Raw genomic sequence first — 56,746 nt, 5'->3', positions numbered from 1 at the left:
GGCGGCGGCGGCGATGACAGCCTGACCGGGACCGAAGGCGCAGACACGATTTTCGCCAGCGCCGGGGATGATACCGTGACCGGTGGCGTTTCCGACGCTGACAGGGGCGACCTGATTTCGGGCGGTACCGGCCAAGACCTGCTGACCGGCGGCGCCGGGGATGACACCGTGATTGGCGGCGCGGGCCAGGACACCGTCGACGGCGGCACCGGGATCGACATGCTGTTTGGCGACGGGCTGGATTACACCACCAGCGCGGCCGCCGACCAGGTGTTCCGCCTTTACCAGGCAACGCTGGACCGGCTGCCGGATGCCGGTGGCTATGCGGACTGGACGATCAAACTGTCCTATGGCATCGCCGACCTGACCCAGCTTGCGGGCGGGTTCGTGTCCAGCCCGGAATTTGAGTCGGTCTATATCGCCATCACCGATGCCGATTTCGTGACCTTGCTTTACAACAACGTCCTGGACCGCGCACCGGATGCGGGCGGGCTGGACGATTGGGTGGCCCGGCTGCAAGGCGGAACAACCCGTTCCGAGGTTGTCGTGGGGTTCGCCGAAAGCACAGAGTTCGTGGCCAGCACCGCCGCTGCCGCGGATGCCTTTGCCGCCGCAAGCATGGCGCAGACCTGGACCGATGATGTCTATCGTCTGTATCTGGCCACATTGTGCCGCGAAGCGGATGCCGGCGGCTTTACCGACTGGGTCGCGCAACTGACCAACGGGACGGACTACCTGTCCGTTGTCGGCGGCTTCGTCAACTCTGCCGAATTCCAGCAGACCTACGGCACGCTCGACAATTCCGATTTCGTGACCCTCCTGTACGACAACGTGTTGAACCGCGCGCCCGATGCGCAGGGGCTGGCGGGCTGGGTGGGCCAACTGGACACGGGCGGCCTGTCCCGGACCGAAGTTGTCCGGGGCTTTGCCCAAAGCACAGAGTTCGAAGCCGCGACCCAGACTGCGCTGACCGCGTTCATGCGCGGGCTGGGCACGGATGACGTGATCCGCACGCAAGCCCCAGAACCTGATCTGACGGCGCAGTCCGATACCGTGTATGGTGGCGCCTATGCCGACCGGTTCGAACTGGCCGGCGGCAGCGTGGTGATTGCCGATTTCGAAGACTGGGACGTGATCGCCACCACGCGGGGCAGCAACGCCACGGGCGCAATGGATGTGGCGGATTTCCTGGCGGTATTGCAACAGGATGGCGACGACGTGACGCTGTCGCTGGCGGAAACTTGGGATCCCTCTGGCGATCTCGGCCTGCCGGACATTCGCATTCTGAATGCGCAGGTGGCCGACTTCACCGTCGATCATTTCGATTTCATCGGGGCCTGACCCCGCCCATCCGGGCGGTGATCCGACCGCGCACATGTCCAATGCGCGCGGGCTTTGGCGTTTTTGGGGGGGGCCCGCATTGGCAAAGCTTGCCGTCGTTCCCCCGGGCGGGCAGGATCGGCGCGTGGCCTGCCTGGCTGCCCCGTGACCGGCAGACGCCGGATTGAACCAGCTTCGTGCCAAGCCGGAGATTGCCCATGACCCGCCGAAACATCGTTGCCATTCTGCGCGGCGTCACCCCGGACAGCGTGACACAGATCGCCTCTGTCCTGATCGCCGCCGGGATCACCAAGATCGAGGTGCCCCTGAATTCGCCGGACCCGCTGCTGTCGATCGCACAACTGGCGCAACAGTTCGGTGATGACGCGTTGATCGGTGCAGGCACTGTCCTGTCCGAACAAGAGGTGGCGCAGGTTGCGGCGGCCGGGGGACGCCTGATCGTTTCGCCAGACACCAACCCGGCGGTTGTCGCGGCAACCAAGGCGGCAGGCCTGCTGGCCTATCCCGGTGCAATGACGCCCAGCGAATGCTTTTCCGCGCTGCGGGCCGGCGCCGACGGTCTGAAGCTTTTCCCCGGGTCCCTGATCGGTCCGGACGGGTTGCGGGCCATCCGCGCGGTCTTGCCCGTGGGCACCGAAGTCCTGGCGGTAGGGGGCGCAGGGCCCGAGAATTTCGCCGCGTGGCGCGCCGCGGGTGCGGACGGTTTCGGGATCGGCACCGCCCTGTTCCGCCCTGGCGACACCGCCGCCACCGTGGCCGGGAACGCCGCCGCCGTGGTGCAGGCCTATGACGCGGCGTATGGGTGATCCGGCCGGGCTGGACGACGGCGTGCCCGCACTTGTGTCGATGCCGAAGCCCTGCGTGCAACGGGTCCTGCGGGAACGGAGTGTCGTCGCCCGGGCTTAGCCCTGATCTGCTACGGCCTCTCTCATCCATCGTTGGAGGTGCAGGATGGAATGTTCAGAATTCACCCCGCACCCAGGATCCACGACCAACGGGCCGGGGACGTAGCCGCGCGATTTCAGCCCGCGCTGGACGGATTCCACCAAATGGATGTCTTCTTCGACCGTGGTGGCGCGGTCCTGAAGGGCCATGCGACGGACGGTTTCGTTGTCTGATCCGCCGACCGAATACCAACCACGCCAGACCACGACGTGATCGGCATCAACAGCGCGCCAGTGATAGGTGTTCAGCAGATTCCCCGGATAGACCTGAAAGCTGAACATCGGCCAAAGGAACCAGGACGAATAGCGGTCATTGTTCGCGAACCCGCTGTCGATATCATAGGTCATCTGTGACAGGTCGTTGCATTCCGTGGTGTGGCGCAGACAGTAGCCCTGCGGCTGGATGTCATAGGTTTCAGGCCGGATCACGCCGGTGGAAAAGGTCGGGTGGTTGAGGCTGCAATGGTAGCATTCAGAGTAGTTCTCGACTGAAACCTTCCAGTTGCAGTTTTCCGGGATTTCCACCCATTCCAAAGGTTTCAGATCTTCCCAATTCGGAACGAAGGCGGCCAGTTCGCGGCGCACATCGGGGAACCATGCGTCCATCGACCGGGCGTCCGGGTCGAGGTTGACGAAGACGAAGTTCAGAAAGACCTCGGTCCGGACTTCAGTCAGGCTGATTTCTGATGCGTCGAACCCTGGGACGGACTTGGCGTTGGGCGCGGCGCGCAGGCCACCTGTCAGTTCATAGGTCCAGGCGTGATAGGGGCAAACCACGACGCGGGTGGTGCCAGAGCCCTGCACCAGTTGGTGGGCGCGATGCTGGCAAACGTTATAGAAGGTCCGGATCACCCCGTCGCGTCCCCTGATGCAGAACAGGCTTTCGTCATTCAGATCGAAGGCGACGTAGTCGCCGGGGTTTTCCAACTGGCTGGCATGGCAGGCGAATTGCCAGGTCCGCGCCAGAAGGCCGTTGCGCTCGGCTGCGAAGATGGCTGGATCGGTGTAATAGCGCGCGTCCAGAGAATGCACGGGCGTTGCGGTCATTCGGGGGTCTCCTCGTACATGCCCAACTGGTGGCGGCGGCGGTGAAAGGTCTCGACCCGCGCAACGATTTCATCGGACGCGCTGGCAATGACAAAGCTGAGAAGTGTTTCCAGCAGCGCGATCGTTGGCACCGAGGACGGAAAGAACTGCGGAGTGTCGACGGCGGTGACAAACCGATGCTGCGCGGCGCGGATCACCGGGCTGGCCGGGCTGTCAGAGATGCCGATCACGGTGACGCCCTGTTCGCGGGCGATGCGCACGGCCTCGACCACCTCGCGCCGGTAGGGGTGCTGGGTGATGGCGATCAGCACGTCGCGTTCGTCGGCCCATGCAAGGTCGTCTACGGGGGTCGATCCGGGACGGGGGATGGCGTGGAACTGCACCATGCCGGTCGAGGCAAGGTAGGTAAAGTTGCGCGCGTTGGCGTTGTTCACCCCGACGCCCAGGGTAAAGACCTGACGGGATCTCCAGATCGCCTGTGCCGCGTCCTGCAAGGCCTGCACGGGAATGCTGGCAAAGGTTTCTTCGATATTACGGATCGCGGCGCCGACCATGTCGGCGTAAAGTCCGCCAAGGTCGCCGGTCTTGGCGATGTCCTGCAACCAGCGCGCGCGGTCCTCCAACGGCACGGCCCCGCGCCGGATCGCCTCGCGAAACGGGGCGCGGAAGTCTTCATAGCCTTCGAACCCGGCCTGACGCGCCATGCGCACCACGGTGTTGGGTTTCACATTCGCCGCCTCGGCAATTTCACGCACGGTCGACACGCCGACCTCGGCCGGGTTCTCCAGCACATAGCGCGCCGCCTTCTGGGCTTCGGGGGTCAGGGCGTCCCATTCCTGGGACAGTCGGTCGAGGATTGCTTCGGTTCGCGGTATATCTGTTTCATTCATGATTGACGAAGGTACAAGTGTGCGCTTAGCCTGTCCATCGAAAAGTGCCCCCAGACAGGATGCCTCGCGATGTCACAAGCTGCGTTTCCCACACAGGCCCGGGTGGTCATCGTTGGTGGTGGTGTCATGGGCGTGGGGCTGGCCTATCACCTGGGGCACGAGGGCTGGGGGCCGGATACGGTGCTGCTGGAAAAGGCCGAACTGACAAGCGGCAGCACCTGGCATGCGGCGGGGCAGATCACGCATTCGACGTCGTCCTACAGTCTTGGAAAATGTGTCGACTACAACATCGGACTGTATTCCGGCGCGCTTGAAGCCGAGACCGGGCAGGCGGTGACCTGGCATGGCTGCGGATCGTTCCGGCTGGCCTATACGCCGGATGAGATGGACTGGCTGCGGCACACGCTGTCGGTCGGGCGGTCGCTTGGGTTCAACATCGCGCTGGTGGGGCCGGAAAAGGTGGCCGAACTGCACCCGTTCTACAATCTTGACGGTGTTCTTGGGGCGCTGCACACGCCCGATGATGGCCACGTCGACCCGACCAACGTGACCATGGCGCTGGCTGCCGGTGCGCGTCAGAAGGGCGTGCGCATCTTTCGTCACACCCGGGCCACGAACATCACACAGCTGCCTTCGGGTGAATGGCTGGTCGAAACTGAAAAGGGCGCGATCATCTGCGAACATGTGGTCAACGCGGGCGGCACCTATGCCCGGCAGATGGGCGAATGGTCGGGTCTGCAACTGCCCATGACGTCGATGACGCACCACTATTTCGTCACCGAACCCGTGCCCGAATTTGCCAATCTGGATCGCGAATTGCCGGTGATCCGCGATGACCGCAAGGTGTCCGGCTATATCCGGATGGAGCAGAAGCGCGGGCTGACCGGGATCTATGAAAAGGAGAACTCGAATTCGGTCTGGCATGATGAATGCCCGTGGGACTACGAGAACTGGCTGTTCGATGCAGACTACGACCGGGTGATGCCATGGCTTGAGGAATCGTTGAACCGGATGCCGATTTTCGCCGATCTGGGCATCACGCGCGAAGTGCATGGTGCGATCAGCCACCCGCCGGATGGTAACCCGCTGATCGGGCCTGCACCGGGTGTGCGCAACTACTGGTGCTGCTGTGGCACCCAGATCGGCATTGGCTGGGGGCCGGGCCTGACCCGCGAACTGGCGCGCTGGATGGTGCATGGTGCGGCAGGCATTTCCATGCGCGACTATGACCCGCGCCGGTTCGGCAGCTACGCCACCAAGGAGTGGCAGATCATCAAGGCACATGAGGATTACAAGCTACGCCATGAAATCCCCTTCCCGCATTTCAACCGTCTGGCCGGGCGGCCCGTCAAGCCGTCGCCGCTGTATGACCGGCTGAAAGACAAGGGCGCGGTCTACGAAGAGGTCTATGGCCACGAGCGCCCGCGCTTTTTTGCCAAGGGGATCGACCAGCGCGACCATTACGGTTTCGGGCGGACGCCGGTGCACGACGTGGTTGGTGCCGAATGTCGCGCGGTACGCGAGGCGGTCGGAATCATGGACATCTCGGCCTTTACCAAGGTGCAAGTCGAAGGGTCGGGGGCCGCGGATCTGTTGGACCGGCTGACCGCCAACCGGCTGCCGCAAAAGGTGGGCGGGATCGGCCTGACGCATATACTGAACCGCGCCGGCACGATCGAGTTGGAAACCACGGTGGTGAAGCTGGGGGAGGGACGGTACTACCTCGTTTGTGCCGCGTTCTTCGAGCAGCGTCTGTTGGATCACCTGGCCGCGCATCGCACCGGCGAGGACGTGACGATCACCTGCCTGTCCACCGATTGGGCAGCCCTGGCGCTGAACGGGCCGCGCGCGCGCGATGTGTTGGCGGCCTGCACCGATGCGGACCTGTCCAATGCCGGGTTCCGCTGGCTCTCGGCCCGGGAAATTACCGTCGCCGGGGTGACGCTGTGGGCGTTGCGGCTGTCCTACGCAGGGGAACTGGGCTGGGAATTGCACATCCCGCGCGACGGCGCGCTGACTGTCTATGATGCGCTGATCGAGGCAGGGCAGGGGCTTGGCATCACCGACTACGGCAGCTTTGCCATGAACAGCCTGCGGATGGAAAAGGCGTTCAAGGGGGCAGGGGAACTGACCAACGAGGTCACTTTGGCCGAGGCGGACGTGCTGCGGCTGGCGCGCACCGACAAGGACTATCTGGGCAAGGCCAAGACCCTGAATCCTGAACGCCGCTGGGTCTGCGCCTATCTGGAGATCGACCCGGATGGGGGCCATGACGGCCACGGCGGCGAGCCGGTGCTGATCGACGGCACGGTCGTCGGATCCACCGCCTCGGTGGCTTATGGCCATACTGTGGGCAAGATCCTTGCCTTTGCCTATATCCGTCCCGAGGCGAACCTGCCGGGGCAGGAGGTCGAGGTCATCATCGCCGGGCAACCGCGGGCGGGCCGCATCCTTGGTGCGGCGGCTTTTGACCCTGAAAGCCAGCGGCCCCGCGCCGATACCGTGATGGAGCCCGCCCAATGACACTTCCCGACACCATGCGGGCCATGGTCACCATGGGTCACGGCGGACCAGAGCAGATGGTCTGGCGGACAGACTGGCCGCGCCCCGACCCCGGCCCGGGTGACGTGCTTGTCCGCGTCGGCGCCTGTGGTTTGAACAACACCGACATCAACACCCGTACCGGCTGGTATTCCCCTGCGGTCGTCACCGCCACCTCTGGCAGCGGCCATGACGCGGCTGGCGCCGAAGAGCCAAGCTGGGGCGGCGCGCCCATCGCCTTTCCGCGCATCCAGGGCGCCGATGCCTGCGGTTGCATCGTGGCGGTGGGGGACGGCGTCGACCCGGCCCGGATCGGGCAGCGTGTCATCACCGACAATTGGCTGCGCGATCCGACCGACCCGTCGAACAAGGACGCCGCGGGCTATTTCGGCAGCGAATGCGACGGTGGTTTTGCCGAGTATACCGTGATGCGGGCTGTCAACGCCCTGGCCGTCGACAGCCCGCTTTCGGATGCCGAACTGGCGACGTTCTCCTGTTCGTATTCCGCCGCCGAGGGCATGCTTTGCCGGGCCAACGTGACCGCGGCTGATACAGTGCTGGTGCCGGGTGCCTCTGGCGGGGTCGGCGGGGCGTTGGTGCAACTGGCGAAGCGGCGGGGCGCGCGCGTGATTGCGCTGGCGTCTGACAGCAAGCACGCCGAGGTGGCACAGCTGGGACCCGACCGCATTCTGTCGCGTGCGCCCGACGATCTGCGCGGCGCGCTGGGGTCCGAGAAGATCAGCGTGGTCGCCGATGTGGTCGGCGGGCCTTATTGGCCTCAGCTGATCGACGTGCTTGAAAGGGGCGGGCGGTACACCTGCGCCGGTGCGATTGCCGGCCCGCTGGTCACGCTTGACCTGCGCACTTTGTATCTGCGCGACCTGACCTTTACCGGGTCGACCGTGATTGACGCGCAGGTTATGCCCAACCTCATCCGCTATATTGAAGCGGGCGAGATCAAGCCGCTGCTGGCCGCCACTTATCCGCTGGAGCAATTGCATGCGGCCCAGGCCGCCTTTGCCGAGAAACGCCATGCCGGCAATATCGTGGTGATCCCGTGACTGATGCTGACATTGCCTTTGCCCGCGCCTATCACGCGGCAACTTTGCTGATCGCGGCGAACCCGCAACTGATGGGTTTTGCCGGCTGGCCATTGGCGATGCCTTCACCGAAACCGCCGCGCCCGATCCCGGCAGCGGCGCTGTTGCGCGGATGGGCCGATGGCACGACCGACGTCACTTTGGCCCTGCGCAACAGCGTTCAGGACCTTGCCGACTACGCCGACTGGCGGCAGACCTACACAGAGGAGGAAGTCGGCGCCGACTTTCTGAACCGGTATGGCTGGTTCGAGCTTGTCGGACCGGAGGGACACTTCAGGTCTGACGCGGTGCGGGCCTATATCGCCTGGTGGGGCGAGAACCTTTACTACCCGTGGCACCTGCACGAGGCAGAGGAGCTGTATTACATCCTGGCGGGCCACGCCCTGTTCGAGGCCGAGGGCCAGGTGAGCACGGTGCTGCGCGCGGGCGACATCCGGATCCATGCCTCGAACCAGCCCCATGCCATGACGACCACCGACAGCCCGGTGCTGGCGCTGGTGCTGTGGCGCGGTGCCGGCCTGCAAGGCGCCCCGAGGATGGGAACGACATGACACCGATGGTAGGCCGCGTCACCGCGCAGCAGATCCGCAAGATCCGACTTTGGCATGTGCCTTTGACAAGTCACACCGCCTACTACATGGCCGAGGGCAAGACCTGTGACACGGTGGAAACCGTGGTGATCGCAGTCGAGACAGACACCGGCGTAACCGGCTGGGGCGAAGTCTGCCCGATCCCGCAGTACCTTGCAGCCTATGCCCGCGGCGTAGCACCCGCATTGGCGGAACTGGCGTCGGTGATCCTGGGGGCGGACCCGGTGGGGGTGGGGGCGCTGATGGCGCGGGCAGACGCGTATCTGCCCGGCCATGTCTATGCCAAGTCTGCCCTTGATATCGCGTTGTGGGATATCACCGGCAAAGTCGCCGGGCTGCCCCTGCACGCGTTGTTGGGCGGGCGGCGGCAGGAAAGCCTGCCGCTCTATCACTCGATCACCTGCGTCGCGCCGGACGAGATGGCCCGCATCGCGCGCGAGGCCCAGGGCCAGGGGATCTCCCAGTTTCAGGCAAAGCTCGGCGCGTCGGGCGATTGGCAGACCGATGTGGAACGTCTGGTGAAGGTGCGCGAGGCCGTCGGCCCTGGCCCGCTGGTCTATGGCGACTGGAACTGTGGCGCGACCTCGCTTGACGCGAGCCGCGTGGGCCGCGCCGTGGCGCATCTGGACGTGATGCTTGAACAGCCCTGCGCGACGCTTGACGACTGCGCCCGTGTCCGTGCGGCGACGGGTCTGCCGATGAAGATCGACGAACTGGCGCACGATACGGGCTCGCTGCTCGACGCACACCGACTTGGGGTCATGGATGCAGTTGCGCTGAAACTGTCCAAGTTCGGAGGTCTGTCGGCCACGCGGCGCGCGCGCGATCTGTGCCTGCACCTGGGCGCGAAGATGTGTATCGAGGACACCTGGGGCAGTGACATCACCACCGCTGCCCTGCTGCATCTGGGGGCCGCAACAGAGCCCGGACGGGTGCTGAATGTCTGCGACCTTTCGGGCTATGTCAGCCCGCGTCTTGCCGCCGACGCGCCCACGCGCGCGGAAGGCCGCATTGCCCCGCCTGACGCCCCGGGGCTGGGCGTCACTGTCGATGCCGAAGCTCTTGGCCCCCCTGACCTGATACTGGAGTGAACATGAACCGCATTCAAAGCATGGCCGACTGGGTGGATCGCGCCCGCGCGGTGCTGCCCGCCGCCGGGTTCGGCAATTTCGACGCCTCCATGGTGATCGCGCGGGGTCAGGGGGCGTCTGTCTGGGACGAGGACGGTACCCGGTACGTCGATTACCTTATCGGGTCTGGTCCGATGTTGCTGGGCCACGGCCACCCCGAAGTGATGGAGGCGGTGCTGGAGCAACTGCCGCTTGGCATGACCTTCTTTGCCAACAATACGAAAGGCATCGAACTGGCCGAAGCGATCGTCGCGGCTGTGCCCTGCTGCGAACAGGTGCGCTTTGTCACTTCGGGTGGCGAGGCGGACATGTACGCGCTCCGGCTGGCCCGCGCCTATACCGGCAAGCCGAAGATCCTGAAGTTCGAGGGCGGGTATCACGGGATGAGTGCCGAGGCACAGATGAGCCTTGCGCCGTCAAGGCCGGTCAATTTCCCGACGCCCGTGCCGGACAGTGCGGGCATCCCGCAGGGCGTGGCGGACCAGATGCTGATCGCGCCGTTCAATGACCTGGACGCGGTGGCGGGACTGCTGGCGGAACATGGCGACATCGCGGCGATCATCGTCGAACCGTTGCAGCGGATCATTCCCGCAAAACCCGGGTTTCTGCAAGGATTGCGCGATTTGTGTGACCGGTACGAGGTGCTGTTGATCTTCGACGAGATCGTGACCGGCTTTCGTCTGGCCTATGGTGGTGCACAAGAGCGCTTTGGCGTGACGCCCGATATCGTGACGTTGGGCAAGATCATCGGCGGCGGGTTTCCCCTGGCGGCACTGGGGGCCAGCGCACAGATCATGGCGCATTTCGACAAGGCCGCCGTGGGGGCGGAAAACTGGTTGATGCAACTTGGAACGCTTTCCGGCAATCCGGTGGCTGCCGCTGCTGGGTTGAAGACGATGGAGGTGCTGCGCCGGCCCGGTCAGTACGACACCCTGCGCGCCACTGGTCAGCGGTTGATGGATATAATGACGGACGCCCTGAGTGCGCACGGAATTCTGCACCGTGTGACCGGCGATCCCACCCTGTTCGACATATATTTCACCGCGGGCGATCCGGTCGACTACCGCAGCGCCAGACATGACGACCCCCGGCGTAACGAGGTCTGGAACGCCGCGTTGCGCAGTCATGGCGTATTCAAGAGCCCGGGCAAGGTCTATCCGTCGCTGGCGCTGACCGAAGCGGATCTTGCCCAGACCGCCGAGGCGGTGCGCCAGGCCGCCCGCGCGGTGGCCCGGCTTTAGGTGCGCGGCACCCGCGCCATGCGGTCCAGGATATCGACGCCAAGCCCGTTCCAGAAATGCAGCAGGTCGATGAAGATCCAGTTTTCGGCCAGCTTGTCGCCGTCGCGACGATAGATGTCGATCACCCGCATCTCTCCGCGTTTGTCCGACGCGGGCATGCCCATGAAACCGCCGGTATGCAGCGCAGTGAAGTTTGGCCAGCCAAAGAACCCGCCATAGGCCCCTTCGGCAAGGCGCGCGATATGGCGGGTCTTGGATCGTTCCTTGAACGCGGCGCGGAAGGGGGCGGAATGCTGTTTGGCGTATCGTTTGATCGTATAGGTCGCGCCGATCCCGGCAGGTCCCCACCAGATCATGTCGTCATGCCACGTGCGGGCCAGCTCTTCCTCCAGCGGCAAGCCAAGCTGCCATGTGCCCAGATCGCCGATCATTGCGTTGATCGCGGCAAGCGTGGCGCGGCCCTGTTCCTCGGGGGCGTCGTCAAACAGCAAGCCGTCATGGGTCATCGGCCCGGGCTGCACAAGATGCGCGGCGGTTTGCGGCGGAAACGGCTGGAGCCCGGCCTGCATCATCAGATGCGGAATATCGAAGTACATTGCGGTTTCCGTGATGCGCCCGTCAGCCACCCGATTGAATTCGCAATAGCGCAGAAACGCCATCTTGCCGGTGGGGGCGATCCCCAGCCAGGGCTGATCGAACAGCCCCATCAGGTGGCCCATCGACACCACCCAGACACCCTGAAAGCCGTCGATCTCGTTCCGGCCGGCAAAGAAAATGTCCTGTCGCCGCTGCATTCGGGTCAAAGACTGGCGCAGCGGCTGCCAGAAGCTTTCTGCAATCGCCTGTGGGCCGGTGCAGGCGCCAAAGGGATGAAAGCCGCGCCACAGCGCGTCCGGGGAAAGTGTATCGGCCAGAACGTCCGTGATTCGGTCCACCGGAGCGCCGTCGAGCGCGGCGTACAAATCCTGGACCACCTGCTTTTCTGTCTGAAATCCCATGACATTTCCCCATTTTGCAAGCGCATGCAAAAAATCCTTGCCGAAATGATGTGGCCGTGTCTACCCTTTTGCAAGCGCATGCAGAATGCGGATCACGATCAGGGGGCGACCGGATGGCCGAAATCCAGCTGCGCAACGTGTCCAAGCGTTGGGGAACGTTCGTGGGGGTCGACAATTTCGACCTGACGATCGCCGATCGCGAATTTCTGGTGCTGCTGGGCCCCTCGGGGTGCGGCAAGACCACGACGATGCGCATGATCGCCGGGCTGGAAGACCCGACAGAGGGCCAGATCACCATTGGTGGCAAGGTGGTCAATGACCTGGAACCCAAGGACCGCGACGTGGCGATGGTGTTCCAGAGCTACGCGCTGTACCCGAACATGAACGTCTACGAAAACATCCGCTTTCCGCTTAAGGTGCGAGGGGTTGACCCCACCACCCATGACGACAAGGTGCGCCGCGCAAGCGCGATGGTGGAACTGGACGAATTCCTGGACCGCAAGCCCGCCGAACTGTCGGGCGGCCAACGGCAACGCGTTGCGCTGGCCCGCGCCATCGTGCGCGAACCGAACGTTTTCCTGATGGATGAACCGCTGTCCAATCTGGATGCCAAGCTGCGGGTCAGCACCCGCGCGCAGATCAAGAACCTCAGCCATGAACTGGCCGTGACAACCATCTACGTCACCCATGATCAGATCGAGGCGATGACCCTCGCCGACCGTGTGGTGGTGATGCAAAAGGGCGTGGTCCAGCAGGTCGGCAGTCCGACCGAGATTTACGACCGTCCCGCCAATACCTTTGTCGCCAGCTTTATCGGAAGCCCGGCGATGAACCTGATCGACGGCGAAATGACGGGTGGCAGCTTTTCCGCACCGCACACCCGGATCGACGGGCTGGCCGCCGCGGATGGGGCCGTGACGCTGGGTTTTCGCGCCGAAGACGCGCAGGTCGCCGAGGGCGGTCAGATCACCGCGCCGATCTATACGCTTGAGTTGCTGGGCGACGCCACCATGGTGACCGTCCGCATTCGCGGCGCGCTGGTCAGCGTGAAGGCGGACAAATCGTTTCGGGCACAGATCGGCGAAACCGTTTCGATCCGGATTCCGACGGACCATTGCCACCTGTTCGATGCCGCAACAGGGGCGCGTATCGGGGACTGAACTCTGCCCCCTTCCGAGGGCTCAGCCCTCGCCAACCTTGGGCTGTGACTGCAGGACAGCCCCTACCAACCGGGAGAAAAGAATGTTGTTGAAGAAGATCCTGATGGCCAGTGCCATCTCGCTTGCCGCCACCAGCGCCTGGGCGGGCTGTGCGTTTGAAAATACCGTGCCGGTGAAATCTCTGACCGCCGGTTTCGAGGCGTGGAAGGCCGTCACCACCGCAATGGCGGAATGTGGCAACGTCGAAGCCAACCTGGATCAGGATTTCCGTCTGAAGCAACCCGAGGCCTTTGCCGCCAACCCGGCGCTTTACCAGATCGGCGGGGTCGCCAATTCGACCCTGATCCCGCTGCTGGAGGCCGGAACGATCCGCCCGCTGGATGACCTGATTGCCAAGTATGGTCAGCAGTTGCGCCCGAACCAACTGATCAAGATCGACGGCAAGGTGATGGCCGTGGCGATGATGGTGAACAACCAGCACCTGATGTACCGCGAGGACATCCTGAACGATCTCGGGATTGCCGTTCCCACCACCTATGCCGAGATGATCGACGCCGCCACCAAGATCAAAGCAGCCGGTGTGGTCGACTACCCCATTGGTGGCACCTTCATGACCGGCTGGAACCTGGGCGAGGAATTCGTGAACACGTTCCTGGGTGAGGGCGGCACCTTCTTCACCGATGGCAACATGCCCAACATCAACAATGCCCAGGGCATGGCGACGCTGGAAACCATGAAGGCGCTGACCGAATTCATGGACCCGGAATATCTGGTGTCGGATTCGACCTATGTTCAGCAGCAGTTCCAGCAGGGCAAGATTGCCATGGCGAACCTTTGGGCCAGCCGCGCGGGCGCCATGGACGACGCCGCCGAAAGCCAGGTTGTGGGCAAGGTCAAGATGGCCGCCGCCCCGATGGGGTCGGTCGCGCCTGCCAGTTCCATCTGGTGGGACGGTATCGTGATCGCGTCGAACATCACCGACGAAGAGGCCGAGGCCGCCTTCCGCGTCGCGATGGAAGGCATCGACACCGAGATGGTGCAGGCCAACAACGATTCCGCCGTCTGGTTGATCGAAGGGTATCAGCCCGGGGCGCTGGCCGCCGGTGCCGCCGCGACCGCATTGGCCGGGGCCAGGCCCTATCCGGCGTCCGGCGCCATGGGCATCATGCACACCGCGCTGGGCGATGGCATTGCCGACTATCTGACCGGTGCCAAGGATGCCGCAACCACGCTGGCCGATATCGAAGCCGCCTATCTGACCGCGGCCAAGGAAGCCGGCCTTGTAAAGTAAGCGCTCCGCCGGAGGCGGCCCACGGGCTGTCTCCGGTCACCTGTCAACACCTGCCCCGGGAGAGTGAGACATGAAGTTCCGCACCTTTGCCGCCTTCGTCGCGCCCTCTGTCTTAATGATGCTGCTGTTTATTGCGGCACCGCTGGTCAGCGTGTTCTGGCAAAGCTTTCACGTCACCCAGCCGGTCTATGAACAGGTCGAGGTCGAAACCTGCACTCCGGGCTTTCTGACACAGACATGCGTGACAGAAATCAAGACCCAGCCCGTGCTGGACGAAAACGGCGAGATCCGCACCACAACCCGTTGGGTGGGCTTGCAAAGCTATCGCAACGTGATCGAACCCGACCGTGCCTGGGCCGCGATCAAATCCGGGTCGTGGAAGGCGCTGAACGTCATCGACTTCTGGAAAGCGCTGCGGTTCACGCTGATGTTCACATTGGTCACGCTGCCGCTGGTTATTGGCACCGGGTTGGCGATTGCACTGGTGATCGAAAACGCGGCCAAGGCAATCCGGGGGCCGGTGATCTTCATCTCGCTTTTGCCGTTCATCATCACGCCGGTGATCGGTGCGCTGTCGATCAACTGGTTGTTTCGCGGTGATGGCATCCTGACGGCGGGGCTGGAATGGTGGACGGGCCGCGACATCGCCATGTTCGCGCAGGCCTGGACCATTGAACTCATCATGATGTTCTACCGGGTCTGGCACGTCGCGCCGTTTGCCGGGATCATCTTCTATGCAGGTCTGCAAACGGTAAACCGCGACAGTCTGGAAAGCGCGCTGATCGACGGGGCGTCGCGCTTCGACCGGTTGCGCTATATCATTGTCCCGCACCTGATGCCGCTGATCGTCTTCGTCGCAATGATCCACCTGATGGACACCTATCGCGTGTTCGAAGAGATCGTTGGCTTCCGCAGCCAGGGACACGTCATTTCCCTGCAATGGCTGACCTATGATTTCCTGACACCGAACGAGGCCGGGACGCGGTCGATTTCTCGCGCGTCTGCCTCGGCCATGCTGACCATGATCGGCATCGCCATCCTGCTGGTGCCGCTGTTGCGCCGCACCTGGCGCGATCACAAGGGGGTGCGCTGATGTCCGCCAAAGCCTTTCGTCAACCGCTGTCCTTGCGGATCGCTTCGGGCGGGTTCCTGGCGCTGTGGTGCCTGATCGCCGCATTCCCGATCGTGTGGATCACGGTGATGAGCTTCAAGGCACCGATCGATGCCTTCGACAGCAATCCGCTAAACGTGATCTTTGGCCCCGAAACACGAGCGACTGGTCAGGGCTGGTCAGTGCTCGACATCGTGCTGGCCATCGCGATTGTGTGGATCACGGCGCGCATCGCCACGCGCATCTTGCCCGGTCTGGTCAAGACACACAGCCCGCGTGGCTGGGTTCCGCTAGGCTGGGTGATCGGCGCTCTGGTGCTGGGGATTGGCTTTGTCGTGGCGTTCTTTGGCGTGCTGCCGGTTGTGGGCGACGCGCTGAACCCGGTGTTGGGTCCGCTGGGCCGCGACATCATCGGTGCCACGACAGAACATTATCGCACCGTCTGGATCGACAGGGGGTTTGCCCAGAATTTCCAGAACTCGTTGATCGTGACGGTGGGCGTTGTCACAATCTCGCTCAGTGTCGGAACGCTGGCGGGCTATGGCCTGGCGCGGTCAGGTTCGGCGCTGGCCTTCTGGATCCTGATCATCGCGTTGATCTTTCGCGCCTTGCCGCATTCGGTTTTGGTGGCGGGCTATTTGCCGGTCTTTATCTCGTCGAACGAATGGCTTGCCCCGATCCTGGGCGACAACGCGCCGACCCTGTATGGCAAACCCTGGGCGGTGATCGCTGTTCTTGTGGCGATCAACCAGCCGTTCACCATCTGGATGCTGCGCAGCTTTTTCCAGAATATCCCCAGTGAACTGGACGAAGCCGCCCGAGTCGACGGCTGTTCCCATTTCCAGGCCTTTCGCCGGGTCATCATGCCGGTGATGTGGCCGGGGGTCATCACCACGGGGCTGTTCAGTTTCCTTCTGGCCTATAACGATTTCCTCGTGACCTCGTTGCTGCTGGATGCCTCGAACCAGACCATGGTTCCCGCCATCGCCGGCATGTTCAACCGCGAAACCACCACCACCGATCAGGTCGTAGCCGTGGCCGCCGCCGTGTCGATCACCGCGCCGCTCTTTCTGCTGGTCATGGTGTTCCAAAAGCAGATCGTCAGCGGCCTGACAGCGGGAGCGGTCAAAGGATGAAAGGGGCAAGACCGGAACAGTCTGTCCTGTCACGCGACACGGACCTGGGCAAGACCGACGACACCCGCGCCGTGATCGAAGGCATGGTTGACGGGCTGAACGATCACCGCATCGACGATATCGGCCAGTTCTTTGCCGATGGGTTCCGCTGGATGGGCAACCAGGGCTGCGGCACCAAGACCGGACTGAAGGAATTTCAGGACAACTGGCAGCGCCCTTTTCAGGCCGCGTTTTCCGACAAGGTCTGCATTGACGAGGCACGGCTGTTCATGGGCGAATGGGCCGCCGCCTTTGGCCGGCAAGAGGCGACGCATTCCGGCACGTTCATGGGCCTGGCCCCGACCGGCAAGCGTGTCACGATCCGGTATATGGATTTCTGGAAGGTCGAGGATGGCAAGATCACCGACAACTGGGTGATGGTCGACTTTCCGCACGTTCTGGCCCAACTCGGCGTTGACGTGTTCAACGGCGAAGGATGGGAAGCATTTGACCGGGGGGACCGTGTGCCCCCCCGGCCCGAGGAGGAGAAGTAAGGCAATGGCGATCGAGTTTCTGAAGCGTTCCAAATCTGACAGCGAAAAGGCCGAGGAGGACGCCAAGGTCCGGTCCGTGGTCGAGGCGACGCTGGCCGATATCGGATCGCGCGGCGATGCTGCGGTCCGCGACCTGTCGGCCAAGTTCGACGGATACACCCCCGAGGCGTTCCGCCTGACCGCCTCTGAAATCGAAGCGGCGATGCAAAAGGTCAGCACCCGCGACATGGAGGACATCAAGTTCGCCCAACAGCAGATCCGCACCTTTGCAGAGGCGCAGCGCGCCAGCATGACCGATATCGAGGTCGAAACCCTGCCCGGCGTGATCTTGGGCCATCGCAATATCCCGGTGCAGTCGGTGGGCTGCTATGTGCCCGGCGGAAAATTCCCTATGGTGGCCAGTGCGCATATGTCGGTGCTCACGGCCTCTGTCGCGGGGGTGCCGCGCATCGTCGCCAGTGCGCCGCCGGTCAAGGGGGCGCCGCACCCGGCCATCGTGGCGGCCATGTATCTGGGCGGGGCGCATGAAATCCTGTGCCTTGGCGGTATTCAGGCAGTGGGGGCGATGGCGCTTGGAACCGAAACCATCGACCCGGTGCATATGCTGGTCGGACCCGGCAACGCCTTCGTCGCCGAGGCCAAGCGCCAGCTTTACGGACGCGTCGGTATCGACCTGTTTGCCGGGCCGACAGAAACCATGGTCATCGCCGACGAGACGGTCGATGCCGAGCTGTGCGCGACGGACCTTCTGGGGCAGGCCGAACACGGGTATAACTCGCCCGCTTGCCTGATCACCAATTCCCGCAAGCTGGCAGACGCGACAATGGCCGAGATCGACCGCCTGCTGGCAATCCTGCCCACCGCCGAAACCGCCTCTGTCAGTTGGCGCGACTATGGGGATGTGGTTCTGTGCGACACGCACGACGAAATGCTGCAAGTGGCCAATGACATGGCCTATGAGCATGTTCAGGTAATGACCGATCGCGATGATTGGTATCTGGACAACATGCACAGCTATGGCGCGCTGTTTCTGGGTCCGCGGACCAATGTCGCCAATGGCGACAAGGTGATCGGCACCAACCACACCTTGCCCACCAAAAGGGCCGGGCGCTATACCGGCGGACTGTGGGTCGGCAAGTTCCTGAAAACTCATTCCTATCAAAAGATCACAACCGATGCGGCTGCCGTGCTGGTGGGCGAATACGGGTCGCGGCTGTGCATGCTGGAAGGCTTCGTGGGTCATGCCGAACAATGCAATATCCGCGTGCGCCGCTATGGCGGCAAGAACATCGCCTATGGCACGGCCGCAGAATAACAGGATCGGTTGCTTGGCGGGAAGCCGCTTCCCACGGAAAGGACAGCAGACGTGACCACGGACACGCACACCCGAAACAAGGCCACCCTTGCGCCGCTGCGCGCCGCGATGGCGGATTTCGACGGACCGGGCGTGCGGTCTGCCCTGCGGGAACTGATCGCGCCTGAGGCGGTTTTGCACATGGCCCACCCGCTGGGCGACAGCATTGGGCCAGATGCGTATTATGACACCTGTTATGCGCCCTTGCTGGATGCCATGCCCGATCTGGAACGCCGCGACTGGATCGTGATGGCCGGGCCGGACGAACATGGCGCCGACTGGGTCGGCTGCGGCGGCCACTACTTTGGCACCTTTGTCGGGCCGTGGCTGGATATTCCGCCCACCGGGCACCTGACCCACATGCGCTTTCACGAATTTTATCGCGTCGTCGACGGTCAGGTGATCGAGATCCAGGCGCTTTGGGACATCCCGGAGGTGATGATGCAAGCCGGGGCTTGGCCCATGGCGCCGTCGCTGGGACGCGAGTTCTGTGTTCCCGGGCCGATGACCCAGGACGGGCTGGTCGCCGGGCCCTGGGATGCAACGCGCGCGGGCGCCGCGCAGAAACACATCATCGACATGCTGGAGCACATGAAACGTCACCCGTCTCAGGGTGGACCCGAGGTGATGGAGATGGAGCAGTTCTGGCACCCGCGTATGAACTGGTACGGTCCTGCGGGCATCGGCACCGGGCGTGGTATCGCGGGGTTCCGGAACTGGCACCAGATTCCGTTTCTGAACGGGATGCCGGATCGCGGAAAATACGTCGACGACATCACCTATCACTTCTTTGGAGACGGCGACTATGCGGCGGTCACCGGTTGGCCCGACATGATCCAGACCGTCACCCATGACGGCTGGCTGGGCATCGCCCCATCGGACAAGAAAATCACCATGCGGTCGCTGGATTTCTGGCGGTTGGAAAGTGGCCTGATCCGCGAGAACTGGGTGGTGGTGGACATTCTGGATGCTTTTCGCCAGCTTGGCGTCGATGTGCTGGCGCGGATGCGGGAATTCAACAAGGCCCGCGTGCCGGGGCGCATTCCCTTTCCGATCGGAGAGCGCTGATGATCCTGCCGCAAACACCCGGGTTTCGTCTGGATGGCAAGCGCGCGCTGGTCGCCGGGGCCTCGTCCGGCATCGGGATGGCCTGTGCTGTCGCGCTGGCCGAGGCGGGCGCCGCGGTGACGCTTGTCGCGCGGCGGGCCGATGCGCTGGCGGCGCTGGTGGACGCGCTGCGGGTCAAGGGCTGGCAAGCCAGCCCGCTGGCCTTGGACATCACCGATTTGTCGGCAACCGAGGCAGCGGTTGCCGACACTGGCCCGTTTGACGTGCTGATCAACTCTGCCGGGCTGGCGCGGCATGGCCCTGCGCTGGACACCGACCCGCAGGACTACGACGCGGTGACCGATCTGAACGTCAAGGCTGCCTATTTCCTGACCCGTGCTGTGGCACGCGGACTGATCGCTGCAGGTAAGCCCGGGTCGCTGATGAACATTTCGTCCCAGATGGCGCATGTCGGCGGGATCGACCGGGCGGTCTATTGCGCGACCAAACACGCGGTCGAAGGGTTCACGAAATCCATGGCGATCGAATGGGGCCCGAAGGGAATCCGTGTGAACACGATCTGTCCGACCTTCATCCGCACGCCGCTGGGGGAGCAGACCCTGGCCATTCCCGAACGCCGCAAATGGATCGAGGACAAGATCAAGCTGGGCCGCGTGGGCGAGGTCGAGGACGTGATGGGCGCGGCGGTGTTCCTGGCCTCTGACGCCAGCGCGCTGATCACCGGCACCTCGCTTTTGATCGACGGGGGTTGGACGGCGGATTGATGGCGGAAACCAAGGTGACATCGATGGACGTGGCGGTCCGCGCCGGCGTCAGCCAATCGGCGGTCAGCCGCGTGTTCACCCCCGGTGCATCGGCGTCGAAAAAGACTGTCGAAAAGGTGCGCAAGGCGGCAGCGGAACTGGGTTATCGTCCCAATATCCTGGCGCGCGCCATGGTGTCGGGCAAAAGCCGGATGATCGGCCTGGTCGTCGCTTACCTGGAAAACTACTTTTACCCCGAAGCGCTGGAAAAGCTGTCCAATGCGTTGCAGGCGCAGGGCTATCACGTGCTGGTTTTCATGGCGTCGCAAACCGCGGTCGGGATCGACGCGGTGGTCGAGGAAATCCTTGACTATCAGGTGGATGGTATCGTCTTCGCCTCGGTCGCCATGTCGTCCGACATTGCCGAACGTTGTGAACAGGCCGGGGTGCCGGTGGTCCTGTTCAACCGCTATGAGGACCGCGAAGGCGTGACCTCTGTCACCTCTGACAACGTGGCGGGCGGGCGCAAGGTGGCCGATTTCCTGTTGGCTGGCGGGCACAGCCGCATCGCCTATATCGCCGGGTGGGAGGGCGCCTCGACCCAGCGCGACCGCGAGGCGGGGTTTCTGGCGGGTCTGCGCGCGGCGGGCGCGGATCTCTTTGCCCGGGGGGTGGGGAATTTCAACCTGGATCAGGCGCGAAACGCCGCGCGGGGCATGTTCGACCGCCCCGACCGTCCCGATGCGGTTTTTGTGGCCAACGATCACATGGCCTTTGCCGTGATGGACGTGATCCGGTTCGAACTTGGCCTCAGCGTGCCGGGGGATGTGTCGGTTGTCGGGTATGACGATGTACCCCCTGCTGCCTGGCCCGCCTATGACCTGACCTCGGTCCGTCAGCGCGCCAACCGGATGGTCGAGGAAACCGTCAACGCGCTGTTGTCGCGGATCGAGGATCCGGACGCGGTCGCCGGCAAGATTGTCATCGACGGGCCACTGATCGTGCGTGGTTCGGCGCGCGGTGCCAACCCGCACCCGGGCAGCGAAGCGATAGCGCAAAAAGGACGAAACGAATGAAGGGCTTTGATCCGAAATTCAGCGATTTTCCCGACTATATCATTGGCATCACCAAGGAAATCTGGGAAGATCGCGGCATCGCCACCCTGCATGACTATTACGCGCCGGACATTGTCGTGCGCTCACCCGCCTCTGTGGTAACGGGCAATCAAGGGGTGATCGCGGCGACCATGGCGACCCTGGCCGAGTTCCCGGACCGGACCTTGTTCGGAGAGGATGTGATCTGGTCCGGGACGCCCGAAACGGGGATGCTGTCCAGCCACCGGCTGCATTCCACGGCCACCCATGTGCGACCCGGAGTCTATGGCGCGCCGACGGGGAAGAAGCTGCATTACCGCATCCTGGCCGACTGTCATGCGATCAACAACCAGATCAATGACGAATGGCTGATCCGCGATCAGGGCGCGATTGTTCGTCAACTTGGTATCGAGCCCCGCGATTATGCCCGTGACCTGATCGCCCGCGAAGGTGGGGCGGCCAACTGCGTGCGGCCTTACACCCCTGCAACCGAGGTGGCAGGGCCCTATTCCGGTACCGGGAATGACAACGCCTTCGGCCAGCGGCATGCCGACCTGCTGACTCGAATCATGCAGGCCGATTTTACCGCCATTCCGTCCGAATACGATCGCGCCGCGAACCTATGCTATCCCGGCGGGGTCGAAACCCTGAGCCACGACGGGGCCGATCAGTTCTGGATGGGGCTGCGCGCGGCGCTGCCCAATGCCACCTTCACCATCACCCACCAGATCGGCCGCGAAGACCCGATGATGCCGCCGCGTTCGGCCCTGCGCTGGACGCTGCACGGGCGGCACGAAGGATACGGTGCCTTCGGCAATCCGACCGGGGCCGAGATTTTTGTGCTGGGAATTTCCCATGCCGAATGGGGCGCTCTGATTGGCGGTCAGGTCAAGCTGCGCCGCGAATGGACACTGTTTGATGAAACCGCGGTCTGGAAACAGATCCTGCTGCATACGGGTGCCCTGTGATACCCGCGCCACCTGAAGCCGCACGCAGATGCCACCGCTTTCTGGCTGGCCTGCGCGCACGCCGTCTGAATCTGCACCCCCCCGGGCAAAAGGGTTGATCCAATCCCCCTTGCCCAAACAGGAGACACAGACAATGACACCGCAAGACATGAACTCCCGCATCGTGCGCTATGGCGATCTGCAACCGTGCAAGACCGCCTTCATCGACGCGCACACCCCCGGCTCTGACCAGAAGGAAAACTTTACCATCATCGGCGGCGGGGTGTCCGAATCCCCCGATCAGCACGTTCACATCACCATTCCGCACGGCTTCAACATCGGCGCTGCCGGGCAACCCCCCAAATGCCGCAACAGCTTGCACGATCACCGCACGGCAGAGGCGTTTTTCGTCCTGTCCGGGCGCTGGCGGTTTTTCTGGGGCCGCTGGGGCACCGCAGGAGAGGTGGTTCTGGAAGAAGGCGACATCTTCAATATTCCCACCGGCATCTTCCGCGGGTTCGAAAACATCGGCACTGATTACGGAATGATCATGGCCATCCTTGGTGGCGATGATGCCGGGGGCGGGGTCATGTGGGCCCCGCAAGTGATCGAGGACGCCGCAGATCACGGGCTTGTTCTGGGGGAAGATGGCAAGCTCTACGACACCAAGAAACAACAGCGCCTGCCCGACGGGGTGGCACCCATGCCGCTGATGAGCGATGCCGAACTTGCCAAACGGCCCGAGCCCACAACGGCCGAGGTATTGCCGAACCATGTCGCGCGCTACTGGGATATGGTCGCCCTGGCCGACAGGCGCCCCTGCAAGGTGATCGGCGAGACCGGACTGTTGAAGGACAAACCCGGCTTCGAGGTTGATTTCATGACCCGTGCCTCCGCGTCCGAGGCCAGACACAGCCATGACCGTCCTTCGGTGCTGATGCCGGTCAAGGGGCATTGGCGCGTGACGTGGGACGGCGGGCAGGCAACGCTTGCGCCTGGCGATACCATGTCTGTGCCGGAAAACCTTGCCCATTCCGCCGTCCCGTCCATGACCGGAGAGGCGGCGATGTATCACATCGTGGCAACAGACGATCCTGCGGGTTTGACATGGCAGGGATAGAGGCACGACCAGAGGATATTCAGGACGTCTATGACCGGCAGGCGGCAGTCTACGACGCGCAGCGATCGCGCGCCTTGTTCGAGGCGCGCTGGCTGGCCCGTTTCGCAGCGTGCCTGCCGGCCAACGGCCATGTGCTGGACCTTGGCTGCGGGGCCGGCGAGCCGATTGCCCGCTGGTTCCTGTCCGAAGGGTTTGCCCTGACCGGTCTGGATTTTTCGATCGCCATGCTGGACATCGCACGCAGCAGATGGCCCTCGGGCGACTGGCGGCAAGGCGACATGCGCGACTTTGCCCTGCCGGAAAGGTTCGACGGGATCGTTGCCTGGGACAGCTTCTTTCACCTGACCGGGCCCGAACAGCGCGATGTGATTGCGCGGATCGGGTCCCATCTCAAACCCGGCGGAAGCCTGTTGCTGACCGTTGGCCCCGCCGCCGGAGAGGTGCAAGGCACCGTCGGAGGAGAACCCGTCTACCACGCATCGCTGTCGCCCGCCGACTATGCCGCCTGTCTCGAAGACAATGGACTGATTCTGACGGGCTTTCTGTCTGAAGACCCGGAAACCGATCGCCACAGCGTCTTGATGGCCCGAAAACTCTAGGAGCTTTCCATGCCCGTTCCTACCACTCACGTCGGATCCCTGCCGCGCACACAGGACGTGGTCGATTTCATCTTTGCCCGTGAACGGGGCGAACCCTATGACCAGGCCGCTTTCGACGCCTGCATGACCCGCGCCGTATCCGACACGGTCGCCAGACAGGCCAAGGCGGGAGTCGATATCGTCAGCGATGGCGAGACTTCGAAGATCAGCTATGCCACCTACGTCAAGGACCGTTACACCGGCTTTGATGGCGACAGCCCGCGCAACGCCCCGGCCGATCTGAAGCTTTTTCCCAGCTTCCTGCAACGCATCGCGGCCAGCGGCGGCACCCCGCAATATGCGCGCCCCATGTGCGTGGGCGAAGTCCGGTCGAAAGGGCAAGGCGAACTGGAAAAGGACATTGCCAATCTCAGGGCGGCGATGACGGATCACGGCATCGCGCGTGGTTTCATGAACGCCGCATCGCCGGGGGTGATTTCCCTGTTCCTGCAAAACGATTTCTACAAGACGCGCGACGCCTATCTGGCGGCGCTGGCTGACGCGATGAAGGCGGAATACGAAACCATCGTGGCCAGCGGGCTGGACCTGCAACTGGACTGCCCCGACCTGGCCCTGTCGCGGCACATGCTGTTCACCGACCTATCGGACGAGGCATTCGTCAAGGTTGCAGCCAGTCATGTCGAGGCGCTGAACCACGCCTTGCAGGACACTCCGGAAGACCGGGTGCGAATCCACATCTGCTGGGGCAACTACGAAGGCCCACATGTCTGCGACATTCCCATGGCCAAGATGTTCGACACGCTGATGTCTGCAAAAGCACGCTATGTGCTTTTTGAAACATCGAACCCGCGCCATGGCCATGAATGGACGGTCTTCCGAGATCGCAAGGACGATATTCCAGAGGACAAGATCCTGGTGCCAGGCGTCGTCGACACCACGACGAATTTTGTCGAGCACCCTGAACTGGTGGCACAACGCATCGCGCGGTTCACCGATATCGTCGGGTCGGATCGCGTCATCGCGGGCAGCGATTGCGGCTTTGGCACCTTTGCCGGGTTTGGCGCGGTCGATCCGGAAATCGCCTATGCCAAGCTGGGCGCGCTGGCAGAGGGGGCATCGCTGGCCGGATGACGCTGCCGCTGATCTACCTGCCGGGCATGATGTGCGACGCCCGGCTGTTTGGCCCGCAGATCACTGCCTTGGGCGGTACGGCACCTTTGTCTGCGCAGGACAGCACGATGCAGGCTATGGCGGCGCAGTTGCTGCCGCAATTGCCCGACCGGTTCGCCCTGATCGGGCTTTCGATGGGCGGTATCCTGGCGATGGAACTAATCCGGCAGGCGCCCGGGCGGGTTGACCGCGTTGCCTTGCTCGACACCAACCCGCTGGCTGAAACCGAAGAGGTCAAGGCAAGGCGCGGCCCGCAGATCGACCGCGTCCGCGCGGGCAAACTGGCAGAGGTCATGCGCGACGAAATGAAGCCGCACTATATGGCCGACGGGCCAAACCGGGCGGCACTCCTTGATCTTTGCATGGATATGGCGCTGGGTCTGGGGCCGGATGTCTTCGTCAACCAGTCCTGTGCCTTGCGCGACCGGCCAGACCAATGCGACACCCTGCGCAGCTTCGGCGGCCCGGCGCTCGTGCTTTGCGGGCGCGAAGACAGGCTTTGCCCGCTCCACCGTCATACCCTGATGCAAGAACTTCTGCCCAATGCCACGCTAAGCGTGATCGACGGGGCAGGGCACCTGCCGACCCTTGAAAAACCGACCGAGACAACACAGGCCCTGTGCCACTGGCTGGAGAGACCATGAACGAAAGCTTGCTGACCCTGCTGCGCCGGGTCGATACACCCACCGTCTGCAACGCCATCGAGGTGGCCCAGGGCAAACGCGGCTTTGCCAACTTTACCCGTGGCACGATGCTGGCTTCGGCCCCGAAGGCCCCGGCCATGGTTGGCTTTGCACGCACTGCCCGCATCGCGGCGCTTGCGCCACCGACCGAGCCGTCCGACGTGATCAGGGCCCGCCGAATGAACTATTACCGCCACATGTCACAGGGGCCGCGCCCCGCTGTCGCTGTGGTCGAGGATATGGATTACCCCAACTGCATCGGCGCCTATTGGGGCGAGATCAACACAACCGTGCACAAGGGATTTGGCCTGTCAGGCGCGCTGACCAACGGCGTCATGCGCGATCTTGGCGACTTGCCCGATGGGTTTCCGGTGGTGGCGGGCGCGATCGGGCCCAGCCACGGTTTTGTCCATGTCCGCGAAATCGGGACGCAGGTCACGATCATGGGAATGCAGGTGCGCGACGGCGATCTGATCCATGCCGACCGGCACGGTGGCCTTGTGATCCCGCCCGACGTCATCCCCGATCTGGAAACGGCCATCGAAAAGCTGCTGCAAACGGAAAAGCTGATCCTTAAGCCTGCACGCACAAAAGGGTTCGACTTCGAAGCCTTCGAAGAAGCCTGGACCCGTTTCGAGGCCTCCCGAACCTGAACCCTGACTGCCGTCCTTTGCCGCCGCCGGAACCTTGTTGTTCGTTGTCGCGCAGTCGGGGGACCGCTTTGAACCCAGTGTGATGGATGGTGAACGCCGACGGAATGTCTGCTAAGCCTGTCTTGTTCCGAAGACTACAGCGGGTTTGGGCGTATGAAGCACAATGCGAGTTGCTATTGCGGGCATGTCAAGCTCGTTGCCGAGGGCGACCCGGCGATCCAGTGCCTTTGCCATTGCACAAGTTGTCGGCGATGGTCGGGGCAACCGGTCACCGCCTGCGTTTTGTGGCCGGAAGACCGGGTAAAGTTTCTGAGCGGAACAGAAAAGCTGCACCGTTTCTCAATAACGGGTCATGCGGAAGGCGGAAAATTCAGTTGCCAGGTTTGTGGTGGCGCTGTGTGTACGTTCCTTCCAAAGGCACGGATGTATGACATTTTCGGAGGTGTGCTGACAGATTTCAGTTTCTGGCCGACCATGCACATAAACTATGGCGAACGTGTGCTCTCGATGCAGGACGATTTGCCGAAGTTTCGCGATATGCCTGAAAGGGCCGGTGGAAGCGGTGAATTGTTGACCGGTTGATCCCAAGTCTGCGCTTACTCTGACACCCGCATGGGTGCATGGTGATCCCGGCAGGATTCGAACCTGCAACCTGCCCCTTAGGAGGGGGCTGCTCTATCCAGTTGAGCCACGGGACCCCGAGGCTGGTTTAGACAGCTTCGCGCCGACTGTCATCCTCAAGTGAATAATTTTTCCGCGTCATTCCCGCGTTGCAGACACTTGTGCGCACGTGAATGCTTGCGGTAACGTTCATGTACTCCCGGAAAAGAGGAACATGCCCGTGGCCCATGACGACACCCGCCCGCTGACCCTGCGTGATGTATCCGAAGCGTCCGGCGTTTCCGAGATGACGGTCAGCCGGGTCCTGCGCAATCGCGGGGACGTGTCGCCCGCCACGCGGGAAAAGGTGCTGGAAGCAGCCAAGGCGCTGGGCTACGTGCCGAACAAGATTGCGGGAGCGCTGGCCAGTCAGCGGGTCAACCTTGTCGCCGTGATCATCCCCAGTTTCCGCAACATGGTCTTCCCCGAGGTTCTGTCGGGCATCAGTTCCGTTCTGGAAGAAACCGACCTGCAGCCGGTTGTCGGGGTTACCGATTACCTGCCGGAGAAGGAAGAGAAAGTCCTTTACGAGATGCTGTCATGGCGTCCATCCGGCGTGATCATTGCCGGGCTGGAACACACCGACGCCTCGCGCGCGATGCTGAAGGCCAGTGGCATTCCGGTGGTTGAAATCATGGATGTCGACGGCACGCCGATCGATTCCATGGTCGGCATTTCGCACCGCCGCGCCGGGCGCGAGATGGCCAAGGCGATCCTCAAGGCCGGGTTCCAGAACATCGGTTTCATGGGCACCAAGATGCCGCTGGACCACCGTGCCCGGAAACGGTTCGAAGGTTTCACCGAGGCGCTGGCCAAGAACGGGGTCGAGATCATGGACCAGGAATTCTATTCAGGGGGCTCTGCCCTGGCCAAGGGCCGGGAAATGACGCGCGACATGCTGGACCGCACGCCAGAGCTGGATTTTCTGTATTACTCCAACGACATGATTGGCGCCGGCGGGTTGTTGTACCTGCTGGAAAAAGGCGTGAAAATTCCCGAAGAAATCGGTCTGGCCGGGTTCAACGGGGTCGAACTGCTGGACGGGTTGCCGCGCAAACTGGCGACGATGGATGCCTGCCGTACAGAAATCGGACGCAAGGCGGCTCAGATCATCGCCGCGCGGGTCGACAATCCCGATGCCGAGATCGAAAAGGAAATCGAGCTGACCCCCACCATCGCATATGGCGGCACGCTGCGGCGCAAGTAAGGTTACAGCCCGGTCATCCCCCGCAGCGTCGGCAACAGTGCCGCGGCTGCGATCCCCACGAAGGCGCCGATGATCAGGCGCATCAGGGGCGACCGCAACACCGGCGCAAGCAGGCCAAGCACGGCGCAAACGGCTGCGTAGAAACCAAAGGTGACAGGGTCCATCGCCAAAGCCTAGCACAGGTTGCGCGGCAAATCACACCTTCGCTCACCCAGCGGCGCGCGCGCCGCCGCGGCCCCGGGGCCTTCGGTCAGGCTCAGCGCACCATCCCGACGATTTCCAGCGTCCGGTCCATGATCGGCTGTGCAATCGCGCGGGCGCGGTCAGCGCCCTTGCGCAGGATCGCGTCGATCTCGTCCGGGGCCTGCATCAACCGGGCCATTTCGCCCGAGATCGGCGACAGCTTTTCCACCGCCAGATCAGACAGCTTCGGCTTGAACGCCGAGAACTGCTGCCCGCCGACCTCTGCCAGAACCTGGTCCACGCTCTGCCCCGACAGGGCGGCGTAGATATTGACCAGGTTGCGCGCTTCGGGGCGGCCTTCCAGGCCATCGACCTCGGACGGCAGCGCCTCGGGGTCGGTCTTGGCCTTGCGGATCTTCTGGGCAATGGCGTCGGCATCGTCGGTCATGTTGATCCGGCTGGCATCCGACGGGTCGGACTTCGACATCTTCTTGCTGCCGTCGCGCAGGGACATCACCCGCGTTGCCGCGCCTTCGATCACCGGTTCCGGCATCGGGAAGAAATCGACGCCGTAGTCGTGATTGAACTTGGCGGCGATATCCCGGGTCAGTTCGACGTGCTGTTTCTGATCCTCGCCCACGGGCACATGGGTGGCATGATACAGCAGAATGTCGGCCGCCATCAGCGACGGATAGGCAAACAGGCCCAGTGACGCGTTCTGGCTGTTCTTGCCCGCCTTGTCCTTCCACTGGGTCATACGCTGCATCCAGCCCATGCGGGCGACGCAGTTGAAGATCCAGCCAAGCTCGGCATGGGCGGAAATCTGGCTTTGGTTGAACAGGATCGACTTTTCCGGATCAAGGCCCGAGGCGATATAGCCCGCGGCCAGTTCCCGGGTCTGGCGGCGCAGCGCCTCCGGGTCCTGCCAGACGGTGATCGCGTGCAGGTCGACCATGCAATACACGGTCTCGATGCCCTGGTCCTGCATGTCGACAAAGCGCTTGATCGCGCCAAGATAGTTGCCAAGCGTCAACCCGCCCGAAGGCTGGATGCCGGAAAAGACGCGCGGTGTGAAACCTGCGTTGGCAGGAGGAGTTTGGACCCCCTCGGTCATGTCGGTATCTCCGTCTGGAATATTCGGTCCCGGTGGCTTACCCATGGGGCCAAGTCCCGTCAAGCAAAGGCCAAGACATGCGCAGCCCCGAAGCAGAAAGCCCCGTCAATCCGCTGCCCCCGGTGATCGTAGCGTTGTTCGTGATCGTTGTCGGGATCGAGGCCGCGTTTTCGCTGGGCGCGGCCGGGATCGTCGGCGGCCCGCAGGCGGTGGGCTGGCGGTTGGCTGCGGTGCAGAAATACGCCTTTTCTGCCGAAGTCTTCGACTGGATGATCCAGACCCGGCAGTGGCCGGCGGAACACCTGATCCGGTTTGTCACCTATCCGTTCGTGCACGGCTCGCTGACCCACGCGATCTTTGCCGGGGTGATGCTGTTGGCACTGGGCAAGATTGTGGCCGAGGTGCTGGGCCCGGTGCGCACACTGGTGGTGTTTGTCTTGTCGGCCATCGGCGGGGCGCTGGCCTATGGTGTGTTCGTCGACACCCGCGCGCCCTTGCTGGGGGCGTTTCCGCCGATCTACGGGCTGATCGGGGTGTTCACCTATATCCTTTGGCTGAGGCTGGGCCAGATGGGCGCGCATCAGGCCCGCGCGTTCAGCCTGATCGGCATGCTTCTGGGGATCCAGTTGGTGTTTGGACTGATGTCCACGCTGATGGGCGGGATGACCCCCAGTTTCGACTGGGTGGCTGATATCGGCGGCTTCGTCACCGGCTTTGCCCTTGGGATCGTGCTGATCCCGGGGGGCTGGGCGCGGATCGTGTCGCGCCTGCGCAACCGCGGCTAGGCGCGACGGCGGCGCAGCGCCTGGCGGAATTCCGACAGGCGGAAGGCGCCGGTCAGTTGCCCGGCGATGGCATAGACCGTGATGCCAAAGCCGATCAGCACCAACAGCGCGAGATACCGCAGACCGCCCATGCCGAAGACCGGGCCAAGCACCAGCATCGCACCCCAAAGCGCCGCGCCCATGATCCCCGAGGCGAGGCAGACCCGCCAGACACGGGTTCGGAACCGCCCGTCGAACCGCGCCACGGTGCCATAGCGGCGGCCGCCGACGGCCAACATGGCAACCATCGCCCAGCCCGCCAGCGTGGTGGCGATGGCCGAGGCGATCCAGCCGATCACCGGCGCCATGCCGATGGCAATCGCCGCGTTCAGGACCATGGCCCAGACCGCATAGCGGAACGGGGTTCGGGTGTCCTCTCGCGCGAAAAACAGTGGCTGCAAAACCTTTTGCAAGACAAAGGCCGGCAGGCCAAGTCCATAGATGGCAACCGCGACGGCGATGGCCGCGCTGTCATCCGACGTGGTCTGGCCGCGTTCGAACAGCACCGACACCAGCGGCAGCGGGATCACGACCAGCGCGACGGCGGCGGGGATGGTCAGCGCCAGCGACAGTTCCCCGGCTCGGGAAAAGGCATGGCGGGCGCCGTCGTCGTCTTGCGCCTTCAGACGACGCGACAAGTCGGGCAAAAGGACGATGCCCACGGCGATGCCAACCACACCCAGCGGCAGCTGATAGAGCCTGTCAGCCGCGTAGAGCCAGCCCACGGCCTTGTCGAAATGGCTGGCAACCTGTTGACCCACAAGAAGATTTACCTGCATCACGCCCCCGGCGAGCGCGGCGGGAACCGCGACGATCACCAGCCGTTTCATATCCGGCGTCCAGCGGGGACGGCCCGGGCGGATGCGCACCCCGGCGCGATCTGCGGCAACCCAGACCAAGGCGAGTTGCGCGACCCCTGCCAAGGGGACCGTCCAGATCAGCGCGGTGATGGTCGACCCGCCAAGCCAGGCCGCGACGGTCATGGCTAAGATCACGAAAATATTGAGAAAAACCGGTGCTGCTGCGGCCGCGGCGAAATGGCCGGTGGCGTTCAGCGCGCCGGAAAACATCGCGGCCAAAGAGATGAACAGGATATAGGGGAAAACGATGCGGCCGAAGCCGACGGTCAGGTCGAACCGGCTGTCGGCGGCAAAGCCGCCAGCGGTCGCCCAGACCAGCGCGGGCATGAAGATCAGCGCCAGACCGGTCAGGATCATCAGCACGAAGGCCAGCCCGTTCAGCGCGTCGCGGGCAAAGATCAGCGGGTCTTCGTCGCCTTCGTACTTCTTTGAAAACATTGGAACAAAGGCGGCGTTGAACGCGCCTTCGGCAAAGAAACGGCGGAACATGTTGGGCAGGCGGAAGGCGGCGACAAAGGCATCCATGACCGGGCCGGGGCCGATGAAGGCCAGGATCATGACCTCTCTGACGACGCCGAGAACCCGGCTCATCAGGGTCCAGAAGCCAACGGTGAGCACACCGGAGATGAGGCGGATGGGTTTCATGTGTCTGGCCTGCCGTTTTCCCCCGATTAGAGCAGAAACCGGGGCCGGGGAAGGGCAGTTGTACGGGCTTGCCGTACAAGGCGTACGGGCGGTCCGTACCAAAGCGGGCATTTCGCGGCGTTTTGCGCGGATTTTCCCGGGGCGCGGCGGGCACCGTACGATTGGCGGCGGGAACCGTACAAAACCGGGGGGGCGGGCGGATCGTGCCCGGCAGGGCCATGCAACGCGCGGCGGGGTAGGGACCTGGAAACCGCAGAACGCCAGTGTGGGCCGGGCAAGCGCCAGGGAGACCGGACATGAACGAATTCAACACCGCGCCACTGACCGAGGTCAGCACCGACTGGTTCCGGTCGCACCTGCGCGAGGCCCTTGACCGGGTGCAGATGCGTGGTGCGCGGTATCAGATCCTGCGGCACGGACAGCCGGTTGCGGGCGTCGTGCCGCTGCACGAGGCGCAGGCGCTGCTGACGGTGGCCAAGAACACCCACGCCTATCGCGAGTGGCTGGCCAAAAGCCGGCTGGACGCGGAACGGCGCTTGCGCGACGCGGTGCGAGAGGAGGGGATGCGACGCCCTTGAGAGGGGGCCGACATCCCGCGCGCGTTTTGCCGGTTCCCGGAGCGCGGTCGTCGTGCATCGGGAAGCCGGTTGCAGGACAGCAGCAGGCCAGTCACATCAGTCCTGCGCCCGTTCTGCACCTTTCTCGATCGCTTCGCGCAGGCGTTTTTCAAGCATCTTCTGCTTGCTTTCGGCGTGGAACTTCAGCCCGAACATGTCTTTGACATAGAAGGTGTCGACCACCTGTTCGCCATAGGTCGCGATCACCGCGCTGGCGATATAGACGTTGGCGCTGGCCAGCGTGCGGGTGAGATCATAGAGCAGGCCGGGACGATCACGGGTGTCGACCTCGATGATGGTGTAAATCTCTGACCCTTCGTTGTCGAAGGTGATCGAGGTCGGCACTTTGAAAGCGCGTTCGCGCTTCTTGATCTTGTCGCGCGACTTGATGGCCTCTCGGGCGATGACCTCGCCCATCAGGGTCTTGCGGATCATGTCCTTGAGCCGCGGAATGCGGCTGGTTTCATAGGGCGCGCCCTCGGCGTCCTGGATCCAGAAGGCGGCGGTTGCGTAGCCGTCCTTGGACGTAAAGGTGCGGGCATCGACGACGTTTGCGCCCACCAGTGCCAGAGCGCCCGCCAGCCGCGAAAAGATGCCGGGGTGATCGGCCAGCGCGAAACAGACGCGGGTGGCGTCGCGGTCTTCGTCGGGGTGAATGTCTATGCGGATCTCGTCATCGCCGATATCGCGCAGCAGGTTGGCAAAGATCACATGCGCGGTGACATGCAGACCCTGCCAATAGGGCGGGTAATGGCGGTTGGTTTCGACGCGCAGGTCCTTCGTCGGCCAGTCTTTCAGCTTTTCGCGCAGCAGGGCCTTGGCTTCGACCCCGCGGTTTTCGCGGTTGAGTGCCTCCATCCCGTCTTCGAGCGCGCGGCGGGTCTGGCGGTAAAGCGCGCGCAGAAGCACGGCCTTCCAGTTGTTCCAGGTGCCGGGGCCAACGCCGCGGATATCGCAGACCGTCAGCACGCACAGCAGATCCAGCCGTTCCTTGGTCTGCACGGCCTTGGCGAAGTCACGCACGGTGCGCGGGTCCGCAATATCGCGTTTCTGGGCCATGTCGGACATCAGCAGGTGATAGCGCACCAGCCATTCGACCGTGGCGCTTTCCTGTTTGTTCAAACCCAGGCGCGGCGCGATGGTGCGGGCGATCTTGGCACCGACGACCGAGTGGTCCTCGTCCCGGCCCTTGCCGATGTCATGCAGCAGCAGCGCGACATACAGCACCTTGCGGTTGACGCCGTGCTTGAGGATGGTCGAAGCGACGGGCAGTTCTTCGACCAGGTGGCCGTGTTCGATTTCCGACAGGTTCCAGATGCATTGGATCGTGTGTTCGTCCACGGTGTAGTGGTGGTACATGTTGAACTGCATCATCGCCACGACCGGTTCGAATTCGGGGATGAAGGCCGACAGCACCCCCAGTTCGTTCATCCGGCGCAGGGCGCGGTGCGGGTTGCCGTGTTTCAGCAGCAGGTCCAGGAAGATGCGCTGCGCCTCGCGGTTCTTGCGCATGTCGTTGTCGATCAGGTGCAGATTGGCCTTGACCAGCCGCATTGCGTCGGGGTGGAGCAGCATGCCGGTGCGCAGCCCTTCCTCGAAGAACCGCAAGAGGTTCAGCTTGTCGGACAGGAAGTCTTTTTCATTCGCGATCGCAAGGCGGTTGTGGACCACGGTATAGCCCGGCTTGACCTTGCGCTGGCGCTTGAAGAAGCGGGCGAGCAGGGGGGCGTCCTTGGCGTTTTCGGCCTCGAGCTTGGTCAGGAAGATGCGGGTCAGGTCACCGACAGCGGTGGTGTGGCGGAAATAGTCCTGCATGAACCATTCCACCGCGCGGCGGCCCTTCTGGTCAGCATAGCCCATGCGGTCCGCGACCTCGACCTGCATGTCGAAGGTCAGCTGTTCGGTCGGGCGCCCGGCCAGCAGGTGCAGGTGGCAGCGCACCGCCCAGAGGAAGCTTTCGGCCTGTTCGAAGGTGCGGTATTCCTCGGGGCGGAACACGCCCAGGCGGACCAGTTCGCCGGTGTCGCCGGTGCGGTAGATATACTTGGTGATCCAGAACAGCGATTGCAGGTCGCGCAGACCGCCCTTGCCTTCCTTCACGTTGGGTTCGACCATGTAGCGCTGGCCACCCTGCTTGCGGTGGCGTGTGCTGCGCTCTTCCAGCTTTGCGGCGACGAATTCCTTGGCGGTGTCGCTGAAAAGCTCGGTCCAGAGCCGGTTCTCCAGCTCTCCGGCCAGCGGTGCGTAGCCGGCGATAAAGCGGTTTTCCAGCATCGCGGTGCGGATGGTGTAGTCTTCGCGGCCGAGGCGCAGGCAGTCCTTTACCGTGCGCGAAGAATGCCCGACCTTCAGCTTCAGATCCCACAGCATGTAGAGCATGGATTCGATCACGCTCTCGGCCCAGGGGGTGATCTTGTACGGGGTCAGGAACAGCAGGTCGACGTCGGATTGCGGCGCCATTTCCCCGCGCCCATAGCCGCCCACCGCCATGACGGTGATCTTTTCGCCCTCGGTCGGGTTGTTGAGCGGGTGGAAATGGGTCGAGGCCGCTTCCCAAACCAGCGTCACGATGCAGTCAGTGATCCAGGAATAGGCACGGGTCGTGGGCCGGGCATCAAAGGGTTTGGCGGCGAACGCCTGCGCGACGACAGCGCGCCCGTCGTGCAGTGCCTTGGCCAGGATTTGCACCACGGCCTTGCGCTGGTCGCGGGCGTCGGCGTCAGAGCTCAGGGCGTCGAACACATTGGCGCGGACGGACGCGACATCGAAAATGGTCTCTGCCGGGGCGATCAGGTCGTCCGGCAGAGACAGACCGGTTTGCTCAGAAGCCGCCGAAGCGGGTTGGGGACGGGTCAAGGATTACCACCTGTTTGTTGCGAACGGTCGCGATGGCCAGAGCGCGTTCGTTCGTGCCATCGGGTCGCAGGCGGAATACACCGCCGGTGCCTTGAAAACCAGCGGTTTGCGTCAATGCCGCGGCGGTCAGGGCATCGCTGCGCCCCTGGCCGATCAGCGCGCCGACCGCGGCGACCCCGTCAAACGCCAGTCCGGCCAGCGGATGCGGCGTGTTGCCGAACTGGGCCTGGAAGCGGGACTGGAAATTGGCCAGCGCATTGCGGTCGGGCACGGTGAACCAGCCGCCCTCGACACCGCGGATGTTGAACCCGTCGGGGCGGGTATCCCAGCGCGACAGGCCGACATATTGGGTGCTGGCCGGGTCGATCCCCTGTTCCGGCATCAGTTGCAGCGCGACGCCAAGGCCCTGGTCCCAGTTGTCGGTCAGGAACACCGCCTGTGCACCGGCCTGCGAAATCATGCCGCGGACCTGCGAAATCGCTGAACTGAGGCTTTGCGCGTTCAGGTCATAGCCGGCAGAGCCGACGATCGACACGCCGTTGCGTGCGGCGGCGGCGGCGATGGCATCGCGGCCAAGCTGCCCACCGGTGGAGTTTTCGTACATGATCGCGCCGCTGCGCTTGCCTTGCCGGGCCGCGAAATTCACCAGGCGGTTGGCGCGGGTGTCGAACAGGTCGCCCAGAACGAACAGGTTGCCGCCGCCGATCTCGGGGTTGTTGGAAAAGCTCAGCACGTTGATGCCAGACGCCGCGACGGCCTGGCTCGCCGCGACGGCGTTTTGCTGGTAAAGCGGGCCGATGATGATCTTTGCACCGTCGGTGACCGCCTGGGTGGCGACGGCGGCGGCCTGCGTCGGGGTGCCGCCGGTGTCATAGACCTGAAGGTCGATCTGAACGCCTTGCAGGTCGGCCACCGCCATGCGGGCGGCGTTTTCCAGATCGCGCGGCAGCGACTGGGCGGACTGGTCGGATTTCGGCAGCAGCAGCGCGACGCGCACCGGCTTTTGGGTGTCGATGTTCGGCCCGCCTGCGGTGGGGCCCGAAGGCATCATCGACGGATCGCAGGCGGCAAGCCCGATGACAGAGACAACGGCAATGATCTTGGCCGCCGCCTTGCGGGCGGTGGACAGCAGGGTAAACATGAACAACGGGCTCCCTCGATTTTTCTGGCCACGGCGGGCGCCGGGCGGATAGGTGCGATAATAGCCAGCAATGGGAAGGGATCCAGAGATGAATCCGGCAAAGAGCAGACTTGAACCGGGGTTGTACCTGGTGGCGACGCCCATCGGAAATGCGCGCGATATCACGCTTCGGGCGCTGGATATCCTTGCGTCTGCGGATGTTCTGGCGGCCGAAGACACCCGCAGCCTGCGCCGGTTGATGGACATCCATGGCGTCGCGCTGGATGAGCGGCCGCTGGTGGCGTATCACGATCACAACGGCGAAAAGGCGCGGCCCCGGCTGATTGCGGCGCTGGAAGCCGGGCAATCGGTGGCCTATGCCTCCGAGGCCGGCACGCCGTTGATCGCCGATCCGGGGTTCGACCTGGCGCGCGCGGCGCTGGACGGCGGGCTGGCGGTGACCTCGGCCCCCGGGCCGACGGCGCTGGCCGCGGCGCTGAGCATTGCCGCGCTGCCCACCGACCGTGTGCTGTTCAACGGCTTCCTGCCCAACGCCAAGGCGGCGCGGCGCAAGGCGCTGGGCGAACTGGCGGCGGTGCCCGCGACGCTGGTGTTTTACGAATCGCCCAAGCGGCTGGGCGCGATGCTGGCCGACGCGGCCGAGGTTCTGGGGGGGGATCGGGCGGCGGCGGTCTGTCGCGAACTGACCAAGAAGTTCGAAGAATCGGTCCGGGGGACGTTGTCGGAACTGTCGGCGGTGTATGACGGCGCCCCGCCCAAGGGAGAGATCGTGGTGGTGATCGACCGCGCCGACGCAGGCGTGTCGGCGGTGGACGACCTTGAAGCCGCCCTGCGCGACGCGTTGCAGACCATGTCGGTGCGCGACGCCGCCGATGTGGTCTCCAGGGCCAGCGCCCTGCCGCGGCGGCAGGTCTACCAATTGGCGATGCGATTGGCGGCGGATCGGGCGTAGGCGTTAAGGATTTGTTAGGTGTTTGCTGTTTTGTTCGGTCACGAATGCTGGATTGGATGGTGGCCATGTCACGTGAACAACATTGCGCGCAAACCTATCAGGCGGGGCTGGCCGCCGAACGCAGCGTGGCGCGGCAATACCTGCGGCAGGGCTATGAATTCCGCGATCATCGCTGGCGCGGGAAAGGCGGGGAAATCGACATTGTCTTTGCCGATGGTGATACGGTGGTGTTCGTCGAGGTGAAGAAAAGCGCGACATTCGACCGGGCGGTGCAAAGCCTGTCCCGTCGCCAGATCGGGCGCATTCTGCAAACCGGCGCAGAATACATCGGCCATCTGCCGCGCGGCAGCCTGACTCCGGTGCGGTTTGATGTGGCACTGGTCGATGCCCGGGGTGCGGTGCAGGTGCTGGAAAACGCCTTGGCGGCGTAGTGGGGCCGTAGCTGCACAGACAGCATTTGTGGCGGGCACGCTGCGCGATATTGAACCCGGGTGTTGCTTGCGCCATGTAGATGGGGACGCAAGACCGGGGGGACCCCATGAAGATCGCCTTTCAGATGGACCCGATCGGTCCGATCAATATCGACGCCGACAGCACGTTCCGCATCGCCGAAGAAGCGCAGGGGCGGGGATATGAGCTGTTTTATTACACGCCAGATCACCTGGCCTTTGACGAGGGGCGGGTGACCGCGCGGGGGCATGCGCTGACGGTGCAGCGGGTCAAGGGCAATCATGCCACGCTTGGCCCGGAGCAGGTGGTGGACCTGTCGGCGTTCGACGTGGTCTGGCTGCGCCAGGACCCGCCGTTCGACATGCACTACATCACCACGACCCATATCCTTGAACGGCTGATGCCAGGCACGCTGGTGGTGAACGATCCGTTCTGGGTCCGCAACTATCCCGAGAAGCTGCTGGTGCTCAGCTTTCCCGACCTGACGCCGCCGACCACCATCGCGCGTGATCTGGCGACGATCCGGGCGTTCAAGGAAAAGCACGGTGATATCATCCTGAAGCCGCTTTACGGCAATGGCGGCGCGGGGGTGTTCCGGCTGGACGAAAACGACCGAAACCTCAGTTCCCTTTACGAGCTGTTCACCGGGTTTTCGCGCGAGCCGCTGATCGTGCAGAAATACCTGCCGGCGGTGACAAAGGGCGACAAGCGGGTGATCCTGGTCGATGGCGCACCCATCGGCGCGATCAACCGGGTGCCAGCCAAGGGCGAAACCCGGTCGAACATGCATGTGGGCGGCCGCCCCGAGAAGGTTGAGCTGACCGACCGGGACCGCGAGATTTGCGTCCGGATCGGGCCGCTTCTGCGCGAGAAGGGGCAGGTTTTCGTCGGCATCGACGTGATCGGCGACTGGCTGACCGAAATCAACGTGACCTCTCCCACCGGCATCCAGGAACTGGAACGGTTCGACGGCATCAACGCCGCCGCCGCGATCTGGGATGCCATCGTGGCGCGCCTGTCGTGAGCGTGATTCTCGGGCCGCTGAACCTTTGGCTCAGGTGGACCGAGAAGACGTATCTGCGCCGGGTGACCTCTGCACAGGCGATGCGGCGCAGCCTTGAAATCAAGTCGCGGCTGTTCTTCCGTGCGCCGTTCGGGGCGCGGTTCCGGCGTGACACCGTCGCGGGTGTGCCAGTGCTGCATGTGACCGCGGGAGAGGCGGCTGACCAGCCGCTGATCCTGTATTTTCACGGTGGGGCCTATGTCTTTGGCAGCCCCGACACCCATCGCGCGATGGTGGCGACCCTCGCGAATAAGACCGGGGTGGCGGCGGTTTTGCCGAAGTATCGCAAGGCGCCGGAACATCCGTTCCCGGCGGCCATCGACGACGCGCTGGCGGTTTACCGCGCGGTGATGGACCGGCCCGGCGGCGTGATCCTTGGGGGCGACAGTGCCGGGGGCGGTCTGGCGCTGTCGCTGCTGGCCGAGGTTCTGCGACAGGGTCTGACGCCGCCTTTGGGCAGCTTTGCACTGTCACCACTGACCGACATGACTTATTCCGGAGCCAGCATCGTCAAGAATGCCGAGGCAGAGGCGGTGTTGCCCGTCGAACGCATTGGCGACGCGTCCGAGTGGTATCTGAACGGGGCCGATCCGCGCGATCCGCGCGTGTCCCCGCTGTTCGCGCCGTTCACCGGGGCCCCGCCTGTCTGGATCTGCGTGGGGGATACAGAGATCCTGCTGGACGATTCGCGGCGGATGGCAGACCGGTTGCAGGATCAGGGTGTGGATGTAACGCTGACCATCGAACACGATCACCCCCATGTCTGGCCTCTGTTTCATACCTTCCTGCCGGAAGCACGTCGGACCCTGGACGCCGTCGCGGACTGGATCAACTCTCTGCCGAGGCGGTCAGGCGATAGCTGAGCGCCTCGGCCACATGCGGGCGGCGCAGGTCGGTGTCGCCGTCCAGATCTGCGATCGTGCGCGCCACACGCAGGATGCGGTGATAGCCGCGCGCCGACAGGCCGAAGCGGTCGGCGGCCTTCAACAGCAGGTCGCGGCCTGCGGCATCGGGGCGGGCGATGTCTTCCAGCAGTTGCCCCTCGGCATCGGCGTTGGTGCGGTTGTCCTGAGTCGCTTTGAAACGCGCCGATTGAACCCTGCGCGCGGCGGCGACCCGCGCCGCCACGGTGGCCGAGCTGTCGCCGCTGGCGGGCAGGTCGAGGTCGGAAAAGGACACCGGCGGCACCTCGACCCGCAGATCGAAACGGTCCATCAGCGGGCCGGAAATGCGTCCCAAGTAGTCCTCGGAACATTGCGGGGCGCGGGTGCAGGCGCGGGCCGGATCTGAAAGATATCCGCATTTGCAGGCGTTGGCGGCGGCGACCAGCAGGAACCGGCAGGGGTACTTGATATGGGCGTTGGCGCGGGCGACCATGACCTCGCCGGTTTCGATCGGCTGGCGCAGGGTTTCCAGCACGGTGCGGGGGAATTCCGGGAATTCGTCCATGAACAGCACGCCGTTGTGCGCGAGGCTGATTTCGCCCGGTTTGGCGCCGCGCCCACCACCGACGATGGCCGCCATGGAGGCGGTGTGATGCGGTTCGCGGAAGGGACGGGTGCGGGAAATGCCGCCTTCGTCCAGCAACCCGGCAAGCGAATGGATCATCGAGGTTTCCAGCGCCTCGACCGCCGACAGCGGCGGCAGGATGCCGGGCAGGCGGGCGGCGAGCATGGATTTCCCGGATCCGGGCGTGCCGACGAACATCAGGTGATGACGCCCGGCGGCGGCGATTTCGAGCGCGCGTTTGGCCCGTTCCTGCCCCTTCACGTCGCGCAGGTCGCGCGTCAGGGGCGGGGCTGTGACCTCGCCCGGTTCGCAGGGGGCAAGCGGCGCCTGTCCGGTGAAATGGCGCACGACATCCAGCAGGGAATTGGCGCCGATCACCTGCGTGCCGCCGACCCAGGCGGCCTCTGCCCCCGAGGCGCGGGGGCAGATCAGGCCGCGGTCTTCCTCGGCCGCGGCCATGGCGGCCGGCAAGGCGCCGATGACGGGCACAAGGCCCCCATCAAGCGAGAGTTCCCCCAGGGCCACGGTCTGGGCCACCGCGTCCTGCGGCACGACGTCGATCGCGGCCAGCAGAGCGAGCGCGATGGGCAGGTCGAAATGGCTGCCTTCCTTGGGCATATCGGCGGGAGAGAGGTTGATCGCGATGCGTTTCGACGGCAGCGCGATGGACAGTGCCGAAAGCGCCGCGCGCACCCGTTCGCGCGCTTCCGACACCGCCTTGTCGGGCAGGCCGACGATGGCAAAGGCGGGCAGGCCGGGCGTGACGGCGCACTGTACCTCGACCGGGCGCGCCTCGACCCCTTCGAATGCCACGGTGTAAGCGGTTGCGGACATGGCCCCATCCCTGTTTCCCCCGTGGGCAGCTTCGCTGGCAGGGTGTTTAAGAAGTGTTAACCACGCTTTGCGCAAAAGCCGCAAACATGCCCGATTGACTCCGTAATGCGGACAGAAAGGCAGGGCATTACTTAACCCGTAGCTGCAATACGCTTCCCTCGGCACCGGGTCTTTCACAGCCCCCACCCAGTACCCGGTGCCGAGGTACTTAAGCGGCAGTCTGCCGCGAAGCGTCCCGCACCGGGGCGCTTTTTGCGTTTGGGGCGGGTCGGTGGGGTTGCCCGAAAGAAACCCCATTCGCTCCGTACTGTTGCCGGAATGCGGGGGCATAGATGACCCTGTAGCTGCAATAGCTTCCCTTGGCGCCGCGCCGATATCAGCCCCCACCCAGTGCGTGGCGCCAAGGACCCAATCCCCCGACAGATTGACGTTGCGCGCGGCGCGGCTATTGTCCGGCAAAACGACGGGGGTTCCCACATGCGAGATTTTCATTTTCCGGGCCGGTCGCCGGTTCTGGCCACGAACGGCGTCTGCGCCACGTCGCACCCGCTGGCGGCAGGCGCGGCGATCGACATCCTGAAACAGGGCGGCAACGCGATGGACGCGGCGATTGCCGGGGCCGTTCTGCTGGGCCTGTGCGAGCCGCAGATGACCGGGATCGGCGGGGACTGCTTTGCGCTGGTGTCGCCGGCCGGCAGCGATCAGGTTCTGGCGATGAACGGGTCGGGCCGGGCACCCGCGGCGGCCAGCGCGGCGGCGCTGCGCGCGGCGGGCCATGCCACGGTGCCGCTGAACGGGCCCGAGGCGGTGACGATCCCTGGCGCAATGGACGCTTTCTGCCGGATGTCGGCAGAGTGGGGCAAGCTGGGGCTGGCCGACAGCCTGGCCCCCGCGATCCACTATTGCGACGAAGGCGTGCCGATCGCCCCGCGCGTGGCGTTCGACTGGGCCAATGACGCACCGGTGCTGCAAGGGGCGGCGCGCAAGTGGTTCCTGCTGGATGGCAAGGCGCCAAAGGTGGGCGACATGTTCCGTCTGACCGGGCAGGCCGAAGTGCTGCGCCGCGTCGCCAGAGACGGGCGTGACGCATTCTATACCGGCGAAGTGGCCGAGGACATGGTCGCGGCGCTGACGGCGCTGGGCGGCGTCCATACGCTGGAGGATTTCGCCGCGGCCGAAGCCACCCCGGGCGACCCGATTGCCGGGTTCTACAAGGGGCGCGAGCTGATGGAGCATCCGCCGAACGGGCAGGGCGCTACCGCGATCTTGCTGATGAACATCCTGGCGCAGTTCGACATCGCCGCCATGGATCCCTTTGGTGCCGAGCGCGCACATATCGAGGCGGAGGCGGCCAAGCTGGCCTATGACGCGCGCAACCGGTTCATCGCCGACGCGTCGGTGACCGATCGGCTGGAACATATGCTGGATATGGACACCGCCCGGGCGCTGGCGGCGCTGATCGACCCCAAGCGGGCGATGGCCGGGCCCGCCGCCCTGTCCGAGGCGGTGCACAAGGACACGATCTATATCACCGTGGTCGACCGCGACAGGATGGCGGTTTCGCTGATCTATTCGATCTTCCACGGGTTCGGATCGGGAATCGCGTCGGAAAAGTTCGGCATCCTGCTGCAAAACCGTGGTGCGGGCTTTACCCTGCAAGAGGGGCACCGCAACGAAATGGCGGGCGGCAAGCGCCCGATGCACACGATCATTCCTGCCATGCTGTGCGAAGGCGGCAAGGTGGTGATGCCCTATGGTGTGATGGGCGGGCAATACCAGCCCAACGGCCACGTGCGCGTGCTGTCGAACATCGCCGATTTCGGCATGGACCCACAGGATGCGCTGGACGCGCCGCGCAGCTTTGCCGATGCGGGCAAGCTGAAGGTCGAGCGCGGCTATTCCGAGGCGGTGCGGGCAGAACTGGCCGAGATGGGCCACGATGTGGTGGTGCCTGACACGCCGATCGGCGGTGCTCAGGCGATCCGCATTCACGACAGCGGTGTGCTGGAAGGCGCATCGGACCCACGCAAGGACGGCTGCGCCTTCGGGTACTGATCGGGCCGCGCTGGCACGATGCGTCGCACAAAAAAGAGCCCCGCGCTACGAATCGCGGGGCTCTTCCTGATTGACCGAGTGAGCGACTCGTCAAATCTGAAACGTCAGTTCATCTGGAACTGCAACTCGTAGCTGCCATCCTCGAACCGGCCGAAAAGGTCCGGCAGGTCGGGGTGCTCGACCGGCTGGCCCGAATAATCGGCGATGAGGTTTTGTTCCGAAACATAGGCGACGTAGTAATTCTTGTCGTTCTCGGCCAGCAGGTGGTAAAACGGCTGCTGCTTCTTCGGCCGGCTGTCTTCCGGGATCGCCTGGTACCATTCTTCGGTGTTGTTGAATTCGGCATCCACGTCGAACACGACCCCACGGAAGGGGTGCTTTCGGTGTCGAACGATCTGGCCCAAGTGATATTTGGCGCGAGAGGCGTGCATGGTCAGTCTTCCTTTTCCCCGCTTTCCTTCTGCATGATCAGACGCATTTTGTCCAACTTTTGACACATTTTTCCAAGGAAACAGTGTGTGAACCAGCCTGTTACAGTGCAGTTTTGGCGGATTCCAGCCAGTGTTTGCGTCCGGGGAACGATCGCGGCCGGGAATCAGGCAATAATGTGATTTCCCCCTTTGCGCCGATCCGCTACACTGCCACGCACCGAAAAACATAATAACCAAAGCGAGAGGCAGATGAGCAGATCTCTTCGCGCGTTGCTGATCATCCTGTTGGTGGCCTCTTGCGGGGGCGGCCGCAACTATTCGGCGCCGCGCAACCTGGACAATGCGTGTTCGATCCTGGAACAGCGCAAAGGGTATGCCCGGGCGTTCCGTGCGACGGAACGCAAATGGGGCGTGCCAATGCACGTGCAGATGGCCACCATCTATCAGGAAAGCAAATTCGTCGCCAATGCGCGCACGCCGCTGCGGTTCAAGCTGGGGGTGATCCCGGTCGGGCGGCAAAGCTCGGCCTATGGCTACAGCCAGGCGCTGGACGGCACCTGGGAGGAATACCAGCGCGCCACCGGCAAATGGAGCGCCAAGCGCGACAACATCCGCGACGCCACCGATTTCATGGGCTGGTACATGGCGCAATCGCGTGACCAGCTGGGCATTCCGCTGACCGATGCGCGCGGCCATTACCTTGCCTATCACGAAGGGCGCACGGGCTATCGCCGCGGGTCGCACAACAGCAAATCCTGGCTGCTGCGGGTGTCGCAAGAGGTGGCGGACCGCTCTGTCACCTACCAGGCGCAGCTGGCGAACTGCCGCGCGGCGCGCTGAGCCATGCGGTTCGCGTTTTCCCTGGCCAAGGCGGACCTGCCTCGGCTGGGGCTGATCGTGCTGCAGGCGGATGAAACCATCGAGGGCGATTTCCGCCGGATGATCCCGGCCACCACCGAATGGCTGGTGACGCGGGTGCCGTCGGGCGAGGAACTGACCGCTGACAGCATCCGCGCGATGGAGGCGCATCTGGGCGCCGCCGCCGGGCGTCTGCCCCGGGGCGGGGCGTTCGACGCGGTGGCCTATGCCTGCACCTCGGGCGCGGCGGGGATCGGGACCGCGCGGGTGGCGTCCATGGTGCGCGACGGCGTGAACGCGCGGGCGGTCAGCGATCCGGTGACGGCGCTTCTGGCGGCCTGCGGGGCGCTGGGGATCACCCGGCTGGGGCTGTTGTCGCCCTATGTCGCAGAGGTGTCGGACCGGCTGCGGCAGGTGCTGGCCGAAGCCGGGGTGGAGACCCCTGTCTTCGGGTCCTTCGAGGAAGAGATAGAGGCGCGGGTCGTGCGCATCGACGCGCCGTCGATCTGCAACGCGGCAGAAACCTTGGCGGCCCGGGGCGGGATCGACGCGCTGTTCTTGTCCTGCACCAACCTGCGCACGCTGGAGGTCATCGCCCCGCTGGAGGCGCGGCTGGGGCTGCCGGTTCTGTCCAGCAATCAGGTTCTGGCCTGGCACATGCTGCGGCTGGCGGGCGTGGCCGACGCGCCGGGGATTCCCGGGCGGTTGGCCCGGGTCGCCGGATAGCGCGCGTTTGGTTTGAAACACGCCCTGCGGGCACGGTGTGCGCGCCCCTAAATCTTGTGTCATCTGCGTGACAACCCCCCGGCAAACCCCTATAAAAGCGCAAAGAAAAGCAAGGGAATTCAGAATGTCCGAACAGGCAGGCAACCCCCAGGAATACGGTGCGGATTCGATCAAGGTTCTCAAGGGGTTGGAGGCCGTTCGCAAACGGCCCGGCATGTATATCGGCGACACCGACGACGGCTCTGGCCTGCACCACATGGTGTACGAGGTCGTCGATAACGGCATCGACGAGGCGCTGGCCGGGCACGCCGACTTTGTCAGCGTGAAAATCCATGCCGATTCCAGCGTGTCGGTGCGTGACAACGGGCGCGGGATTCCTGTCGATATGCACACTGAGGAAGGCGTGTCCGCGGCCGAGGTCATCATGACCCAACTGCACGCCGGCGGGAAATTCGACCAGAACAGCTACAAGGTGTCGGGCGGCCTGCACGGCGTCGGCGTGTCTGTGGTGAACGCACTGTCGGACTGGCTGGAATTGCGGGTCTGGCGCAACGGCAAGGAACATTTCGCCCGGTTTGAAAACGGCGAAACCACCGAGCACCTGCGCGTGGTCGGCGAGGCCGTGGGCGAAAAGGGCACCGAGGTGCGGTTCATGGCGTCCGCCAAGACCCAGCGACCGGACGGCACGTTTTCCAACCTCGAGTACAGTTTTGACACGCTGGAAAAGCGGCTGCGCGAACTGGCCTTCCTGAATTCCGGGGTGCGCATCATCCTGGAAGACGAACGCCCGGCGGAGCCGGTGCGCAAGGAGCTGTTTTTCGAAGGCGGCGTGCGCGAATTCGTCAAGTATCTGGACCGGTCCAAGGCCGCGGTGATGCCCGAACCGATCTACATGTCGGGCGAACGCGACGGGATCGGCGTGGAAATCGCGATGTGGTGGAACGACAGCTATCACGAAACGGTGCTGCCCTTTACCAACAACATCCCGCAGCGCGATGGCGGCACGCACCTTGCGGGGTTCCGCGGGGCGCTGACCCGAACGATCAACAGCTATGCCCAGACCTCGGGGATCGCGAAGAAGGAAAAGGTGAACTTTACCGGCGACGATGCCCGCGAAGGGCTGACCTGCGTGCTGTCGGTCAAGGTGCCGGACCCGAAGTTTTCCAGCCAGACCAAGGACAAGCTTGTCAGTTCCGAGGTGCGCCCGGCGGTCGAAGGGCTGATGAATGAAAAGCTGGGCGAATGGTTCGAGGAAAACCCGACCCAGGCCAAGCAGATCGTCGGCAAGATCGTCGAGGCCGCGCTGGCCCGCGAAGCCGCCCGCAAGGCGCGCGAACTGACCCGCCGCAAGACCGCTCTGGACGTCAGTTTCAACGCCGCCAAGCTGAAGGACTGTTCCGAAAAGGACCCGTCCAAGACCGAACTGTTCCTGGTCGAGGGGGATTCGGCCGGCGGCTCGGCGCAGACGGGGCGGGACCGGGGCACGCAGGCGGTGCTGCCACTGCGCGGGAAAATCCTGAACGTGGAACGGGCGCGGTTCGACCGGATGCTGGGCAGCCAGGAAATTGGCAACCTTGTCATGGCGCTGGGCACCGGCATTGGCCGGGACGAATTCAACATCGCCAAGCTGCGCTATCACAAGATCATCATCATGACCGATGCGGACGTGGACGGCGCGCACATCCGGACGCTGCTGCTGACGTTCTTCTATCGCCAGATGCCCGAACTGATCGAGGGCGGTTTTTTGTATATTGCGCAGCCGCCGCTGTTCAAGGTCAGCCGCGGCAAGTCCGAGGTCTATCTGAAAGACCAGGCGGCGCTGGATGACTACCTGATCCAGCAAGGGATCGAGGGCGCGCGCCTGATCCAGGGCAACGGCGAGGCGATCATAGGTCAGGACCTTGTGCGCGTGGTCGACGAGGCGCGGCAACTGAAGCGCGTGCTGGATGCCTTCCCGACGCATTACCCGCGTCACATCCTGGAGCAGGCGGCGATTGCCGGGGCCTTCGTGCCCGGCGCGGTCGATGCCAACCTGCAAGGCGTGGCCGATACGGTGGCCAAGCGGCTGGACCTGATCGCTCGTGAATACGAACGCGGCTGGACCGGCCGGATCACGCAGGACCGTGGCATCCGGCTGGCACGAATCCTGCGCGGGGTCGAAGAGGTGCGGACGCTGGACGGCCCGATGCTGCGGTCGGGCGAGGCGCGCAGGACGGGCAGTTTCACCCAGTCTTTGCGGGCGGTCTATGAACAGCCGGCCACGCTGGAACGCAAGGACCGGCGGCAGTTGATCCATGGCCCCCTGGATCTGCTGGCCGCGATCCTGGAAGAGGGCGAAAAGGGCCTTGCCCTTCAGCGCTACAAGGGGTTGGGCGAAATGAACCCCGGCCAGCTGTGGGAAACCACGCTGGACCCGGATGCGCGGACGCTGTTGCAGGTGCGGATCGACGACGTGGCCGAAGCCGATGACCTGTTCACCAAGCTGATGGGCGACGTGGTCGAGCCGCGCCGCGAATTCATTCAGCAGAACGCCCTGAGCGTCGAGAACCTGGATTTCTGACGCCGCGAAATTCTGCCCAACCGGTTGGCTCCCCTGAACTTTCGTGCATGATCGCGCGCAACTCAGGGGAGGGACGGATATGGCGGTGACATGGCGCAGGGACGGGATGGTCGGGTTTGTCGAACTGGACAGCCCGCCGGTAAATGCCATCGGTCAGGCGATGCGGCAGGGCTTGCTGGATGCGGTCGACCGGGCCGAGGCGGAAGGCGTATCGCGGGTCATCCTGTCGGGCGCCGGGCGCGGTTTTGCCGCTGGCGCCGACGCCAAGGAATTCGATTTCCCGCCAGAGCCGCCGCATCTGCCTGACGTTCTGAACCGGATCGAATCCAGCGCGGTGCCGTGGATTGCCGCGATCCACGGGCCGGCATTGGGGGGCGGGGCGGAAATTGCCCTGGCTTGCCGCTATCGCATCGCGCGGGCCGACGCGCAGATCGGTTTCCCCGAAGTGATCCTTGGCGTGGTGCCGGGGGCGGGCGGCACGCAGCGCCTGCCGCGTCTGGTCGGGATGGAGCAGGCGCTGGACCTGATCCCGAGCGGCAAGGCGCTGTCGGGACAGGCCGCGCGGGGCATCGGCTTGGTCGATATGGTCGCCGACGATCCGCAGGCGGCGGCGCTGGCCCTGGGCGATGACGTACTGGCCGCGGCGGTGCCGGTGGGCGCGCGCGACGTGACCCGGGCAGAGGCCGCCGCGTTCGACGCCGCGCGCAGGACTGCCGGGCGCAAGATGCGCGGGCAGGGCGCGCCGTTGCGGGCGATTGACCTGCTGGCGCTGGCGCAGGACGTGCCGCTGGCACAGGGCATGACGGTCGAGCGCGAGACCTTCCTGTCGTTGCGGCAGGGGGCAGAGGCCAGGGCGCTGCGCCACATCTTTTTCACCGAACGTGGCGCGCGGCAGCCGAAATCCATCGCCGCCAGCGGGCGCGCGGTGACCCGCGCGGCGGTGGTCGGTGGCGGCACGATGGGGTCGGGGATCGCCTATGCCCTGCTGAATGCCGGGATCGCGGTGACCCTGCTGGAAACGGATGCCGCCGCGGTGGCGCGGGCGCAGGCGAATGTCGACGGGCTGATCGCGACCAGCCTGAAGCGCGGCCTGATCGACGAGGCCGGGGCCGAAGCGCGGCGCGCACGGTTTGCCGCGACCACGGATTACGGCGCCGCACAGGGTGTCGATCTGGCCATCGAGGCGGTGTTCGAGGACATGGGCGTGAAACACGCGGTCTTTGCCCGGTTGCAGGCCGCCTGCGGGCCGGACACGGTGCTGGCGACCAACACGTCCTACCTTGACGTGAACCAGATCGCCGCCGGGCTGGACGACCCGTCGCGGCTGGTGGGCCTGCATTTCTTTGCGCCCGCCCATATCATGAAGCTGCTGGAAATCGTGCGCGGTGACGCCAGTTCGGACGAGGCGCTTGCGACGGGGTTCGGGCTGGCGAAGACGCTGCGCAAGATCCCGGTGCTGGCAGGGGTGTGCGACGGGTTCATCGGCAACCGCATCCTTGCCCGCTATCGCGAGGCGGCGGATACGTTGCTGATCGACGGGGCCACCCCGGCAGAGGTTGACGCGGCGATGACCGGGTTCGGCTATGCCATGGGGCCGTACGAGGCGCAGGACCTGTCGGGGCTGGATATCGCCCATGCCAACCGGCGGCGGCAGGACGCGACGCGCGACCCGAACCGGCGGTATGTTGCGATTGGCGACCGGCTGGTCGCCGAGGGGCGGCTGGGCAAGAAGACCGGCGCTGGCTGGTATCGCTATGACGACGGACGCAAGGCGGTTGACCCGGCGGTCGAGGCGCTGGTGCGGGACGAGTCCGCCAGGGCGGGGGTGACCCGGCGGGCATTTTCCGCCGAAGAGATCGCGCACAGGCTGGTACTGGCGATGATCAACGAGGCGGCAGGGATCCTGTGGGACGGCATCGCGCAGACGGCCAGCGACATCGACCTTGTCACCGTGCACGGCTATGGCTTTCCGCGCTGGCGTGGCGGGCTGATGTGCCATGCCGATCAGGTCGGGGTGGCGCAGGTGCTGGACGGGGTGCGCGCGTTGGAACGTGAAGACCCGCTGGTCTGGCGACCCGGTGATCTGCTGGTCGAGTGTGCCGCGCGGGGCATCGCGCTGCGCGACTGGACCAGGGGCTGAGCGCCTGCGGCAACGGGGCAGGCTGGCGATTCGGTGCGAATGCTGGCATGGTCCGCCGGATTTTCGGAGGATGCGATGCAATTCGCCTATGTCACGCTGCCGGGCCGGGGTTCCCTTGACCTGCTGTTGTCGGGGCTTGCCGCGCGCGGGCTGGCGCAGGGCTGGCGCCTGGCGGGCGCGGTGCAGGAAAACGTCGAACGTGCGGGGTCCGAGAAATGCGACATGGACCTGCGGGTGCTGCCCAACGGACCGGTGATGCGGATTTCTCAACGCCTTGGGTCCGGGGCGGCGGGCTGCACACTGGACCCGACCGCGCTGGAAACCGCCGTGGGCGAAGCCGGGCTGCGGCTGACGGCGGACAGCGACCTGCTGATCGTGAACAAGTTCGGGCGGCACGAATCCGAAGGCCGGGGGTTCCGAGAGGTGATCGCGCAGGCGTTGGAACTTGAGGTGCCGGTGCTGGTCGGGCTGAACCCGGGCTATGCCGAAGCGTTCGACTCCTTCTGCGGCGGCATGGCCGAACAGGTGGCCCCGACGGCCGCCGCGCTGGAAGCCTGGTGCCGCGCGGCCATCGACAACCGGCGACAGGCTGCCTGACCGCGCAGGGCTGCAAACCTGTCGGGGCAGGGTTGCAAAAGGTGCATTGAAACGGGCGGTTTAACCCTTGGCACTGACCGGCAGGGGTGCGACAAAGACGACACCCGCCTGTTCGCAAAGCAAGATCCCAGATGCCACGCCGCGATACACGCGTCGCCCCCCGGGGGCGGCCATGACCACCACGCCGAAACGTGACCTGCTGTCCGGGCTGCTGCTGCTGATCCTGACCGGGCTTGCGATCATGGGGCAATGGGGGCTGGGCGGTGACTGGGTCACCTATGCCAAGGCCGGTGTCACGCTGGCGCTGATCGTCGAGCTGTGCACGTGGGTGAAACGGACGCGGCTGGCCTTTGTCGGGCTGGCGCTGATCCTGACGGGGATGCTGCTGTTCACCGACGCGGACTGGGGCAAGACGGTTGTCGCCGGTCTTTCGACCGCCGCGTTCATTGCCGCGTTTTTCACCGCGATCACGGTGCTGAAATCGGTGGCGCAGGGCGATGCGTCGATCCAGAAGGCGGGCGCGGTTCTGGCCGCGCAGAAACCGGGGCGGCGCTATCTTGCGCTGACCGTCGGCGGGCAGGCGTTTTCGCTGCTGCTGAACTATGGTTCGCTGCAATTGCTGGGCACGCTGGCCGTGGCCAGCGCCAAGACCGAGCAGGACCCGGAAATCCGCGCGATCCGCACCCGGCGCATGCTCTTGGCGATCGACCGGGCGTTGCTGTCCACGTTGCCTTGGTCGCCCTTGTCCTTTGCCATGGCGATTTCGACATCGCTGATCGTGGGGGCGACATGGTCCAACGTGGCGTTGCCGGCGCTGGTGTCGGGGGTCATCCTGGCCGCGACCGGCTGGGCGCTGGACTCGATCCTCAAGCCGAAACTGTCCGGCGGCCGCCGCGCGGCGCCGCAAACTGCCCCCGGCGGGTGGGAGGCGATGCTGCCGCTGGGCATCCTGCTGGCGGTTCTGCTGGTCGGCGTGGTTGTCTTGCAGACGATCAGCGGGGTGCGGGTGATCGGCGTGGTCATGGTGCTGGTGCCGATGATGGCAGTGGGCTGGTTGCTGATCCAGAACGCGGGCCACAGGCCGGTGCAGGCGACGGCGGAAAAACTCGGCCGCTACATCTTTGGCGAAATCCAGGACTTCAGCGGAGAGATGATGCTGCTGATGATGGCGGGCTATATCGGCACGGTGGGGGGGCATGTGCTGGGCCCGGCGCTGCTGTCGCTGGGGCTGGACCTGGGCAGCGTGCCGCCGGTGCTGCTGCTGGTCTCGATGGTCTGGGTGGTGCCGCTGCTGGGGCAGCTGGGCATGAACCCGATCCTTGCAGTGTCACTGATTGCGCCGCTTCTGCCCAGTGCCGCGGCGATGGGGGTGCCCCCGGCGGCGGTGGTTCTGGCGCTGACCGCGGGCTGGACGCTGTGCGGCGCGACGTCGCCCGTGGCGGCGACGGTGCTGCTGGTCGGCCATTTTGCCGAGGTGTCGGCCTGGCGCGTCGGGCTGCGCTGGAACGGGCTTTACGCGATTGTCTGCGCGGTGCTGCTGTCGATCTGGGTCGCAGCCTACGCGCTTTGGGTCTGAGACCGGATCGTCGCTGTCTGGGGAACGGTGGTGGCGTGGGGGGGACTCGAACCCCCGACCTAACGATTATGAGTCGTTCGCTCTAACCAACTGAGCTACCGCGCCGGACCGTGCGCGGGGAATAAGGAAGCCACGCGCGGGCGTCAAGCGGGTTTTTCACAAACTTCCCCGGTGTCCCGGCGCCAGTCCATGCAGGCGCGGTGCGGCGTCGCGTGCGGGGCCCGTCAGGCCGCCCAAAGCCGGACGCAGGCGGCCCGCGCCGCACGGGCATTGCGGCGTTTTCAGGCCGGATGCGGGCCCTGCCGGTGCGTGTCGGTGGTGGGTTGCCGCCGGGTTGACCGACGGGGCGTGCCCCTCTTTCTTGAAAGCGTGGGGCGCGCGTTGACCGTGGCGCGCGGCTTATTTCACGATGACTTCGTCCTTGACGAACATGTTGCCCCAGGCGCGGTCAACCAGTTCGGGGGACATCTTGTAGGGGATGCCCTCGAAATCGCAAACGGCGATCATCTGGTCGATCAGGAACACCGGCTGGTAGTTGGCGAAGATGTTGTTGATTGTCGGGTATTTGTTCTTCAGCAGATGGACCAGGCTCGCCTCGTCCAGTTGCAGCTTTTTCTTGCGTGCCACCATGGCAAAGATCTTCAGGAAGGTTTCCTGGCTCGGCCCGTCGATCTTGATCTTGAAGAAGATCCGGCGCAACGCGGCCTGGTCGAAGATTTCATTCGGGTGAAAGTTGGTCGAGAAGATCACCAGCGTGTCGAACGGGACTTCGAATTTCTCGCCCGATTGCAGCGCAAGGATGTCGCGGCCTTCTTCCAGCGGAACGATCCAGCGGTTGACCAGCGCCTGCGGAGGCTCGGCCTGGCGGCCAAGGTCGTCGACAATGAAGATCCCGCCGATGGATTTCAGCTGCAACGGCGCCTGATATGTCCGCGCGGTGGGGTTATAGACCAGGTCCAGCATCTTCAGCGACAGTTCCCCGCCGGTCACGACCGTCGGCCGTGTGCACAGAACATAGCGGGTATCGAACCGGGTGCGGATGCGCAACTGGCTGGCGGTGTCGGGGTCGTCTTCGACCGCAGTGTGCACGATCGGGTCATAGACGGTGATGACCTGGCCACTGTATTCGATGGCGCGCGGGACATAGATGTTGTCGCCCATGGCATCGCGGATCCCGTTCGAGATCGACGATTTCCCGTTGCCCGGCGGGCCATACATAAGGATCGACCGGCCTGCGCTGACTGCCGGGCCAAGGTTCGACAGAAGGTCATCGGGCAGAATCAGATGCCCCATCGCGTTGGTCAGCTGTTCGCGGGTGATCTGGATGTTGCGGATCGACTGGCGCTTGACCTGCTGGGCATAAACGTCCAGGGGCACCGGCATCGCGCCGAAATATTCCGACTGCGACAGCGCGTCCAGCGCCCGCGCCTTGCCACCGTCGGTAAGCTGATAGGACATCTCGCTGCTGCTGGCGGCGCTCATCGTGCCCATCGCTTCCAGCAGCCCCTGCGACCGCGCCAGGTCGATCAGTTCCTGCGACACCGGGACCGGCAGGCAGATCGCCTTGGACAGCTCGCGCACGGTGTTGGTGTTCTTGCGGAAGATGGTCTTGAGCACGATGTCCCGCATCATCACGATGGGGAGCTGCATGTCCTCCAGCGTGCGCGGTGCCGGGGGGGCCATCACTGTCGAGGTCTGCATATTCATGGGGGTACTGCCTGCCTACTCGTCCTGTTTGCGCGACAGGAAACACCACGATTGCGGCGGAAGATGGGCCAAGCGCGGACGCTTCGGGGGAAATGCCAAAGCGTCGCGGCGCAGTTTTAGGCACTTTTCCTTCCCGTGGGGGAAGGTTATCAAGGCCGCGATGATGCGCATGTTCCCCCGCCTTGGCACCTTGTTGCTTGTGCTGGTTCTGGCTTTGACAAGCCAGGAACTGGCCGTTGCGCGCGGGGCGTCGGCCGGGGTGGAACAGATCACGATCTGCTCTGCGCAGGGCCTTGTGGCAATCGAACTGGATGCCGATGGCAACCCGACCGGTCCGGCCCATATCTGCCCCGACGGGGTGGCCGCTCTGTTTGCGGGCGCGGATCAGCCGATCACCCTGCAAACGGTCGCCCTGCGCTGGGCCCCGGTTGTTCGCGGCGACGCGGCGCAGGTTCCCCAAAGCGCAGAGGTCAGTGCCGCCACGGCGCGGGGGCCGCCGGTGCCTGTCTGAATTTCCAAGACGTTTCAGACATATCACCGAACAAGGATCCAAAAAGATGACCTTCAAGACCGTTCTGGCTGCCGTCGCGGCCACCGCTTTCGCCATGCCCGCCTTCGCCGATATCGTGATTGGCGATCCCTATGCCCGTGCCTCGACCGCAATGTCGAAATCCGGCGCCGCCTTCATGGCGATCGAAAACACCGGGGCCGAAGATGACCGCCTGATCGACGCGCAATCAGATGTTGCCGCCAAGGTCGAACTGCACACCCACCAGTCCGACGCCAACGGCGTGATGAAGATGGTGCATGTCGAAGAAGGCTTTGTCATCCCGGCGGGCGAAACCCACATGCTGGCGCGTGGCGGCGATCACGTGATGTTCCTGGGTCTGAACAAGACCCTGAACCAGGGCGATATCGTCACCGTGACACTGACCTTTGAAAAGGCTGGCGATATCGTCGTCGAGGTGCCGGTCGATCTGGACCGCAAGCCGATGCACGGCAAGATGGGCGGCAACATGGGCCACAACCATGGCAACATGGGTCAAAGCAACTGACGCACCCCGTCCAGCTGGGCCGTGACCCATGCGGGCACGGTCTGGCTGGCAAGACCGACGCGGTGATCATCGAATGCCGCCGAAGTTTCGCTGTCTGTCATGTTGATTTCCAGCGTTCTGGCCCCGGCATAGGCGGCCTCTGTCACGAACCCGGCGGCGGGATAGACCTGCCCCGAGGTGCCGATCGCCACGAACAGGTCACAGCTGTGCAGGTGATCGGCGATCTCTTCCATCCGATAGGGGATTTCCCCGAACCACACGATATCGGGCCGGGTCGCCCGTGCGCCGCAGGCCCGGCAGGGATCGGCCGGCGTCATCACCAGCGGAGCCGGTGACCGGTGGCCGCAGTTGGCACACAGCGCACGAGACAGCTCGCCATGCATGTGGATCGCGGTGCCGCCAGCCTTTTCGTGCAACCAGTCGACGTTCTGGGTGACGATCACCACCTCGCCCGGCCAATCCGCCTGAAGCCAGGCCAGCGCGAAATGCGCCGGGTTGGGTTCAGCCTGCGCCGCCTGCGCGCGGCGGGTGTTATAGAAGCTGTGGACAAGGTCGGGGTCACGGGCAAACGCCTCTGGCGTGGCAACGTCCTCGATCCGGTGCCGGTCCCAAAGCCCGCCGTTGTCCCGAAAGGTCCCAAGCCCGCTTTCGGCCGAGATTCCGGCCCCTGTGAGGATGACGATCTTACTGGCTACCATGGCACTCTGACGGACAACTGGTTACAACGGCACAAGCCAAAAGGAGCCTGCGTATGACCCATCGTATCCTGTTTGTCTGTCTGGGCAATATCTGTCGTTCACCAAGCGCCGAAGCTGTAGTGCGAAAGCTTGCCCAAGACCGCGGCGTGGCGCTGGAGCTTGACAGCGCGGGCACCGGCGACTGGCATGTCGGCAACCCGCCCTATGGCCCGATGCAAGAGGCCGCGGCCAAGCGCGGCTATGACCTGTCGACGCTGCGCGCGCGACAGGTCAGCGTGGCGGATTTCGGGAAATTCGACCTGATCCTTGCAATGGACGGCCAAAACCTGTCCGATCTGCGCCGGATGGCGCCGCCAAACGGGGCCGAACTGCGCCTGATGACGGATTACGCCCCGCACACCGGCGCGGACCACGTGCCGGACCCGTATTACACCCGGGATTTCGACGGGGCGCTGGATCTGATCGAAACAGCCGCGAACGGCCTGCTGGATCAGCTGGGGTTGTAGATCGCCTTGGCGACGAACCACGTCACCGGCAGCCCCACGACAAAGCCCGCGATGGCGGCCCACAGGATCGGTTGAAGCGTGTCCATCCCCATGGTCAGAACCGCGATCACCGCGCTGCCGGCCAGCGTTGTACCGATCAGCGAATAAAGAATACTGGCAAGGCGAAGCATATCAACCTCCAACGTCTCGTTGCCTTTTACGCGCTCAGGGATAGCGACAGTGCCGAGTCGGGTCTTTGCGCCAGATCAGGTTTTCGTGATGTTGCGAACTGGCGATGATGTCCACTTTTCAGCGGTCCCCTCCATCATCGCCAGCCGCGCCGCGCGCCATGGCGCGCACTGTTCCGGAACTGCGGCGCATCCACTAGTGGATTGATCGCGACAAACGAGTCCGAATTGGGATTCCCATTTGGTGCTGGCCGTGCGAGTCATGCTGATG

Annotated in this window: 54 protein-coding genes and 2 tRNA genes (1 of these 56 cut by a window edge); 40 read left to right on the top strand and 16 right to left on the bottom strand. The window is 64.2% G+C overall.

From position 1 onward, the window contains the following. Together VK792_RS15265 and VK792_RS15260 are read left to right on the top strand one after the other, a co-directional pair. Positions 1–1,341: the 3' portion of a DUF4214 domain-containing protein gene (locus VK792_RS15265; RefSeq protein ID WP_326298570.1), read on the top strand. It extends 477 nt beyond the left edge of the window; the window shows 1,341 of its 1,818 coding nt (coding positions 478–1,818); its start codon lies off the left edge, out of view; the stop codon is at positions 1,339–1,341. Between the two features lie 197 nt (positions 1,342–1,538). After that, positions 1,539–2,147 carry a 2-dehydro-3-deoxy-6-phosphogalactonate aldolase gene (locus VK792_RS15260; protein WP_326298568.1) on the top strand — a complete coding sequence of 203 codons (609 nt, stop codon included), beginning with the start codon at positions 1,539–1,541 and terminating at the stop codon, positions 2,145–2,147. Positions 2,148–2,243: 96 nt separating this feature from the next. Here the strand turns inward: VK792_RS15260 and VK792_RS15255 are convergent, their stop codons facing one another. Both VK792_RS15255 and VK792_RS15250 read right to left on the bottom strand, forming a co-directional pair. Then, positions 2,244–3,332 (bottom strand): aromatic ring-hydroxylating oxygenase subunit alpha, encoded by a 1,089-nt coding sequence (locus VK792_RS15255; RefSeq protein ID WP_326298566.1) that lies wholly within the window; start codon positions 3,330–3,332, stop codon positions 2,244–2,246. Next, positions 3,329–4,222, bottom strand: a complete 894-nt coding sequence (locus VK792_RS15250) for a MurR/RpiR family transcriptional regulator (protein ID WP_326298564.1) — start codon at positions 4,220–4,222, stop codon at positions 3,329–3,331. The genes VK792_RS15255 and VK792_RS15250 overlap by 4 nt, the downstream gene beginning before the upstream one ends. Before the next feature lie 69 nt (positions 4,223–4,291). Here VK792_RS15250 and VK792_RS15245 point away from each other — a divergent pair, with 69 nt between their 5' ends. The 5 genes from VK792_RS15245 to VK792_RS15225 are packed head-to-tail and all read left to right on the top strand — an operon-like array spanning position 4,292 to position 10,824. Continuing rightward, complete coding sequence (locus VK792_RS15245; RefSeq protein WP_326298562.1) at positions 4,292–6,745, top strand: FAD-dependent oxidoreductase; 2,454 nt, start codon at positions 4,292–4,294, stop codon at positions 6,743–6,745. Further along, the gene (locus tag VK792_RS15240; RefSeq protein ID WP_326298561.1) at positions 6,742–7,824 is read left to right on the top strand and encodes an alcohol dehydrogenase family protein; all 1,083 of its coding nucleotides are present in this window, start codon (positions 6,742–6,744) and stop codon (positions 7,822–7,824) included. The genes VK792_RS15245 and VK792_RS15240 overlap by 4 nt, the downstream gene beginning before the upstream one ends. Continuing rightward, on the top strand, positions 7,821–8,414 hold the full coding sequence (locus VK792_RS15235) for a dimethylsulfonioproprionate lyase family protein (protein WP_326298559.1): 594 nt from the start codon (positions 7,821–7,823) through the stop codon (positions 8,412–8,414). Before VK792_RS15240 ends, VK792_RS15235 begins: the two co-directional genes overlap by 4 nt. After that, positions 8,411–9,544, top strand: a complete 1,134-nt coding sequence (locus tag VK792_RS15230) for a mandelate racemase/muconate lactonizing enzyme family protein (RefSeq protein ID WP_326298557.1) — start codon at positions 8,411–8,413, stop codon at positions 9,542–9,544. Before VK792_RS15235 ends, VK792_RS15230 begins: the two co-directional genes overlap by 4 nt. A gap of 2 nt (positions 9,545–9,546) precedes the next feature. Next, positions 9,547–10,824 carry an aspartate aminotransferase family protein gene (locus tag VK792_RS15225; RefSeq protein ID WP_326298555.1) on the top strand — a complete coding sequence of 426 codons (1,278 nt, stop codon included), beginning with the start codon at positions 9,547–9,549 and terminating at the stop codon, positions 10,822–10,824. Here the strand turns inward: VK792_RS15225 and VK792_RS15220 are convergent. Then, entirely contained in the window at positions 10,821–11,822 is a 1,002-nt protein-coding gene (locus VK792_RS15220) for a nuclear transport factor 2 family protein (protein WP_326298553.1), read from the bottom strand. The genes VK792_RS15225 and VK792_RS15220 overlap by 4 nt on opposite strands. Before the next feature lie 113 nt (positions 11,823–11,935). Between VK792_RS15220 and VK792_RS15215 the strand changes: the two genes are divergently transcribed. The 16 genes from VK792_RS15215 (at position 11,936) to VK792_RS15140 (ending at position 27,066) form a co-directional block, all read left to right on the top strand. Continuing rightward, a complete protein-coding gene (locus VK792_RS15215) occupies positions 11,936–12,982 on the top strand; it encodes an ABC transporter ATP-binding protein (protein ID WP_326298551.1) in 1,047 nt (348 codons plus the stop codon). An 82-nt stretch (positions 12,983–13,064) separates the two neighbouring features. After that, on the top strand, positions 13,065–14,273 hold the full coding sequence (locus VK792_RS15210) for an ABC transporter substrate-binding protein (RefSeq protein WP_326298549.1): 1,209 nt from the start codon (positions 13,065–13,067) through the stop codon (positions 14,271–14,273). A gap of 70 nt (positions 14,274–14,343) precedes the next feature. Further along, positions 14,344–15,366, top strand: coding sequence for a carbohydrate ABC transporter permease (locus tag VK792_RS15205; protein WP_326298547.1), 1,023 nt, complete (start codon positions 14,344–14,346; stop codon positions 15,364–15,366). Further along, the gene (locus VK792_RS15200) at positions 15,366–16,520 is read left to right on the top strand and encodes a carbohydrate ABC transporter permease (RefSeq protein ID WP_326298546.1); all 1,155 of its coding nucleotides are present in this window, start codon (positions 15,366–15,368) and stop codon (positions 16,518–16,520) included. Before VK792_RS15205 ends, VK792_RS15200 begins: the two co-directional genes overlap by 1 nt. Beyond that, entirely contained in the window at positions 16,517–17,053 is a 537-nt protein-coding gene (locus VK792_RS15195; RefSeq protein WP_326298544.1) for an ester cyclase, read from the top strand. The genes VK792_RS15200 and VK792_RS15195 overlap by 4 nt, the downstream gene beginning before the upstream one ends. A 4-nt stretch (positions 17,054–17,057) precedes the next feature. Continuing rightward, entirely contained in the window at positions 17,058–18,368 is a 1,311-nt protein-coding gene (hisD, locus tag VK792_RS15190; protein WP_326298543.1) for a histidinol dehydrogenase, read from the top strand. A gap of 108 nt (positions 18,369–18,476) precedes the next feature. Continuing rightward, positions 18,477–19,475, top strand: coding sequence for an ester cyclase (locus VK792_RS15185; protein WP_326298581.1), 999 nt, complete (start codon positions 18,477–18,479; stop codon positions 19,473–19,475). Further along, positions 19,475–20,239, top strand: a complete 765-nt coding sequence (locus VK792_RS15180) for an SDR family NAD(P)-dependent oxidoreductase (RefSeq protein WP_326298541.1) — start codon at positions 19,475–19,477, stop codon at positions 20,237–20,239. The genes VK792_RS15185 and VK792_RS15180 overlap by 1 nt, the downstream gene beginning before the upstream one ends. Beyond that, positions 20,239–21,294: a LacI family DNA-binding transcriptional regulator gene (locus VK792_RS15175; protein WP_326298539.1), complete on the top strand. Its 1,056-nt coding sequence runs from the start codon at positions 20,239–20,241 to the stop codon at positions 21,292–21,294. The genes VK792_RS15180 and VK792_RS15175 overlap by 1 nt, the downstream gene beginning before the upstream one ends. Then, positions 21,291–22,280, top strand: a complete 990-nt coding sequence (locus VK792_RS15170; protein WP_326298538.1) for a nuclear transport factor 2 family protein — start codon at positions 21,291–21,293, stop codon at positions 22,278–22,280. The genes VK792_RS15175 and VK792_RS15170 overlap by 4 nt, the downstream gene beginning before the upstream one ends. Before the next feature lie 133 nt (positions 22,281–22,413). Beyond that, on the top strand, positions 22,414–23,379 hold the full coding sequence (locus VK792_RS15165) for a cupin domain-containing protein (protein ID WP_326298536.1): 966 nt from the start codon (positions 22,414–22,416) through the stop codon (positions 23,377–23,379). Next, positions 23,367–23,978, top strand: coding sequence for a class I SAM-dependent DNA methyltransferase (locus tag VK792_RS15160; RefSeq protein WP_326298534.1), 612 nt, complete (start codon positions 23,367–23,369; stop codon positions 23,976–23,978). The genes VK792_RS15165 and VK792_RS15160 overlap by 13 nt, the downstream gene beginning before the upstream one ends. 9 nt (positions 23,979–23,987) lie before the next feature. Beyond that, positions 23,988–25,109, top strand: coding sequence for a cobalamin-independent methionine synthase II family protein (locus VK792_RS15155; RefSeq protein WP_326298533.1), 1,122 nt, complete (start codon positions 23,988–23,990; stop codon positions 25,107–25,109). Beyond that, entirely contained in the window at positions 25,106–25,792 is a 687-nt protein-coding gene (locus tag VK792_RS15150; protein WP_326298531.1) for an alpha/beta fold hydrolase, read from the top strand. The genes VK792_RS15155 and VK792_RS15150 overlap by 4 nt, the downstream gene beginning before the upstream one ends. After that, positions 25,789–26,484, top strand: coding sequence for an RraA family protein (locus VK792_RS15145; RefSeq protein WP_326298529.1), 696 nt, complete (start codon positions 25,789–25,791; stop codon positions 26,482–26,484). The genes VK792_RS15150 and VK792_RS15145 overlap by 4 nt, the downstream gene beginning before the upstream one ends. Before the next feature lie 153 nt (positions 26,485–26,637). Further along, a complete protein-coding gene (locus VK792_RS15140) occupies positions 26,638–27,066 on the top strand; it encodes a GFA family protein (protein WP_326298528.1) in 429 nt (142 codons plus the stop codon). A gap of 39 nt (positions 27,067–27,105) precedes the next feature. Here VK792_RS15140 and VK792_RS15135 read toward each other — a convergent pair. Next, a tRNA-Arg gene (locus VK792_RS15135) sits at positions 27,106–27,182 on the bottom strand. Between the two features lie 143 nt (positions 27,183–27,325). Between VK792_RS15135 and VK792_RS15130 the strand changes: the two genes are divergently transcribed. Next, positions 27,326–28,351, top strand: coding sequence for a LacI family DNA-binding transcriptional regulator (locus VK792_RS15130; protein WP_326298526.1), 1,026 nt, complete (start codon positions 27,326–27,328; stop codon positions 28,349–28,351). 2 nt (positions 28,352–28,353) lie between these two features. On the opposite strand, the gene VK792_RS15125 is transcribed toward VK792_RS15130, so the two are convergent. Together VK792_RS15125 and trpS are read right to left on the bottom strand one after the other, a co-directional pair. Then, on the bottom strand, positions 28,354–28,515 hold the full coding sequence (locus VK792_RS15125) for a hypothetical protein (protein ID WP_326298524.1): 162 nt from the start codon (positions 28,513–28,515) through the stop codon (positions 28,354–28,356). 92 nt (positions 28,516–28,607) lie between these two features. After that, positions 28,608–29,648 carry a tryptophan--tRNA ligase gene (gene trpS, locus VK792_RS15120; RefSeq protein ID WP_326298522.1) on the bottom strand — a complete coding sequence of 347 codons (1,041 nt, stop codon included), beginning with the start codon at positions 29,646–29,648 and terminating at the stop codon, positions 28,608–28,610. A 77-nt stretch (positions 29,649–29,725) separates the two neighbouring features. Between trpS and VK792_RS15115 the strand changes: the two genes are divergently transcribed. Then, positions 29,726–30,433 carry a rhomboid family intramembrane serine protease gene (locus VK792_RS15115; protein WP_326298520.1) on the top strand — a complete coding sequence of 236 codons (708 nt, stop codon included), beginning with the start codon at positions 29,726–29,728 and terminating at the stop codon, positions 30,431–30,433. Here the strand turns inward: VK792_RS15115 and murJ are convergent. Beyond that, positions 30,430–31,977, bottom strand: a complete 1,548-nt coding sequence (gene murJ, locus VK792_RS15110) for a murein biosynthesis integral membrane protein MurJ (RefSeq protein ID WP_326298518.1) — start codon at positions 31,975–31,977, stop codon at positions 30,430–30,432. The two genes, VK792_RS15115 and murJ, sit on opposite strands and share 4 nt — an antisense overlap. A 296-nt stretch (positions 31,978–32,273) precedes the next feature. Here murJ and VK792_RS15105 point away from each other — a divergent pair, with 296 nt between their 5' ends. After that, positions 32,274–32,555 carry a hypothetical protein gene (locus VK792_RS15105; RefSeq protein ID WP_326298516.1) on the top strand — a complete coding sequence of 94 codons (282 nt, stop codon included), beginning with the start codon at positions 32,274–32,276 and terminating at the stop codon, positions 32,553–32,555. Between the two features lie 96 nt (positions 32,556–32,651). Here the strand turns inward: VK792_RS15105 and VK792_RS15100 are convergent, their stop codons facing one another. Both VK792_RS15100 and VK792_RS15095 read right to left on the bottom strand, forming a co-directional pair. Further along, entirely contained in the window at positions 32,652–35,450 is a 2,799-nt protein-coding gene (locus VK792_RS15100; protein WP_435404863.1) for a [protein-PII] uridylyltransferase, read from the bottom strand. Further along, positions 35,416–36,591 (bottom strand): penicillin-binding protein activator, encoded by a 1,176-nt coding sequence (locus tag VK792_RS15095; RefSeq protein ID WP_326298515.1) that lies wholly within the window; start codon positions 36,589–36,591, stop codon positions 35,416–35,418. The genes VK792_RS15100 and VK792_RS15095 overlap by 35 nt, the downstream gene beginning before the upstream one ends. An 88-nt stretch (positions 36,592–36,679) precedes the next feature. Here VK792_RS15095 and rsmI point away from each other — a divergent pair, with 88 nt between their 5' ends. From rsmI to VK792_RS15075, 4 genes are all read left to right on the top strand, one after another. Beyond that, positions 36,680–37,543 (top strand): 16S rRNA (cytidine(1402)-2'-O)-methyltransferase, encoded by an 864-nt coding sequence (rsmI, locus tag VK792_RS15090; RefSeq protein ID WP_326298514.1) that lies wholly within the window; start codon positions 36,680–36,682, stop codon positions 37,541–37,543. A 65-nt stretch (positions 37,544–37,608) separates the two neighbouring features. Continuing rightward, positions 37,609–37,974 carry a YraN family protein gene (locus VK792_RS15085; RefSeq protein ID WP_326298513.1) on the top strand — a complete coding sequence of 122 codons (366 nt, stop codon included), beginning with the start codon at positions 37,609–37,611 and terminating at the stop codon, positions 37,972–37,974. Positions 37,975–38,081: 107 nt separating this feature from the next. Beyond that, a complete protein-coding gene (gshB, locus tag VK792_RS15080) occupies positions 38,082–39,017 on the top strand; it encodes a glutathione synthase (RefSeq protein ID WP_326298512.1) in 936 nt (311 codons plus the stop codon). Next, a complete protein-coding gene (locus tag VK792_RS15075; RefSeq protein ID WP_326298510.1) occupies positions 39,014–39,919 on the top strand; it encodes an alpha/beta hydrolase in 906 nt (301 codons plus the stop codon). The genes gshB and VK792_RS15075 overlap by 4 nt, the downstream gene beginning before the upstream one ends. Here the strand turns inward: VK792_RS15075 and VK792_RS15070 are convergent. Further along, a complete protein-coding gene (locus VK792_RS15070; protein WP_326298508.1) occupies positions 39,885–41,399 on the bottom strand; it encodes a YifB family Mg chelatase-like AAA ATPase in 1,515 nt (504 codons plus the stop codon). The two genes, VK792_RS15075 and VK792_RS15070, sit on opposite strands and share 35 nt — an antisense overlap. A gap of 477 nt (positions 41,400–41,876) precedes the next feature. Between VK792_RS15070 and VK792_RS15065 the strand changes: the two genes are divergently transcribed. Continuing rightward, positions 41,877–43,454: a gamma-glutamyltransferase family protein gene (locus tag VK792_RS15065; RefSeq protein ID WP_326298507.1), complete on the top strand. Its 1,578-nt coding sequence runs from the start codon at positions 41,877–41,879 to the stop codon at positions 43,452–43,454. A gap of 104 nt (positions 43,455–43,558) precedes the next feature. On the opposite strand, the gene hspQ is transcribed toward VK792_RS15065, so the two are convergent. Continuing rightward, a complete protein-coding gene (gene hspQ, locus VK792_RS15060) occupies positions 43,559–43,885 on the bottom strand; it encodes a heat shock protein HspQ (RefSeq protein ID WP_326298505.1) in 327 nt (108 codons plus the stop codon). A gap of 249 nt (positions 43,886–44,134) precedes the next feature. Between hspQ and VK792_RS15055 the strand changes: the two genes are divergently transcribed. The 6 genes from VK792_RS15055 (at position 44,135) to VK792_RS15030 (ending at position 52,342) form a co-directional block, all read left to right on the top strand. Further along, positions 44,135–44,725 carry a transglycosylase SLT domain-containing protein gene (locus VK792_RS15055; RefSeq protein ID WP_326298503.1) on the top strand — a complete coding sequence of 197 codons (591 nt, stop codon included), beginning with the start codon at positions 44,135–44,137 and terminating at the stop codon, positions 44,723–44,725. 3 nt (positions 44,726–44,728) lie between these two features. Beyond that, positions 44,729–45,469, top strand: coding sequence for a maleate cis-trans isomerase family protein (locus VK792_RS15050; protein ID WP_326298501.1), 741 nt, complete (start codon positions 44,729–44,731; stop codon positions 45,467–45,469). Positions 45,470–45,593: 124 nt separating this feature from the next. Then, positions 45,594–48,029 carry a DNA topoisomerase (ATP-hydrolyzing) subunit B gene (gene gyrB / locus VK792_RS15045; RefSeq protein ID WP_326298499.1) on the top strand — a complete coding sequence of 812 codons (2,436 nt, stop codon included), beginning with the start codon at positions 45,594–45,596 and terminating at the stop codon, positions 48,027–48,029. 79 nt (positions 48,030–48,108) lie between these two features. Continuing rightward, on the top strand, positions 48,109–50,169 hold the full coding sequence (locus VK792_RS15040; RefSeq protein WP_326298497.1) for a 3-hydroxyacyl-CoA dehydrogenase NAD-binding domain-containing protein: 2,061 nt from the start codon (positions 48,109–48,111) through the stop codon (positions 50,167–50,169). Positions 50,170–50,208: 39 nt separating this feature from the next. Further along, entirely contained in the window at positions 50,209–50,766 is a 558-nt protein-coding gene (locus tag VK792_RS15035; protein ID WP_326298495.1) for a DUF2478 domain-containing protein, read from the top strand. A 172-nt stretch (positions 50,767–50,938) separates the two neighbouring features. After that, a complete protein-coding gene (locus VK792_RS15030; RefSeq protein ID WP_326298493.1) occupies positions 50,939–52,342 on the top strand; it encodes a hypothetical protein in 1,404 nt (467 codons plus the stop codon). Between the two features lie 28 nt (positions 52,343–52,370). Here VK792_RS15030 and VK792_RS15025 read toward each other — a convergent pair. Then, positions 52,371–52,447, bottom strand: a tRNA-Met gene (locus tag VK792_RS15025). 294 nt (positions 52,448–52,741) lie between these two features. Further along, the gene (locus VK792_RS15020; protein WP_326298492.1) at positions 52,742–54,049 is read right to left on the bottom strand and encodes a DUF8689 domain-containing protein; all 1,308 of its coding nucleotides are present in this window, start codon (positions 54,047–54,049) and stop codon (positions 52,742–52,744) included. Positions 54,050–54,212: 163 nt separating this feature from the next. Here VK792_RS15020 and VK792_RS15015 point away from each other — a divergent pair, with 163 nt between their 5' ends. Both VK792_RS15015 and VK792_RS15010 read left to right on the top strand, forming a co-directional pair. After that, positions 54,213–54,560 carry a hypothetical protein gene (locus tag VK792_RS15015; RefSeq protein WP_326298491.1) on the top strand — a complete coding sequence of 116 codons (348 nt, stop codon included), beginning with the start codon at positions 54,213–54,215 and terminating at the stop codon, positions 54,558–54,560. Positions 54,561–54,606: 46 nt separating this feature from the next. Continuing rightward, a complete protein-coding gene (locus VK792_RS15010; protein WP_326298489.1) occupies positions 54,607–55,104 on the top strand; it encodes a copper chaperone PCu(A)C in 498 nt (165 codons plus the stop codon). Here VK792_RS15010 and VK792_RS15005 read toward each other — a convergent pair. Then, a complete protein-coding gene (locus VK792_RS15005) occupies positions 55,092–55,802 on the bottom strand; it encodes an NAD-dependent deacylase (RefSeq protein ID WP_326298487.1) in 711 nt (236 codons plus the stop codon). The genes VK792_RS15010 and VK792_RS15005 overlap by 13 nt on opposite strands. A gap of 53 nt (positions 55,803–55,855) precedes the next feature. Here VK792_RS15005 and VK792_RS15000 point away from each other — a divergent pair, with 53 nt between their 5' ends. Continuing rightward, a complete protein-coding gene (locus tag VK792_RS15000) occupies positions 55,856–56,308 on the top strand; it encodes a low molecular weight protein-tyrosine-phosphatase (protein WP_326298485.1) in 453 nt (150 codons plus the stop codon). Here VK792_RS15000 and VK792_RS14995 read toward each other — a convergent pair. Both VK792_RS14995 and VK792_RS14990 read right to left on the bottom strand, forming a co-directional pair. Continuing rightward, the gene (locus tag VK792_RS14995) at positions 56,293–56,478 is read right to left on the bottom strand and encodes a CTP synthetase (protein ID WP_326298484.1); all 186 of its coding nucleotides are present in this window, start codon (positions 56,476–56,478) and stop codon (positions 56,293–56,295) included. The two genes, VK792_RS15000 and VK792_RS14995, sit on opposite strands and share 16 nt — an antisense overlap. Positions 56,479–56,553: 75 nt before the next feature. Continuing rightward, positions 56,554–56,746: hypothetical protein (locus tag VK792_RS14990; protein ID WP_326298482.1), on the bottom strand; the 193-nt coding region annotated here is incomplete at its 5' end.

It is taken from the genome of Mesobacterium hydrothermale (assembly GCF_035818635.1).
GTDB lineage: Bacteria > Pseudomonadota > Alphaproteobacteria > Rhodobacterales > Rhodobacteraceae > Mesobacterium_A > Mesobacterium_A hydrothermale.
The sequence above is the reverse complement of the archived record's forward strand: the minus strand, read 5'-3'. Positions and strand labels throughout refer to the sequence as shown.

Coding starts and splice junctions, on each gene's coding strand:
- VK792_RS15260 (WP_326298568.1), top strand. CDS start 1,539: ATGACCCGCCGAAACATCGTTGCCATTCTGCGCGGCGTCACCCCGGAC.
- VK792_RS15255 (WP_326298566.1), bottom strand. CDS start 3,332: ATGACCGCAACGCCCGTGCATTCTCTGGACGCGCGCTATTACACCGAT.
- VK792_RS15250 (WP_326298564.1), bottom strand. CDS start 4,222: ATGAATGAAACAGATATACCGCGAACCGAAGCAATCCTCGACCGACTG.
- VK792_RS15245 (WP_326298562.1), top strand. CDS start 4,292: ATGTCACAAGCTGCGTTTCCCACACAGGCCCGGGTGGTCATCGTTGGT.
- VK792_RS15240 (WP_326298561.1), top strand. CDS start 6,742: ATGACACTTCCCGACACCATGCGGGCCATGGTCACCATGGGTCACGGC.
- VK792_RS15230 (WP_326298557.1), top strand. CDS start 8,411: ATGACACCGATGGTAGGCCGCGTCACCGCGCAGCAGATCCGCAAGATC.
- VK792_RS15225 (WP_326298555.1), top strand. CDS start 9,547: ATGAACCGCATTCAAAGCATGGCCGACTGGGTGGATCGCGCCCGCGCG.
- VK792_RS15220 (WP_326298553.1), bottom strand. CDS start 11,822: ATGGGATTTCAGACAGAAAAGCAGGTGGTCCAGGATTTGTACGCCGCG.
- VK792_RS15215 (WP_326298551.1), top strand. CDS start 11,936: ATGGCCGAAATCCAGCTGCGCAACGTGTCCAAGCGTTGGGGAACGTTC.
- VK792_RS15210 (WP_326298549.1), top strand. CDS start 13,065: ATGTTGTTGAAGAAGATCCTGATGGCCAGTGCCATCTCGCTTGCCGCC.
- VK792_RS15205 (WP_326298547.1), top strand. CDS start 14,344: ATGAAGTTCCGCACCTTTGCCGCCTTCGTCGCGCCCTCTGTCTTAATG.
- VK792_RS15200 (WP_326298546.1), top strand. CDS start 15,366: ATGTCCGCCAAAGCCTTTCGTCAACCGCTGTCCTTGCGGATCGCTTCG.
- VK792_RS15195 (WP_326298544.1), top strand. CDS start 16,517: ATGAAAGGGGCAAGACCGGAACAGTCTGTCCTGTCACGCGACACGGAC.
- hisD (WP_326298543.1), top strand. CDS start 17,058: ATGGCGATCGAGTTTCTGAAGCGTTCCAAATCTGACAGCGAAAAGGCC.
- VK792_RS15185 (WP_326298581.1), top strand. CDS start 18,477: ATGGCGGATTTCGACGGACCGGGCGTGCGGTCTGCCCTGCGGGAACTG.
- VK792_RS15180 (WP_326298541.1), top strand. CDS start 19,475: ATGATCCTGCCGCAAACACCCGGGTTTCGTCTGGATGGCAAGCGCGCG.
- VK792_RS15175 (WP_326298539.1), top strand. CDS start 20,239: ATGGCGGAAACCAAGGTGACATCGATGGACGTGGCGGTCCGCGCCGGC.
- VK792_RS15170 (WP_326298538.1), top strand. CDS start 21,291: ATGAAGGGCTTTGATCCGAAATTCAGCGATTTTCCCGACTATATCATT.
- VK792_RS15165 (WP_326298536.1), top strand. CDS start 22,414: ATGACACCGCAAGACATGAACTCCCGCATCGTGCGCTATGGCGATCTG.
- VK792_RS15160 (WP_326298534.1), top strand. CDS start 23,367: ATGGCAGGGATAGAGGCACGACCAGAGGATATTCAGGACGTCTATGAC.
- VK792_RS15155 (WP_326298533.1), top strand. CDS start 23,988: ATGCCCGTTCCTACCACTCACGTCGGATCCCTGCCGCGCACACAGGAC.
- VK792_RS15150 (WP_326298531.1), top strand. CDS start 25,106: ATGACGCTGCCGCTGATCTACCTGCCGGGCATGATGTGCGACGCCCGG.
- VK792_RS15145 (WP_326298529.1), top strand. CDS start 25,789: ATGAACGAAAGCTTGCTGACCCTGCTGCGCCGGGTCGATACACCCACC.
- VK792_RS15140 (WP_326298528.1), top strand. CDS start 26,638: ATGAAGCACAATGCGAGTTGCTATTGCGGGCATGTCAAGCTCGTTGCC.
- VK792_RS15125 (WP_326298524.1), bottom strand. CDS start 28,515: ATGGACCCTGTCACCTTTGGTTTCTACGCAGCCGTTTGCGCCGTGCTT.
- trpS (WP_326298522.1), bottom strand. CDS start 29,648: ATGACCGAGGGGGTCCAAACTCCTCCTGCCAACGCAGGTTTCACACCG.
- VK792_RS15115 (WP_326298520.1), top strand. CDS start 29,726: ATGCGCAGCCCCGAAGCAGAAAGCCCCGTCAATCCGCTGCCCCCGGTG.
- murJ (WP_326298518.1), bottom strand. CDS start 31,977: ATGAAACCCATCCGCCTCATCTCCGGTGTGCTCACCGTTGGCTTCTGG.
- VK792_RS15105 (WP_326298516.1), top strand. CDS start 32,274: ATGAACGAATTCAACACCGCGCCACTGACCGAGGTCAGCACCGACTGG.
- VK792_RS15095 (WP_326298515.1), bottom strand. CDS start 36,591: ATGTTTACCCTGCTGTCCACCGCCCGCAAGGCGGCGGCCAAGATCATT.
- rsmI (WP_326298514.1), top strand. CDS start 36,680: ATGAATCCGGCAAAGAGCAGACTTGAACCGGGGTTGTACCTGGTGGCG.
- VK792_RS15085 (WP_326298513.1), top strand. CDS start 37,609: ATGTCACGTGAACAACATTGCGCGCAAACCTATCAGGCGGGGCTGGCC.
- gshB (WP_326298512.1), top strand. CDS start 38,082: ATGAAGATCGCCTTTCAGATGGACCCGATCGGTCCGATCAATATCGAC.
- VK792_RS15070 (WP_326298508.1), bottom strand. CDS start 41,399: ATGTCCGCAACCGCTTACACCGTGGCATTCGAAGGGGTCGAGGCGCGC.
- VK792_RS15065 (WP_326298507.1), top strand. CDS start 41,877: ATGCGAGATTTTCATTTTCCGGGCCGGTCGCCGGTTCTGGCCACGAAC.
- hspQ (WP_326298505.1), bottom strand. CDS start 43,885: ATGCACGCCTCTCGCGCCAAATATCACTTGGGCCAGATCGTTCGACAC.
- VK792_RS15055 (WP_326298503.1), top strand. CDS start 44,135: ATGAGCAGATCTCTTCGCGCGTTGCTGATCATCCTGTTGGTGGCCTCT.
- VK792_RS15050 (WP_326298501.1), top strand. CDS start 44,729: ATGCGGTTCGCGTTTTCCCTGGCCAAGGCGGACCTGCCTCGGCTGGGG.
- gyrB (WP_326298499.1), top strand. CDS start 45,594: ATGTCCGAACAGGCAGGCAACCCCCAGGAATACGGTGCGGATTCGATC.
- VK792_RS15040 (WP_326298497.1), top strand. CDS start 48,109: ATGGCGGTGACATGGCGCAGGGACGGGATGGTCGGGTTTGTCGAACTG.
- VK792_RS15035 (WP_326298495.1), top strand. CDS start 50,209: ATGCTGGCATGGTCCGCCGGATTTTCGGAGGATGCGATGCAATTCGCC.
- VK792_RS15030 (WP_326298493.1), top strand. CDS start 50,939: ATGACCACCACGCCGAAACGTGACCTGCTGTCCGGGCTGCTGCTGCTG.
- VK792_RS15020 (WP_326298492.1), bottom strand. CDS start 54,049: ATGAATATGCAGACCTCGACAGTGATGGCCCCCCCGGCACCGCGCACG.
- VK792_RS15015 (WP_326298491.1), top strand. CDS start 54,213: ATGCGCATGTTCCCCCGCCTTGGCACCTTGTTGCTTGTGCTGGTTCTG.
- VK792_RS15010 (WP_326298489.1), top strand. CDS start 54,607: ATGACCTTCAAGACCGTTCTGGCTGCCGTCGCGGCCACCGCTTTCGCC.
- VK792_RS15005 (WP_326298487.1), bottom strand. CDS start 55,802: ATGGTAGCCAGTAAGATCGTCATCCTCACAGGGGCCGGAATCTCGGCC.
- VK792_RS15000 (WP_326298485.1), top strand. CDS start 55,856: ATGACCCATCGTATCCTGTTTGTCTGTCTGGGCAATATCTGTCGTTCA.
- VK792_RS14995 (WP_326298484.1), bottom strand. CDS start 56,478: ATGCTTCGCCTTGCCAGTATTCTTTATTCGCTGATCGGTACAACGCTG.